Source organism: Flavobacterium sp. GNP011 (genome assembly GCF_056428925.1).
In genome coordinates, this window is sequence record NZ_JBWJVJ010000022.1 from 1 (window position 1) to 52,377 (window position 52,377).

Annotated in this window: 45 protein-coding genes; 17 read left to right on the forward strand and 28 right to left on the reverse strand. The window is 32.7% G+C overall.

The features are described 5' to 3' along the window. The 5 genes from AC061E_RS14890 to AC061E_RS14910 form a co-directional block, all read left to right on the forward strand. On the forward strand, positions 1–678 hold a 678-nt coding region (locus tag AC061E_RS14890), incomplete at its 5' end, for a hypothetical protein (RefSeq protein WP_478286950.1). 15 nt (positions 679–693) lie between these two features. Then, complete coding sequence (locus AC061E_RS14895; protein WP_478286951.1) at positions 694–2,340, forward strand: phospholipase D-like domain-containing protein; 1,647 nt, start codon at positions 694–696, stop codon at positions 2,338–2,340. Between the two features lie 809 nt (positions 2,341–3,149). After that, the gene (locus AC061E_RS14900) at positions 3,150–3,728 is read left to right on the forward strand and encodes a DUF2589 domain-containing protein (protein ID WP_478286952.1); all 579 of its coding nucleotides are present in this window, start codon (positions 3,150–3,152) and stop codon (positions 3,726–3,728) included. A 63-nt stretch (positions 3,729–3,791) separates the two neighbouring features. Then, complete coding sequence (locus AC061E_RS14905; protein ID WP_478286953.1) at positions 3,792–4,496, forward strand: hypothetical protein; 705 nt, start codon at positions 3,792–3,794, stop codon at positions 4,494–4,496. A 2-nt stretch (positions 4,497–4,498) separates the two neighbouring features. After that, complete coding sequence (locus AC061E_RS14910; protein WP_086455086.1) at positions 4,499–5,053, forward strand: hypothetical protein; 555 nt, start codon at positions 4,499–4,501, stop codon at positions 5,051–5,053. Positions 5,054–5,151: 98 nt separating this feature from the next. On the opposite strand, the gene pheT is transcribed toward AC061E_RS14910, so the two are convergent. After that, positions 5,152–7,572, reverse strand: a complete 2,421-nt coding sequence (gene pheT / locus AC061E_RS14915; RefSeq protein WP_478286954.1) for a phenylalanine--tRNA ligase subunit beta — start codon at positions 7,570–7,572, stop codon at positions 5,152–5,154. A gap of 291 nt (positions 7,573–7,863) precedes the next feature. On the opposite strand from pheT, the gene AC061E_RS14920 reads away from it, so the two are divergent. Continuing rightward, positions 7,864–9,369 (forward strand): aldehyde dehydrogenase family protein, encoded by a 1,506-nt coding sequence (locus AC061E_RS14920; protein ID WP_478286955.1) that lies wholly within the window; start codon positions 7,864–7,866, stop codon positions 9,367–9,369. A gap of 82 nt (positions 9,370–9,451) precedes the next feature. After that, a complete protein-coding gene (locus AC061E_RS14925) occupies positions 9,452–9,826 on the forward strand; it encodes a DUF779 domain-containing protein (RefSeq protein WP_478286956.1) in 375 nt (124 codons plus the stop codon). Between the two features lies 1 nt (position 9,827). Here AC061E_RS14925 and AC061E_RS14930 read toward each other — a convergent pair whose 3' ends face one another. The 6 genes from AC061E_RS14930 to recG all read right to left on the reverse strand — a co-directional run bounded on the left by AC061E_RS14930 (position 9,828) and on the right by recG (position 19,837). After that, entirely contained in the window at positions 9,828–10,751 is a 924-nt protein-coding gene (locus AC061E_RS14930; RefSeq protein WP_478286957.1) for an AraC family transcriptional regulator, read from the reverse strand. A gap of 74 nt (positions 10,752–10,825) precedes the next feature. Then, positions 10,826–11,689, reverse strand: a complete 864-nt coding sequence (locus tag AC061E_RS14935) for a bestrophin family protein (RefSeq protein ID WP_478286958.1) — start codon at positions 11,687–11,689, stop codon at positions 10,826–10,828. A 17-nt stretch (positions 11,690–11,706) separates the two neighbouring features. Continuing rightward, positions 11,707–13,020 (reverse strand): TolC family protein, encoded by a 1,314-nt coding sequence (locus AC061E_RS14940; protein ID WP_478286959.1) that lies wholly within the window; start codon positions 13,018–13,020, stop codon positions 11,707–11,709. A 72-nt stretch (positions 13,021–13,092) separates the two neighbouring features. Beyond that, positions 13,093–16,188 (reverse strand): efflux RND transporter permease subunit, encoded by a 3,096-nt coding sequence (locus tag AC061E_RS14945; protein WP_478286960.1) that lies wholly within the window; start codon positions 16,186–16,188, stop codon positions 13,093–13,095. Between the two features lie 62 nt (positions 16,189–16,250). Beyond that, a complete protein-coding gene (locus AC061E_RS14950; protein WP_478286961.1) occupies positions 16,251–17,309 on the reverse strand; it encodes an efflux RND transporter periplasmic adaptor subunit in 1,059 nt (352 codons plus the stop codon). Positions 17,310–17,689: 380 nt separating this feature from the next. After that, the gene (gene recG / locus AC061E_RS14955; protein ID WP_478286962.1) at positions 17,690–19,837 is read right to left on the reverse strand and encodes an ATP-dependent DNA helicase RecG; all 2,148 of its coding nucleotides are present in this window, start codon (positions 19,835–19,837) and stop codon (positions 17,690–17,692) included. 247 nt (positions 19,838–20,084) lie between these two features. Here recG and AC061E_RS14960 point away from each other — a divergent pair, with 247 nt between their 5' ends. The 3 genes from AC061E_RS14960 (at position 20,085) to AC061E_RS14970 (ending at position 22,610) form a co-directional block, all read left to right on the forward strand. Beyond that, positions 20,085–20,648, forward strand: coding sequence for a DUF1697 domain-containing protein (locus AC061E_RS14960; RefSeq protein ID WP_144891028.1), 564 nt, complete (start codon positions 20,085–20,087; stop codon positions 20,646–20,648). Positions 20,649–20,757: 109 nt separating this feature from the next. Continuing rightward, positions 20,758–21,183: a hypothetical protein gene (locus AC061E_RS14965; RefSeq protein ID WP_478286963.1), complete on the forward strand. Its 426-nt coding sequence runs from the start codon at positions 20,758–20,760 to the stop codon at positions 21,181–21,183. Between the two features lie 209 nt (positions 21,184–21,392). Further along, the gene (locus AC061E_RS14970) at positions 21,393–22,610 is read left to right on the forward strand and encodes a sensor histidine kinase (protein WP_478286964.1); all 1,218 of its coding nucleotides are present in this window, start codon (positions 21,393–21,395) and stop codon (positions 22,608–22,610) included. 18 nt (positions 22,611–22,628) lie between these two features. On the opposite strand, the gene AC061E_RS14975 is transcribed toward AC061E_RS14970, so the two are convergent. Next, entirely contained in the window at positions 22,629–23,372 is a 744-nt protein-coding gene (locus AC061E_RS14975) for a Dph6-related ATP pyrophosphatase (RefSeq protein ID WP_478286965.1), read from the reverse strand. Between the two features lie 91 nt (positions 23,373–23,463). Here AC061E_RS14975 and AC061E_RS14980 point away from each other — a divergent pair, with 91 nt between their 5' ends. Beyond that, entirely contained in the window at positions 23,464–25,530 is a 2,067-nt protein-coding gene (locus AC061E_RS14980) for a M1 family metallopeptidase (protein WP_478286966.1), read from the forward strand. A 23-nt stretch (positions 25,531–25,553) separates the two neighbouring features. Here the strand turns inward: AC061E_RS14980 and AC061E_RS14985 are convergent, their stop codons facing one another. Beyond that, on the reverse strand, positions 25,554–26,069 hold the full coding sequence (locus tag AC061E_RS14985) for a DUF7935 family protein (RefSeq protein ID WP_176330691.1): 516 nt from the start codon (positions 26,067–26,069) through the stop codon (positions 25,554–25,556). 130 nt (positions 26,070–26,199) lie between these two features. Between AC061E_RS14985 and AC061E_RS14990 the strand changes: the two genes are divergently transcribed. The 4 genes from AC061E_RS14990 to AC061E_RS15005 all read left to right on the forward strand — a co-directional run bounded on the left by AC061E_RS14990 (position 26,200) and on the right by AC061E_RS15005 (position 31,132). Beyond that, positions 26,200–26,967 carry a sulfite exporter TauE/SafE family protein gene (locus tag AC061E_RS14990; protein ID WP_478286967.1) on the forward strand — a complete coding sequence of 256 codons (768 nt, stop codon included), beginning with the start codon at positions 26,200–26,202 and terminating at the stop codon, positions 26,965–26,967. 116 nt (positions 26,968–27,083) lie between these two features. Beyond that, entirely contained in the window at positions 27,084–29,420 is a 2,337-nt protein-coding gene (locus tag AC061E_RS14995) for an ATP-dependent helicase (RefSeq protein ID WP_478286968.1), read from the forward strand. A 66-nt stretch (positions 29,421–29,486) separates the two neighbouring features. Further along, entirely contained in the window at positions 29,487–30,107 is a 621-nt protein-coding gene (locus AC061E_RS15000) for an L-threonylcarbamoyladenylate synthase (protein ID WP_144891012.1), read from the forward strand. Positions 30,108–30,112: 5 nt separating this feature from the next. Further along, positions 30,113–31,132, forward strand: a complete 1,020-nt coding sequence (locus AC061E_RS15005) for a carboxypeptidase-like regulatory domain-containing protein (RefSeq protein WP_478286969.1) — start codon at positions 30,113–30,115, stop codon at positions 31,130–31,132. Positions 31,133–31,341: 209 nt separating this feature from the next. Here the strand turns inward: AC061E_RS15005 and AC061E_RS15010 are convergent, their stop codons facing one another. From AC061E_RS15010 to AC061E_RS15070, 13 genes are all read right to left on the reverse strand, one after another. Continuing rightward, complete coding sequence (locus AC061E_RS15010; RefSeq protein WP_478286970.1) at positions 31,342–33,840, reverse strand: cation-translocating P-type ATPase; 2,499 nt, start codon at positions 33,838–33,840, stop codon at positions 31,342–31,344. Between the two features lie 44 nt (positions 33,841–33,884). Then, positions 33,885–36,419 carry a heavy metal translocating P-type ATPase gene (locus AC061E_RS15015; RefSeq protein ID WP_478286971.1) on the reverse strand — a complete coding sequence of 845 codons (2,535 nt, stop codon included), beginning with the start codon at positions 36,417–36,419 and terminating at the stop codon, positions 33,885–33,887. Between the two features lie 74 nt (positions 36,420–36,493). Beyond that, positions 36,494–36,784, reverse strand: coding sequence for a heavy metal-binding domain-containing protein (locus tag AC061E_RS15020; protein WP_478286972.1), 291 nt, complete (start codon positions 36,782–36,784; stop codon positions 36,494–36,496). A gap of 277 nt (positions 36,785–37,061) precedes the next feature. Further along, positions 37,062–37,217, reverse strand: coding sequence for a hypothetical protein (locus AC061E_RS15025; protein ID WP_478286973.1), 156 nt, complete (start codon positions 37,215–37,217; stop codon positions 37,062–37,064). A gap of 63 nt (positions 37,218–37,280) precedes the next feature. Further along, a complete protein-coding gene (locus tag AC061E_RS15030; RefSeq protein WP_478286974.1) occupies positions 37,281–37,445 on the reverse strand; it encodes a hypothetical protein in 165 nt (54 codons plus the stop codon). A 145-nt stretch (positions 37,446–37,590) separates the two neighbouring features. Beyond that, positions 37,591–37,893, reverse strand: a complete 303-nt coding sequence (locus AC061E_RS15035) for a phosphoribosylpyrophosphate synthetase (protein ID WP_478286975.1) — start codon at positions 37,891–37,893, stop codon at positions 37,591–37,593. Positions 37,894–37,904: 11 nt separating this feature from the next. Beyond that, entirely contained in the window at positions 37,905–38,378 is a 474-nt protein-coding gene (locus AC061E_RS15040; RefSeq protein ID WP_478286976.1) for a Dps family protein, read from the reverse strand. Positions 38,379–38,405: 27 nt separating this feature from the next. Next, positions 38,406–39,065 carry a BON domain-containing protein gene (locus tag AC061E_RS15045; protein ID WP_478286977.1) on the reverse strand — a complete coding sequence of 220 codons (660 nt, stop codon included), beginning with the start codon at positions 39,063–39,065 and terminating at the stop codon, positions 38,406–38,408. Positions 39,066–39,160: 95 nt separating this feature from the next. After that, a complete protein-coding gene (locus AC061E_RS15050; RefSeq protein ID WP_478286978.1) occupies positions 39,161–40,183 on the reverse strand; it encodes a 2-hydroxyacid dehydrogenase in 1,023 nt (340 codons plus the stop codon). A gap of 57 nt (positions 40,184–40,240) precedes the next feature. After that, the gene (locus tag AC061E_RS15055; protein WP_478286979.1) at positions 40,241–42,607 is read right to left on the reverse strand and encodes a glycosyltransferase; all 2,367 of its coding nucleotides are present in this window, start codon (positions 42,605–42,607) and stop codon (positions 40,241–40,243) included. Beyond that, positions 42,597–43,643, reverse strand: a complete 1,047-nt coding sequence (locus AC061E_RS15060; protein WP_478286980.1) for a glycoside hydrolase family 130 protein — start codon at positions 43,641–43,643, stop codon at positions 42,597–42,599. The genes AC061E_RS15055 and AC061E_RS15060 overlap by 11 nt, the downstream gene beginning before the upstream one ends. A 273-nt stretch (positions 43,644–43,916) precedes the next feature. Next, the gene (locus AC061E_RS15065; RefSeq protein ID WP_478286990.1) at positions 43,917–44,507 is read right to left on the reverse strand and encodes a type 1 glutamine amidotransferase domain-containing protein; all 591 of its coding nucleotides are present in this window, start codon (positions 44,505–44,507) and stop codon (positions 43,917–43,919) included. Between the two features lie 412 nt (positions 44,508–44,919). Continuing rightward, entirely contained in the window at positions 44,920–45,576 is a 657-nt protein-coding gene (locus AC061E_RS15070; protein ID WP_478286981.1) for a BON domain-containing protein, read from the reverse strand. Between the two features lie 233 nt (positions 45,577–45,809). Between AC061E_RS15070 and AC061E_RS15075 the strand changes: the two genes are divergently transcribed. Together AC061E_RS15075 and AC061E_RS15080 are read left to right on the forward strand one after the other, a co-directional pair. Next, positions 45,810–46,997 (forward strand): PAS domain-containing sensor histidine kinase, encoded by a 1,188-nt coding sequence (locus AC061E_RS15075; RefSeq protein ID WP_478286982.1) that lies wholly within the window; start codon positions 45,810–45,812, stop codon positions 46,995–46,997. Beyond that, positions 46,994–48,031 (forward strand): response regulator, encoded by a 1,038-nt coding sequence (locus AC061E_RS15080; RefSeq protein ID WP_478286983.1) that lies wholly within the window; start codon positions 46,994–46,996, stop codon positions 48,029–48,031. The genes AC061E_RS15075 and AC061E_RS15080 overlap by 4 nt, the downstream gene beginning before the upstream one ends. Positions 48,032–48,175: 144 nt before the next feature. Here AC061E_RS15080 and AC061E_RS15085 read toward each other — a convergent pair whose 3' ends face one another. The 6 genes from AC061E_RS15085 to AC061E_RS15110 form a co-directional block, all read right to left on the reverse strand. Further along, a complete protein-coding gene (locus AC061E_RS15085; protein WP_478286984.1) occupies positions 48,176–48,565 on the reverse strand; it encodes a hypothetical protein in 390 nt (129 codons plus the stop codon). Between the two features lie 127 nt (positions 48,566–48,692). After that, positions 48,693–49,247, reverse strand: coding sequence for a YceI family protein (locus tag AC061E_RS15090; protein ID WP_478286985.1), 555 nt, complete (start codon positions 49,245–49,247; stop codon positions 48,693–48,695). A 135-nt stretch (positions 49,248–49,382) separates the two neighbouring features. Next, entirely contained in the window at positions 49,383–49,775 is a 393-nt protein-coding gene (locus tag AC061E_RS15095; protein WP_478286986.1) for a cytochrome c, read from the reverse strand. Between the two features lie 23 nt (positions 49,776–49,798). Further along, positions 49,799–50,641 (reverse strand): DUF5777 family beta-barrel protein, encoded by an 843-nt coding sequence (locus AC061E_RS15100; RefSeq protein WP_478286987.1) that lies wholly within the window; start codon positions 50,639–50,641, stop codon positions 49,799–49,801. Between the two features lie 8 nt (positions 50,642–50,649). Continuing rightward, a complete protein-coding gene (locus AC061E_RS15105; RefSeq protein WP_478286988.1) occupies positions 50,650–51,054 on the reverse strand; it encodes an OB-fold protein in 405 nt (134 codons plus the stop codon). Between the two features lie 130 nt (positions 51,055–51,184). Beyond that, the coding region (locus AC061E_RS15110; RefSeq protein WP_478286989.1) for a TonB-dependent receptor at positions 51,185–52,377 on the reverse strand (1,193 nt) is incomplete at its 5' end.

The window sequence follows — 52,377 nt, forward strand, 5'->3', positions numbered from 1 at the left end:
TCTCCGACTCAGCGAGTCTCTGCCGAGTACCACGGACAAGCACGAATCGATGGTGGAGGTAATGATGTTTTTCCACAACTTGGTACAATATTAAATCCCGGAATTACTAGCTTTAGTACTAATTTTTTTACAGATCAATCTAAACTAAATGATTTGAGAAACACAGCTTCTGGAGATGAATTGTTTAGAAAATGCATTTTATATAAAAGATACTTAAACACTCAGGTGTTTGAAAATGCACTTTTCAATACAGCTAACCTGAACAGAATTTTCAATACAATTGCAACAAATTATTTAGGATTTGGAAGTATTGTTAATTCAAACTCAACGCCAAATACTATATTTTATATGCATACCTATGATTATCCGTTGTATAAGTTAGGCGTAAGACCATCGTTAGTTAATGTAAGTTTGCCACTCGGACCTTGGATAAAACCAGTATTTGATCGTTTACAAATAAACGATGAAATTTTAAAATGCTATATTATAATCAGACTTCTTGATAAATTTCATTATTTATTAAACTGTATAAAAGCAATATTTATTCAAAGAAGATATCAATTTCAAACTCAAATTATCGATTTTAGAGGCTTGCTAAATGGCTCACAATATTGGAGAGACGAAATACATCCCAACTCAGCTGGAGCTTCAAGATTATCAACTAGAGTTAATTTTTAATCTTAAAACACTGTTATGAGATTTAGAAATACACAAAATGACCTAACGGTAACGGCAATATGTGGCACAACTTGCTGTCTATTGTCGTTTGATATGGATGTTAATAAAACAAAAGGATTACTTGGTTTTGCTATCGAAAGAGAAGACAAAACAGAGCATGAAAAATATTTTCTAAAAGGATTTAAGTATTTTGAAGAAACAGGATCTAGAACAGATAACGGTCAATTATTTACCTCATTCGAGCAGCCAATACAATCTTTTTTATGGGAAGATTTTACTGTAAAAGAAAAACATGAATACATCTATACAATTATTCCCGTTTTTGGGAAACCGAAACTTCTTAAATATGGAAAAAGTTGTGCTATTACAGTAAATACGCCAACTAATAAGTTGGCTGAGCACGAAGTCTATTTTAATAGAGGTGTAGCTGGAAGCAATGCGTATGCTAGCAAGTTTAAAAACAAAAAACCAAGTGAAATGAATCCTGACGAACAACAGAAAGCACTTCAATGGTTGTCCAGAGGTCTTTTTGAAGCTTTAATTGAGTTTGTGGAATCTGCAAGAGACAGTAGCTATCAATTGCGTGCAGCACTTTACGAATTTGAATATCTGCCAGTACTTGAAGCTTTCAAAAAAGCATTTGAAGAGAGAAATGTCGATGTTCAAATTGTTTACGATTCTGTAGGGCAGAAAGAAAAAAATGAACACGCTATTTCAACAGCAAATCTTCCAGAATCAATTATAACTCCAAGAATTAAAGTGCCTAATATTTCGCATAATAAATTTATTATTTTGCTTAAAAACAATAAACCTAGTACTGTTTGGACGGGTTCAACTAACATAACTGAGAAAGGGATTTTTGGACAATGTAATACTGGACACATTATAAAAAATGAAGCTATTGCTCAAAAATATTTTGAATACTGGAAATGTCTTCATTCTGATCCTGAACAGGCAATTATTAAAAATAAAACTTCTGAAATTCAAAAAGAATTGAAAGCAGAAGAAATACCAAATGGAACATCCGTTTTTTTTAGCCCTAGAAAAACAAAAGACATTCTTAAAACGTATTCAGATTTTCTAAATAACTCCAATTCATTAATCTGTGGAATGTTTCCTTTTTCTTTTAATAAATTAATAAAAGAAGCAGTTGTAAGACAAACAGATCAATTAAAATATATTTTGATTGACAAACAAGATAAAAACACCACATTTGTAAACAAAGATTTTGATAATGTTATCGTATATGGTGGTTATTTTAAAGAGCCGTTGTTCGATTGGTTAAAAGAGACAAGTGCAGGAAGTTTGTTTAAAAGCGGCACCAATTTTATACACAATAAAATAGTATTGATAGATCCAATGAGTGAAAATCCTATAGTTATTATTGGTTCAGCAAATTTTAGTGACAATAGTATTTCTAATAATGACGAAAACACTTTAATTATAAAAGGAAATAAAGATTTAGCCGATATATATCTGACAGAATTCGTTAGGGTTTTTAACCATTATTATGTACGTCAAATCGCAAAAAAAATGACACAAACAAATAATGGAAATCCATTGCATTTGTTTACAAATTCTAAAGATTGGGTGCCTGCTTTTTATAAAGCAACCACTTTAAAAGGCAAAAGAAAAAAATTGTACGATAATATGGTGGTTTAATTATAATCAAAAAAAACACCTAAATTTTATATTGAGACTTTTCTTCAATTTATAACACTTAATTAATTATTAAGAACAATATCAATAGAAAATTCATTTATTTTAAAAACTACTATATTATCACATATTCCATTTCCATAATTCGAAGGTGCAGTTTTATGTTCTTTAAAAAATGTAATTACACCTTTTTCAAGAATACTAAATAGTGGGTAGCAAGAAAATTTCACAATGATTGTTGTAGTTATTATACTTGTTTTTACCAATACATTTTTGGATATGTAATTGTAAAGCTTCCAATTATGTAATATACACTGTCAAATAATAAGAATTACAATATCCTTTAATAATTTCTGTAACTCTTGTTCATAATCTTGTGATTATTCTTCCATCAAACAAAGTAAACGTTATTTCGATATCATCTTAAGTATTGGATAACTTGGGGAAATGATAGTTGAAGCGTATATGACTCTTGTAAAAGTTTTATTTCCATTAAATTGAATTAAAAAAATCATAAATTGATAATTAATTGTTTTGGTTTTACTTGTTTTTGTTCCATAATGTTTTTTAGTTAAGGTTAATTTTTATAAAAAGGTAACAGGATAAAACTATTTTAATTCGTTGATATCACAAGGGGAAATATCCCCTTTTTTTTTGGGGTAAAGTCAAAACTAAAATAGGGTGTGTTTACTCTTTTGCAAGAGTTTGTATTGACTCAACTTTGTATCAATCCATTTGGTGCACAAAATGGAGAGGTGTAATCTGAAAAACCTTAATAAGAGAGTAAGAAATAAATTTTAATAATAATAAAAATGTCAAATTTAGTCGCAGAATTAAATAGTTTAGATTTTAGTGTTTACATCGGTGGACCTTTGCAAGCAGCTGTTCAAGCTCAAAACGCAGCCTCTATGGCACAAGTTAATTTTATACAATCGGTTGGTTTTGAAGATGGAACTACTTCATCAGCACCAAAGCAGTTGCGTTATGTAGATTTCAACTACAAAAAATCGGTCCCTAATCCTGATTATAATGGTAGTAATGATAAATTTCTTGAAAAAGAAGTCGAAATCAAAGTTCCATTCTTAACCATGTTATCTATTCCAAGTATCAGAATAGAAGAAATGACAATTGATTTCAATGCTAAGCTTACTTCTACTGAAACCAAAAGTGTTTCTAGTGAGTTTAACGTAAGTGCTGAGCTTGGAATTAATTATAAAATTGTCAATTTCAAAGCATCTGCTTCGTACAAGAGATCATCAGCTACGGGTTCAACTGTAGAAAAAACTTATAACCTAGGTGTTCACGTTCGTGCTGTTAATGATGAATTACCAGCTGGATTAGATCGTATATTAACAATGCTAGAAGATAGTATAGCTAGTGTAAACGAGTAATAATATTAAAATAGATTGGCTGTCTTGTTGAGGTAGCCAATCTATTTAAAATAAATGTAAACAATGATAAAATTAAATGATTACCTAGGAAGTATTGTAGCTAGTTTTACCAATGCTAAAATAATGTCTGACCTTCAAACTGTAAAATTGGCCGAAGAATATGCAAAACATGATTATTTGAAACATTTTTCAATTCCAAGAATGCGAATTGACGATGTTGAAATGACAATTCCTATAGCTTTAGATGAAATTGAAAACATCTCAAAACCTCCAGTAATTGGTTTTGATAGTATCAAGATTAACACTTTGGTTTATAGTTTTCTATTAGAAAAATTTGGAGTCTTAAAAATCACAAAAGAGCCTACTAAATTGCTACAAACGGAGACAGCCAGACAAGTAAGTGTTTTGGAAAAACAAATTAAACTAACTAACAGTCATGATTCTATTTCGGGTTTTTCAAAAGAAATAGTAGTGTATTATTTAAAGATAATTGAAAAATATGCTTTGGTAAACAAAGAGGTATTAGCCAAAATGAACATTGATTTGATTATAAAAGATTTAATTACAGTTTTAACGCGAGAAATTACAATTAGTAAAGAGGTGGAGGCTTTAACTAATCTTAATATAGTTGTTGAAGCTAATAAATTAAGAGAACTTAAGTCTGAAAATTTAATCTTCATTAAATTAAAAATTTCTGAAAACGGAATGGAGTGGAGCAGATCTGAAAATGCTAAAGGAGAAATAGAATCAAAATTATTACCTGAATAAAGATGAGAAAATCAACATTGAACCTGGTTAGCGTTTTGAAAAATAACTTGTTAGAATTTCCGAAAATAACGAGAAGTCTTCAAACAAAAGATCCTTTGTTTATCGAAAAATTAACAGCTTGGATTGCTAAAAATGAAGAGATTTTAAGCACATATACTATCAGTGAAGTATCTGAATTGTCTGGTTTACAAAGTAAATTATTGATTCCAAGGTTTTCCGATAATAAAAGTATCTCTTTAAAGAAAGCACAACTAAAAGCTGCCTCGGAGATATTATATGATTTACAAAGCTTGATATTGACAGTTTTGAAACCCTTTGAATTAAAAGTTGAGGAGTGTAGAGAACTGGTAAAGCAAATCTTATTGATCATTAGCCAGGCAAAAGTTGTAAAGTATGATCCTGATTTGCCGTTTGAAAATTTTGTAGATGCTATCTGGAAATTTACGACGTCAAATGAACAATTACAAGCTGGAGCAATCAAATTGAAAACAATGTTGATTATGTCTGATATTCAGATGCTTATTGCCGAAGAAATAAACTTAGAAGATTATTGCTAAAAAGAAAACTGTAAACTATTTTTAGTCTTTCAAAATATTTAAAAAAGCGGTCGACTACAATTTTAAAGCAACCGCTTTTTTAATTTCCACAATATGTATTATCTTAAAACGGCACCAAGTTCTGTTTCAAAGTTCTTTTGCAACTTACTCATAATTTTATCAATTTGAGCATCAGTAAGTGTTTTTGCATTGTCTTGAATGGTAAAACTCAAGGCATATGATTTTTTGCCTTCGGGTAAGTTTTGACCTTCGTAAACATCAAATAGATCAATGTTTTTCAAAAGTCCTTTTTCAGTTTGTCTAGCCAAGTTGTATAAGCTTTCATAACTAACTGTTTGATCTAGCAATAAAGCTAAGTCTCTACGTACCTCAGGATATTTTGGAATCTCTGTATATTTAATTTTAGTACTTATTTTTTTAAGGATTAAATCCCAATTAAAGTCTGCATAAAACACTTCTTGTTTGATTCCAAAATGTTTTAATATTACTTTTTTAACTACTCCTAATGAAACGATTGTGTCATTCCCAACAACAAGTGAAATTCCTTCAGCAAAAACATCAAGTTCAACTGGTTTAGTTTGTAATTTATCAATACCCAATCGAGATAAAATACCCAAAACATATCCTTTAAACAAAAAGAAATCTGAAGTTTTTTGTGTACCAGTCCAGTTTTCTTGGTTTCTATTACCAGTAAGTAATAAACTTAAATGTTTTTTCTCTTCATAACCAGCAAGGTAGTTGTGGTATGTTTTGCCAAATTCAAACAGTTTTAAATCAGCGTTTTTACGATTAATATTGTAAGATACTGCCTCAAGTCCAGAGAATAGTAATGATTGTCTCATGGTTGATAAATCAGCACTCAAAGGATTTAACATGGTTACATTATTCGTAGGATTTAGTTGATCAGAAAGTGTAACGTAGTTTGCCGTTGTCAATGAGTTAGCCATCATTTCATGAAATCCTTGAGAGTTCAATTGAGAGGCAATAACATTTTGAATTTTATAATCTTCGTTTCTTGGAGCGTTGAAAACCGTAGCATTCAATTTATTTGAAAAAGCAATATTGTTATAACCGTAAACTCTTAAAAGTTCTTCAATAACATCAATTTCTCTCTGTACATCTACACGGTACGCAGGAATTGTCAATCCCAGTCCAGCATCCGATACACTATTTACCTTAATGTCTAATGAAACCAGTATTTTTTTAATAGTATCTTTTGGAATTTCCTGTCCAATTATTTTATTAACATTTTTAAAGTTCAGAAAAACATTAAAATCTTCAATTTTCTTTGGATACACATTCACAACATCTGATGTGATTTCGCCACCGGCAACTTCTTGAATTAGTAAAGCAGCGCGCTTTAATGCATATTCAGTGATGCTGGGATCAATTCCTCTTTCAAATCTAAAAGAGGCATCGGTATTAAGTTGATGTCTCTTAGCTGTTTTTCTAATACTTACAGGGTTGAAATAGGCACTTTCCAAGAAAATCGTATTTGTGCTTTCTGAAACTCCAGATTTTTTCCCACCAAAAACACCTGCAATACAAAGTGGCCCTTTTTCATCACAAATCATTAAGTCTTCCTCATGCAATTCTCTTTCAACATCATCAAGAGTTGTAAATTTTGTTCCTGAGGCAAGAGTTTGAACGACTACTTTTCCGTTTATTTTTGCAGCATCAAAAGCATGAAGGGGCTGACCCAATTCGTGTAAAACATAGTTAGTGACATCAACAATGTTATTTTTTGGGTTTAACCCAATAGATTTTAATCTGTTTTGTAACCAAGCAGGAGAAGGTTTTACTTCAATACCTGAGATTGTAACACCACAATATCTAGGTGCTAATTTTGGTTCTTTAACATCAATATCAATCTTTAAAGTTCTTTTATCTACTCTAAAATTACTAACTGAAGGTGTAATAAGCTCTACGCTAACTCCATTTTGTAACAGTCCTGCTCTCAAATCTCTTGCTGTACCTAGGTGACTCATGGCATCAGCACGATTTGGTGTTAATCCTATTTCAAAAACTTCATCATTTTCTATTTTAAACACAGTTGCAGCGGCTGTTCCAGGAACCAATGAATCGTCAAGGATCATGATTCCATCGTGGCTTTCACCAAGACCTAATTCGTCTTCTGCACAAATCATACCGTGGCTTTCTTGACCTCTAATTTTTCCTTTCTTTATCGTAAAAGCATTGCCCTCTTTATCATACAATTCAGTCCCAATAGTAGCAACAGGAACTTTTTGTCCTGCACCTACATTACTAGCACCACAAACTACTTGTATTGGTGTGCCGGTTCCTATATCAACAGTTGTTATTTTCAGTCTGTCAGCATCTGGATGTTGTACACATGTTAATACATGACCTATAACTACTCCTTCTAATCCTCCTTTAATAGATTGGTACTTTTCAACCACTTCTACCTCAAGCCCTAAGTCTGTAAGCAATGCAGCTGTTTCTTCGGATTTCCAGTCTATTTTTATAAATTGTTTTAACCAGTTGTATGATATTTTCATTTGTATTTTTTAATGATATTGCTTTACAAGTCCCGTTTTCAAAGACGCGTGCAAATATAAGGATTGCAGTTTGTAGTAAGAAACTATTTTTTTTGTTTTTTAAGTTATAATTGTATTCATTTTAAATTACTGATTTTTAAAACTTTTGAAAAAAAAATAAAATTATTTAATTCGTATAAAATTATATTTAAAAAAATGTTTTTGAAAATTTTATGCTATAAATTGAATGAATTATGCTATTTAGTTTCTTAAAAGTTAAATATTTTTGGATAAACTAAAAAAAAGTATAAAATGAGTACATTACTTCAAAGACCTGAATTTAAGGCTAAATATGATAATTATATTGGAGGAAAATTTATTGCTCCTGTAAATGGGAACTACTTTGATGTTGTTTCACCTGTAGATGGTAAAGTGTATACACAAGCAGCACACTCCAGTAAAGAAGATTTAGAACTTGCTGTAGATCATGCATATAACGCCTTTCAAACTTGGGGTAAAACATCGGTTACAGAACGAAGTAATTTATTGAATAAAATAGCACAAGTTATTGAAGACAATCTTGAATATCTTGCTATTGTTGAAACTATTGATAACGGAAAAGCCATTCGTGAAACTATGGCAGCAGATTTACCTCTTGCCATAGATCATTTTCGTTATTTTGCAAGTGTAATTAGAGCTGAAGAAAGCACTATTACAGAGCTTGATTCTCAAACGGTTTCTATTGCACTAAGTGAACCTCTTGGAGTTATTGCACAAATTATCCCATGGAATTTCCCTATTCTTATGGCTGTTTGGAAACTCGCTCCTGCACTTGCCGCAGGAAATACTGTAGTTTTGAAACCAGCCGAAAGTACGCCAATTTCAATACTAATCCTTATGGAACTTATTGGTGATTTATTACCCGCTGGAGTTGTAAACATTGTAAACGGATTTGGATCTGAATTGGGTCGTGCCTTGGTAACCAATAAAAAAGTATCAAAAGCAGCATTTACAGGATCAACACCTACGGGAAGATTAGTGATGCAATATGCTACAGAAAATATTATACCGGTAACATTAGAACTAGGAGGGAAGTCCCCTAATATTTTTATGAAGTCTGTAGCTGATGCCGATGATGATTTCTTTGACAAAGCTGTTGAAGGTGCAGTAATGTTTGCATTAAATCAAGGTGAAATATGTACTTGTCCATCCAGATTATTGGTACATGAAGATATTTACGATCAATTTATTGCAAAAGTTATTGAGCGAACCAATGCTATAAAATTAGGCAACCCTCTTGATACAAACACCATGATGGGCGCACAAACTTCATTAGTTCAACAAGAGAAGATTATGGCCTACATTAAACTTGGTATTGAGGAAGGTGCCGTACTATTAGCAGGTGGCGAGGCAAATGAAATGGGTGATGATTTATCTGAAGGATATTATATCAAGCCTACTTTATTTAAAGGACACAATAAAATGCGCATCTTTCAGGAAGAAATTTTTGGACCTGTACTTGCAATTACCACATTCAAGACTACAGAAGAGGCAATTGCCATAGCAAATGATACCATGTATGGACTAGGAGCTGGTTTATGGACTCGCGATGCACATGAAATTTATCAGGTTCCAAGGGCAATTCAAGCAGGTAGAGTTTGGATTAACCAATATCATTCTTATCCAGCTGGTGCGCCTTTTGGAGGCTATAAACAATCTGGAATTGGTAGAGAAAACCACAAAATGATGCTAGGTCACTACCGTCAAACCAAAAATATGCTTATTTCTTATGATAAAAAGAAGTTGGGTTTCTTTTAATAATTTCAATTTTTAATAAACCTCATTTCATTAACAAACCTGGCAGTTCTCTCTGTCGGGTTTTTAAATTAATATAATAAAGATGCAAAAACGAATAGATGCTACAGAAAAAGCAATAGAATTAATTAAAATTTTAAAAGAAAAACACGGTGATTTGATGTTCTATCAAGCAGGAGGATGTTGCGAAGGTACACAGCCACAGTGTTTTGAAAAAGGAGGTTTTTATCAAAGAATGGGGGATGTATGTATTGGTACGATTGAAAAAACAGAATTTTGGGTGGATAAAGATTTATTCGAATATTGGAAACATGCCCACTTTACTTTAGATGTTATTGATGCTTTTGGTGTAGGCGGTTTTTCTTTAGAAACTCCTATGAAAAAAACATTTAAAATTATTTACCGACTCTTTACACCTGAGGAAACTACTTCTTTAGAACCTGTATTTTATATTGAATGAATTAATTTACATACAACAATTGGTATTGTTTTGGGGTAATACCTTCATGTTTTTTAAAAAGTCTTATGAAATAATTACAATCTTCGAAACCGGAGAGATAACATATTTCGTTGATTTGCATACTCGGGTTTTTTAAAAGTTGTTTGGCACATTTTATCTTTTCGTTTATTATAAATTCAACGGGTGTCATGCCTAGTTCTCTTTTGAAAAAACGATAAAAAGACGTTGTACTCATACACGCTTTTTCGCTAAGTAGCTTCATGCTAAATTTCTCCTTTAAATTTTGTCTTATAAATTCAATAACAGGATTCATAGGATTATTAGTCTGTAAAAACGAGCCTTCACTAACTGCTGTTGCTGTTTGGGTTTGAATAATCCTAATTAATAATTCTTGTAATGTTAGGTCGGCAAGTGCATCTTTGGTTATGGAGACACTCATACATTCTTTGATTAGTTTGTTGATTGTTGTGGCTAATTCAATATTGTTGTAAAAAAAATAATTTTGGTAATTCAATTGCCAGAATTGATTATGACCTTCTTTAGGATATCTTTCATTTAAAAAATGCAAAGTGTCTGAGATTTTTTTTGGGTCTATCGCCAAAGCTAAACACTGTGTTGGGTTGTTTTTTGAAGCTTCTGGAAAATCAATTTTCATAGCCACATTTGATGGTATAACAACTGTTTCGCCTGGTAAATATACAAAACCGGGATCATCAAAAAGGTGCATTACTTTTTTACCTCTCAACATACTAGTGACTACAAAATCATTAAATTGTAATGGTACTGAAGTTGATGTTTCGTAGGTTTCAAAAATATTTAGTTCACAGTGATTTAGTGAGTAAACAGTTCTGTTTTCTACTAATGTTTTTAAAGATTTTTCGCTAGTTAATAGTGGTGGTTGTATTAAAGCTCGATTCGTATCCATATCCTTAAATTTGTTAAAAAACAGAATCTAAATTTACAAAATTAAATAGCTAGTAATTGAAACTTTAACACAATTTAAATAAGTTCCTCTATATGCTTCTTGATATTGGCAGCAATTTTTGGAGTAGGTAAATCATTTTCATCTGTACCAAAAGGATCTTCTATTTCCTCTGCTATTAATTCAAGACTAGCTAGTACATAAAAGATAAAAATTACAACTGGTACCACATAATAACCTAAACTAAAAGAGTACCCAAAAGGTAAAGTCATTACATAAAAGAATATGAATTTTTTCAAGAAAGCGCTGTAGGAATAAGGAATAGGCGTGTTTTTAATTCTCTCACAAGCGCCACATATTTCTGTAAATGATTTTACTTCTTCGTTTAATACGATCAATTGATCTCCAGAAATTACATTTGTTTTATAGAGCTCATTTATTTTTTGAAATAATAATTTAGCAACCTGATTCGGTTTGTGTTTTTCATGGTCTATTTCAAATATTGCATCATCAAACAATTCTTTACTAGTTTCTATATCCTTTAGATGCTCATCAAGAACAGTTGCGTACATGGGAATCCATTTTTTAAAGTATTCTAGATCCTCTTTATCATTAAGCATTACCGAAAGTTTAATGGCAAAATTTCGGCTATTATTCACGAGTGAGCCCCATAATTTTCTTCCTTCCCACCATCTATCATAAGCTGTATTAGTTCTAAAAACAAGTAAAAGTGAAATTACAAAACCAAGCATACCGTGCATAATGGTGATGTTCTTTACATAACTGTTGTCACTAAGTTTAAAATATTCAACTTCTAGATATCCAATAATACCAGAATAGATACCAATAGCAATCATTACCGGAAACAAGGTTCTAAACGTATCTGCTTTGTGAAATCTAAAAATAAATGTAAACCAATCTTTGGTATTGTATGAAATCATAATGCTACTTAAATTTTTTAGAACACTAAATTCCCCGCCAATTCTCTAAGTGCTATTTCTGAGAGTTTTCCTTGAAATTGAGCATTGTTGTAACGCACTTTTGCATTCACATAATTGAGCTGTGCGGTCCTAAACTCCAGAGTTGTTATTGTTCCTATTCTAAATTTGTCAAGGGTAATATTTAAATTTTGCTTGGCTATAGCCTCATTGTTCTCTTCCAGTATAATCAACTCCAAATTTGTTAAATAGGTTTGGTAAGTAGTCGCTAGTTGTGAGTTGAGAACCAGATTTTGTTGATCAATATTTAATTTGGCATTTTCAACAAGTAATGAAGCCACTTTTTCATTTCTTCTTTGATTGAATCCATCAAAAATATTTACTGATGCTGTAAAACCATAATTAAAACCTCTAGACTGCGCCTGAGCCACAAATCCTAAACTTGATTGACTTTCAGAAAAATTATAGGCACTATTCACACGTATGGTAGGGTATCGTCCTGCTTTTACTTGTTTTAGTTCCAGTTCAGCCACTCTTTTATTGATTATTTGAGCTTCTAATTGCGGGTTTTGCTTTTCTGCCAGTGCCTTTAGTTCAGCTAGTTGTAACAATTTATCTACATCTAATTTATCAATAACTGTAAAGTTTGTTGTAACATCTCTTGCTAAAAGTTGGTTCAAAGCAATTTTACCATTGGCATACAATTCTTTCTGACGCAACAAAGCTACTTGATCCGTGTTTAAATCTACTTGGGCATTCAAAACCTCAAGCTTTGATGCTTTTCCAATTGTGAATCTGTTTTGAGCGAGTTGCAATCGTTGGTTTGAGATAACAATCGTAGTGTCTAATGCAGCAAGTTGCTTTTGTTGTTGTACCAAATCATAGTAAGCCGCATTTACATCGCTAATTCTAGTAATGATGGCAAGTTTAAGTTGCGCTTCTCCCAGTTTTTGTAACTCTTTTAACTGATCTCTTCTCGCAAACATGCGCATTCCGTCAAAAATGGTCCAATCTAATCCTACGCCGTAGGTAAAACTGTTGTTTTTCGCATTATCAAGTTCGTTTTTGGTTCCGTCCTGTCTTGTCTGAGAACTGTTTTGTATGCTATTATTATCAACAACATTTGCAGTAAGAGTTGGTAGCATGCCAGCATTTCCTATACTTACATTAGTTTTTTGAATTAAGGAATTATTGGATGCAATTTTAATTTCATAATTGTTTTCTAATGCAATTTTTAATGCATTTTCAAGTGTGAGAACTTCTTGAGCCTCAACTTTTGGTATAAAAAATAACAGTAAAATAAAACTGTACAACAGTATTTTAGTATGTTTCATAGGTTTCTTATTTTGTTTAGATTTTTATTGTAAAATCCTTTATAATAATCTAAACAGCAATATTTTAAAATTTTAATTAAAATTTTTCTCATACTCCTCAATATGATCAAATTCTGGATAATGTTTACGGGCTTTAGACCACATTAAGTAAAGTGCTGGAATTACAAATAGTGTCAGTACTAATGAAAAAATAGTTCCTCCTACAATAACTACTCCCATTCCTATTCTACTTGTAGATGCCGCTCCTAGAGATAATGCAATAGGTAAAGCACCTAGAGAAATGGCTAAACTAGTCATTAATATCGGTCGCAATCTCGCTTCTGATGCTTCAAGAATCGCCTCTAATTTTGGTTTTCCTTGTTCTCGTAACTGATTGGCAAATTCGACAATAAGGATTCCATTTTTGGTTACCAAACCAATAAGCATTACGGTTCCAATTTGACTAAAAATATTCCAAGTTTGATCAAATAACCACAATGAAAATAAAGCTCCGGCAACAGCCATTGGAACAGTCAAAATAATAATGAATGGATCAATAAAACTTTCAAATTGCGCTGCTAATATCAAGAATATTAATAATAATGCAAGCCCAAAAGCAAATGCAGTATTTGAACTACTTTCAACAAAATCCCGAGATTCTCCACCCAAGTCAGTTGTAAAAGTATCGTCAAGCACTTTTGCTTTTATTTCGTTCATGGCATCAATACCGTCGCTAATACTTTTGCCCGGAGCAAGACCTGCAGAAACTGTTGCAGCCATATAACGGTTGTTGTGGTATAATTGCGGCGGATTGCTTTTTTCCTCAATGGTCACAACATTATCCATTTGGATTAATTGTCCCATATTATTTTTTACAAACATTGAGGTTAAGTCTAAAGGTTTTGATCTGTCTTCTTGATCAAATTGTCCAATTACTTGATACTGTTTTCCATTCCTCATAAAATAGCCAAAACGTTGTCCGCTTAAAGAAAGTTGCAGCGTTTGTGCAATATCAATTACAGATATTCCCAAGCTTTCTGCTTTTTCTCTATCTATGGTAACATTAACTTCGGGTTTATTGAATTTTAAGTTTACATCACTTACAGCAAACGTTGGATTCTTAGCTACTTCATCCATAAAAAGTGGAATTTTCTCTTCAAGTTTGTTAAAGTTAGGTGCTTGAATAATATACTGAATTGGTAACCCACCACGTCTATTTACGGCAATGGTCGGCTGTTCTATCACAGATGTTTTTGCATCTGGATATTGTTTGGTCCATTTGGTAAGTTTTTCAGCTATTTCTTTTTGAGAATTTTTTCTTTCATTGGGTTGAACCAATGATACTCTAACAAACCCACTGTTTACAGATGAAGACCCAAAACCAGGAGAAGTGATCACTAAAGCCACTTTTTTGGCAGGAATAGAATCGTCTACTAATTTAGAAATTTCTTGCATGAATCGGTCCGTGTATTCATATGAGGAACCTTCGGGAGTAGACATACGCAATACAAAACCAGAACGGTCGTCATAAGGTGCGGTTTCTTTTTGCAAAAGTGAAAAGAACATGTATATCAATCCGAAACAAGCAATCAAGATTGGGAAACTCAACCATTTTTTCTTCATGAAACTGGATAACGCACTTGCATAACCATTGTTAAGTCTTTCAAAATACGGTTCTGTACGAATGTAGAATTTTGATTTTTTTTGTTCGCCACCTTTCATTAAATACGCATTCAACATTGGCGTAAGCGTTAAGGATACAAAAGCAGATATCAATACGGCAGCTCCTATGACTACACCAAATTCCCGAAAGAGTCGGCCAACAAATCCTTCTAAAAAGATTACAGGAAGAAAAACCGCGGCTAATGTGATTGAAATTGAAATTACGGCAAAGAATATCTCATTCGATCCTTTAATAGCAGCTTCAATAGGTGTCATTCCTTCTTCTACTTTCTTGAAGATATTTTCGGTCACCACAATTCCATCATCAACTACAAGACCTGTAGCAAGAACGATGGCTAATAAAGTCAATACATTTATGGAGAAACCAAAAAGCCACATAATAAAGAACGTAGCAATCAAGGAAACTGGAATGTCAATTAAAGGTCTAAAAGCAATGGCCCAATCTCTAAAGAATAAATAGATGATTAAAATTACCAATATAATTGAGATTCCTAATGTTTCAGCAACTTCAATAACTGATTTTTTTACAAATATGGTATTGTCTATGGCAATATTAAGCTTGATGTCTTTTGGTAAATCTTTTTTTAATTTTTCGAATTCTTTATAAAATGCGGCCGAAATATCTAAATAATTAGCACCAGGGAGCGGTACAATAGCAATTCCTACAAGAGGAGTACCTGATTGAGTCATTTTGGTTTCGGTGTTTTCAGGACCTATACTTGCGGTACCTACATCACTAAAACGCACTACTTTTTCACCCTCTGAACGAATAATTATATTGTTAAACTCCTCTGCAGTAGAAAGATTACCAACCGTTTTTACAGTAAGTTCTGTATTGTTTCCGGTTAATTTTCCCGATGGTAATTCAACATTTTGTTTGTTCAATGCATCTCTTACTTCGGCAACTGTACATCCGTATGCGGCCAGTTTTACGGGATCAATCCACAGGCGCATGGCGTAACGTTTTTGACCCCAAATTTGAACACCACTTACACCAGGAATGGTTTCAAGTCGTTGTGAGATAACATTTTCAGCATAATCACTTAATTCTAAAGCATTACGAGTATCGCTTTGTACCGTCATCGAAATAATAGCATCTCCGTTGGCATCTGCTTTTGAAACTACTGGAGGTGAATCAATATCTTGTGGCAAGTTACGCACGGCTTGTGATACTTTATCACGTACATCATTAGCCGCATCTTCAAGATTTTTATCTAAATTAAATTCTATGGTGATGTTGCTGCTTCCTTGTGCGCTAGATGAAGTTACGTTTCTAATACCATCTATTGAATTTATCGCCTTTTCTAGTGGTTCAGTGATTTGTGATTCAATAATATCAGCATTGGCACCAGCATAACGGGTACTGATGGATACTTGTGCTGGATCTATAGAGGGAAATTCTCGTACTCCAAGAAAGGTATAACCAATCAACCCAAACAAAACAATGGCTACATTGATTACGATGGTAAATACAGGTCTTCTAATACTAGTGGTTGATAAACTCATTTAAGGATTGTAATTAAAGTTGCTAATTTAGATTTTGGTTTGCAAGATTCTAAAAGCTTTGTTTATTTGATTTTTACTTTTACGGGTGTTTCATCTTTTAAGGACATCACTCCACTTGTAATAACAGTATCTCCTGGTTTTAATCCAGATAAAACAAGTAATGAAGAAGCAGTTCTAGTAGCAGTTTCAATCATAACTTCTTTGGCTTGACCGTTACTTGTAATAAATACTTTCTTTCCTTTTTGTACTGGGATTACTGCTTCGGTAGGTACTACAATAGCATCTTTTATAATATCTAGCGGCAATTCTACATCAGCAAAAGTACCTGGCAATAAAATTCCGTTTTTATTATCAGCAATAGCACGAACTTGAAGTGTGCGTGTAGCTACTTCAACCTCTGGTTCTATGGCGTATACTTTAGCACTAAATATTTCAGTAGATCCTGCAACCTTGAAGCTCAGCGAAGTGTTGTTTTTAACTTGAGTAGCATATTTTTCAGGAATAGAAAAAGTAATTTTTAATTTACCTGTATTAACCAGTTTTGCAACAAGAATAGCAGGAGTAATGTAGGTTCCTGGTGATATAGATCGTAATCCTATTCTACCAGAGAAAGGTGCTCTTACTGCTGTTTTTGCTATTTGAGCTCTAATCAATTGACTTTGTGCTTGCGCTGATTTTAAATCGGCTCGAGCCAAATCATATTCTTCTTGACTGATGGCTTCTTTTTGCAATAATAATTTTGCTCTACGCTCATTTTCTGATGCTAAACCTTCGCGAGTAGTAGTTTGTCTTAGTTGTGCACGCAGTTCAATATCATTTACCTTGAATAAGATTTGACCTTTACTAACATTGCTTCCTTCTTGAAAATAAATTCCTTCTACAATACCAGAAACTTCGCTTCTTATTTCAACTTGCTCGTTGGCTTCTATGGATCCAGATAAAGATAAATTATTATCAAATGTTTCTGGAGTGGCAACAATTCCAGTTACATTCATGGTTTTGCCTTTTCCTTTTGGGTCTTTTGAGTCGCCGCCTTCGCTTTTGTTTTCGCTAATACGGTATCCTATAAAACCAATAAATCCGATGAGTAACAAGGCGTAAACGAGGTATTTTATTTTCATAATTTGAGTTATAAAGTAAGATTTAGTTGCAATAAAATAAGTTAAATTCAAAATTAGCCTTTATGATTGAATTTTGACTTCATGTTAATTATTATTTAACGTTTGTACCTACAAGTATTAACAATAAAAACAAAAATGCCACTTCACAATAAAAATGCTAAAAAAACTTTGACATTAGAAAAGCCTAAAGGTTTAATCTCTGTTTGTAAAAAAATATTATTTTTTGATAAATTATAATAAAGGGTTTAGAAAATGACGATTATTCTTAAAAAAAATCTTTAAAAGAAGATTGTAATTATGCATTGTGTAAAATAGATCAAAAAGGGAATAGTTCATTTTAGACTATTTCGAAACATACGTGTATTAAAACCGAGTATAATTTAACTGATATAGTTCCAGATGTTTTTCTTTTTTGTCATTTCTATAAAAACGGCTCGTAGCGCTGCGTGTTCTGGTTTTTCCATTGGCGCATCGTCTTTTAATAGTTTTACGGCATAGCTTCGGGCAAGTGCAAGTGTATCTCTGTCTCGAACTAAATCAGCTATTTGTAGATTTAAAACTCCACTTTGTTGCGTTCCCATGATGTCACCAGGTCCGCGAAGTTTAAGGTCTACTTCGGCAATTTCAAAACCATCGTTAGTTTGTACCATAGTTTCCATTCTGGTTTTACTATCGTTACTCAATTTATGGCTTGTCATTAAAATACAGTAACTTTGTTCAGCTCCTCGACCAACACGTCCGCGTAATTGGTGTAGCTGTGATAGCCCAAATCGCTCAGCACTTTCAATAATCATGACACTCGCATTGGGTACATTTACTCCAACTTCAATTACCGTAGTTGCAACCATAATATTGGTTTTACCCTCGGCAAAACGTTTCATTTCGGCATCTTTATCTGCGTGTTTCATTTTTCCGTGAAGAATAGAAATGGTATATTGCGGTAAAGGAAAATCTCTCGAAATACTCTCGTAACCGTCCATTAAATCTTTAAAATCCATTTTTTCCGATTCTTGAATTAATGGGTACACAATATAAATTTGGCGGCCCAAAGCAATTTCATCCCGAATAAACTTCCATACTTTCAATCGGTTACTATCATATCTATGAACCGTTTGTATGGGTTTACGCCCCGGGGGAAGTTCATCAATAACCGAAATATCAAGATCGCCATAAAGACTCATGGCTAGTGTTCTAGGTATGGGAGTTGCAGTCATTACTAGAACGTGTGGAGGAACAATTTCGCCACCTTTTATAGGATCAGGATTTGATTTTTTCCACAATTTAGAGCGTTGTTCTACACCGAAACGGTGTTGCTCATCAATAACTGCAAGACCAAGATTTTTAAATTTTACTTTATCCTCTAGTAAGGCATGTGTGCCAATAAGTAGGTGTAAAGTTCCATTTTCTAGTTCTTCATGAATAATGCGGCGTTGAGCAATTTTTGTAGATCCTGTTAGTAATTTTATATTGATGTTTAATGATTGCGCTAGTTCTGATAAGCCTATAAAATGTTGATTGGCTAGAATTTCGGTAGGGGCCATCAAGCAAGCCTGGTAACAATTATCAAGTGCCAAAAGCATGCTCATAAAGGCTACAATGGTTTTCCCAGAGCCTACATCACCTTGTAACAAGCGATTCATTTGAGCTTGGCTACCCATATCCGATCGGATTTCTTTGACTACCCTTTTTTGAGCATTGGTCAATTGAAAAGGCAAATGATTTTGGTAGAAATCATTAAAATACTGACCAACAGTAGTAAAAGGATGGCCTTTTATTTTGTGCTTTCGAACTAAGTTTTTAGTTATCAATTGCAACTGAATGAAAAATAACTCTTCAAAAATAAGCCTGAATTTGGCTTTAGCCAATACCTCCGTATTTTTTGGGAAGTGAATATTGAATAAAGCAGCATTTTTTGGAATTAATTTTAATTCATCAATGATTTTTGCGGGCAAAGTTTCAGTAAACAAAGTGTGCGTTTCATGAAACAATTGCTGCATGAGTTTGTTAATCACTCTGTTTGTAATACCTCTGTTTGTCAAGGTTTCAGTTGATGGATATACGGGTTGCATGGCCGATCGTAAGCTTTTTTCATGCTCGCTCAACAATTCAATTTCTGGATGCGCCATATTGAAGTTACTACCAAAAGCAGTACATTTTCCAAAAATAACACACATTTCATTAATCTTTAGGCTTTCCCTAATCCACTTGTGACCCTGAAACCACACAAGTTCCATTTGGCCTGTATCATCAACAAAAGTAGCTACTAATCTTTTTTGATTCTTGCCAAATTCAACCGTTTTAATGTTTACAATTTTACCAATAATTTGAATTTCAGCAACTGAACCAGCACTTCTAGAATGTAGTTCATTAATTTTATAATACCGTGTCCGGTCAATATATCGGTTTGGAAAGAAATTGATTAAATCCTGATACTTATAGATTCCTAATTCTTTTCTAAGTAGTTCAGCCCTGTTGGGACCAACGCCTTTCAAAAATTCAATAGAGGTAAGTAAGAGGTTGTTTGACATTGAAAATTAATTAATTGTGGATCTTTTAGTGCATTTAATAACACTGAGCTTAAAGCGTAATTCTGTTTTGATAATTTGTAAAATGCGAAGATAGTTTATTGATTGGAAATTTGGAAATGAGTTCTTTTGGAAATGGAGTAGCAATCATATATATTTGGTACTAAAATTAAGGAGTTGTTTTTTTAATGATCTTCTAAAAGTTCATAATCTAATAAAACTACTCAAAACTCTTGAAAAAAATTAAAAAATGACAACTCATCTCGCATTGCTCCGTGGCATCAACGTATCTGGTCATAGTATGATTAAAATGGAAGCGCTAAAATCAGCTTTAGAAGCCATAGGTTTCCATAATGTACAAACATACATTCAATCTGGAAATGTTTTTGTGGATACGGATGAGCAAAGTGGCGCCGCCGTAGGATTCAAAATAAAACAAGAAATTTTTAAAGTTTTTGGGCATGAAGTTCCTGTTGTAGTTGTTACACAAGGAGATTTAGAAAGATGTTTTCAGGAAAATCCCTATTTAAAAGAGAAAGAAATTGATAATAAAAAGTTATACGTTGCATTTTTGTCCACAACTTTGCAGGGAAATAGTATGAATGATCTTAAAATTAGTCAGTTTAAGCCAGATGAAGCCAGTATTGATGGCAATAAAATATTTATAAAATATGCTGTTGGAGCTGGTAAAACGAGGTTAGATCAAAAATATATTGAAAAAAAATTAAATGTTATTGCAACAATTCGAAATTGGAACACCGTTACTAATTTGCTGCAAATTTATAAGGAGCGCATGGGAAATGACTTGCTATAAGTTAAAAATTATCATTTTGTAGTTCATCAAATTCTATTTTTTAAGTACCTAAAAAAGAAGCAATCTAATTGCGAATTTTGTATCTTTAAACAACTTTAAATTGAAATTCATGAAAAAATTAATAGCATTAGTAATTCTCAGTATTTCATTTCACTCTTGTATTAAAGAGCAAGAAGGCAATGGTTCTAAAAAAGATATTTATGGGAAATGGAACTTGGTTTCCATGTCTGGATCAAGACCGAATTCTGTTACAACTGGTGAAGCAATGTCTTGGCAAGAATCGTATACGTTTGACAAGGACAGTACTTTTACTAAAACTCGGGTTGAAAACGCAAAAAGCACAACAGTATCAGGTACATTTTCTTTTAAAAAAGAAACTGATGGCGAATACTTAATTCTTACTCATACAAAGAAAACGGAACTCATAGGCAGTTGCATGGGAAATTTGCAAGAGATTTTCTATTTTTCAGATGAAAATACCCTTTCAAGTACTTGGAAAAACTGTGATGGACCTGGTTTAGAATACAAGAAGTAATTTTACTAAATGTTATTTTTTGTGTTTTAAGTGTTCAATGGAGTTTCTAAACTACTAAATTTTTTATAATTTTTTTCCATTGTAAATCCTTTAAAAATGGAATAGTTTACCTTTGAAGTATGCTAAAACAGGTAAATATTCTTTGAAATAATTTACTTACTATTTACTTAGAATACTTAAATGTTTTGGTTTAACCTCAAAAACGAACCATGATAAAGACAGATGCATACAAACATGAATACGAGCGTTTACAAGCACTTGAATCGTATTCGATTTTAGATACTTTGCAGGAAGAGGAATATGATAATTTAACGTTTTTGGCTTCGCAAATTTGTGGTACACCTGTAGCTTTACTTGGTTTTGTTGATGAAACAAGACATTGGTTCAAATCAGCTGTAGGAATTAATAATCTAACTCAAAATCCTAGAGAATATTCTTTTTGCACGCATGCAATTCAAGAGCCTAATACTGTTTTCATTATTCCAGATGCACGCCAAGACAGCCGATTTGTTGATAATCCCTTGGTTACAGGGGATATGAATGTTGTTTTTTATGCTGGCGTTTCTTTGGTAAATGATGCCGGCTATCCATTAGGAACCATTTGTGTTATTGATCATAAACCGAATTCGTTATCAGCTGCACAAATTAAATCATTAGAAGCTTTGTCGCAACAAACCATGAAATTACTTGAATTAAGAGTTAATAAAGTTGAATTAGAACGTGCTTTTCATTCATTAGAGAGTAAAAATAAAGAGTTAGAACAGTTTGCATATATAGCCGCACATGATTTAAAATCACCATTAACTAATATATCTGGTCTTACTGATTTTTTAATTGAAAATTACAATGATACTATGGATGATGAGGCTACTGAAATCATCCAATTGATTAAAAGTTCCTCTTTGAAATTAAGGGAGATGATTGAGGGTTTATTAGTGTTTAGTAAATCAAACAAGTTGTCTCAAGAAAACTTTACCAAAGTTTCTATTGCTAAGCTTGATCAGGAACTTTTGGATCTTTTTTCTTTTAATAAAAATTGTAGCCTTGTCTTACAGTCTGAATTGCAATTTATTGAAACCAATAAAACTGCCCTTGAACAGATTTTAATCAACTTGATTTCTAATGCTATAAAATATAGTGACAAAGAAAAAACTAATATAGCAATAATTATTTCTGAAGGGGTGGATTATTATAAAATTTCAGTATCAGATAATGGCGCTGGTATTGAAAAGGAACATCAAGAAGTAATTTTTGAAATTTTTGAAGTTGCCAGTGATACCGATCGTTTTGGAGAAAAAGGTCACGGAATAGGGCTAGCCACGGTTAAAAAAAGTATTCATGATATGGGAGGAAACATTACAGTCAATTCACAAATGGGACTTGGTTCTACCTTTGATTTTACTTTGGCGAAAGCCAAAAAAAAGTAATATTCAATGGTTACAGTTTTAAAGGCTAACCGGAATTAAATCACAATACCAAAACCCAAAGTCATATACACTCTCATCACTAGTATCACAAGCTGTATTAGACGATTCATTTTTTGCTGGTTTTTCATATTTTCTATAGACAATTTCCCCTTTTTCGAATAGTATAGGTGTAGAGAATATTGGTCCATCATAGGTAAAAGTATGAAACTCTCCATTTTCTCCGCATACATCTACATCGTTAGGCAAATCATTCAAAAAATCTTGATCTATAGTTCTACCTACAAAACTTTTGTCTAAAAACCGTTCGTTTACACAAACAACAATGGTTTTAAAACCTAGTGCAAGAAATTCTTGAATTAAGTCATGAGTTGGTATTTTCCAGAGCGGGAAAACGCCTTTTAATTCCATTTCAGCTAGTTTGTCTACACGATATTTTCGTAAATCTTCTAGAAAAATATCGCCAAAAATAGAATGAGTGATGCCTTGTTCTATGCACTTTTGTAAGGTAATTTTCATAGCTTCTTCATACGCTTCCATAGTGGGCATTTCAGGAATTTGCATGATTTCAAGAGGCAATCCTATGCTTTTTGCCTGTTGTTCAAGCAGTGTCACACGTATACCGTGCATAGATACACGCTGGTATTGCTGGTTTACGCTCGTGAGCAAGGTTGTGATTTCAAGAGTAGGATTTTGAAGTGATTTGTATAAGGCTAGTGCGGAGTCTTTACCACTGCTCCAGTTAAAAAGGGCTTTGTTTTTCATATGATTTAGTTATACAAAAGTTTTGACGAAATATAAACGATTTTCATACAGAAAACCTTTGTAACTTTGGATTTTAAAGGATTATTAAGCAATGAAAAAAGTTCTATTTTTATTATTTTCAACAGTTGCCATGGCACAACAATCAAATCACGTTGATTTTATAACTGCTTCTGGCAAAGTTACAATAAATGATACTTCAAAAATTGTAAATGGTACAGTAGAATTTGAATTTAAGGTGTTAAATTCAATTGATACTATAAAAATCGATGCTCAAAATATGGAGTTTTCTAATGTGAAATTAAATGACGTACCCGTTCCATTTATAAATTCTCGTAAAGAAATTCAAATTGTTTTTCCATTTGTTAAAGGAAATAACAACTTGACTTTTGATTATCAGGCAAAACCCAAACAAGCCATGTATTTCCTGGGTTCAAAAGCTACAGATGATTTACAGATATGGACTCAAGGGCAAGGAAAGTATACTAGTAATTGGTTTCCAAGTTTTGATGATGTAAATGAAAAAGTAGTGTTTAATTTGGATATTATTTTTGATAATAGATATGAAGTTTTGTCGAATGGGGTATTAAAAAAACAATCCAATCAAGGCGAAACCAAAAAATGGGAATATCGGATGGAAAAACCCATGAGTTCCTATTTGTTGATGTTAGCCATTGGTAAGTTTAAGAAACAAGTGCTTCACTCAAAATCGGGTGTGCCAATAGAATTATATCTAGATGAAAAAGACAGCCACTTAAATGAAACAACCTACAAGCATACCCAGAAAACATTTGATTTTTTAGAAAAAGAAATTGGTTTTCCTTATCCTTGGCTTGTGTACAGGCAAGCGCCAGTTAAAGATTTTCTTTATGCGGGTATGGAGAATACAAGTGCAACTCTTTTTAATACACGTTATGTTGTGGATGCTATAGGGTTTAAAGACCGCAGTTACCTAAATGTAAATGCACATGAGTTAGCACATCAATGGTTTGGAAACTTGATTACAGCAGAAACGGATACACATCACTGGTTGCAAGAGGGATTTGCAACCTATTTCGCATTGCTAGCGGAACGTAATATTTATGGAGATGATTATTTTTATCATGCCTTGTATGAAACAGCCCAGCAATTAAAATTTACATCCAGAACTGATACTATTCCGGTTTTAAATCCAAAGGCAAGTTCGCTCACTTTTTATCAAAAAGGAGCTTGGGCGCTTTTTGTAGTGCATGAAACTTTAGGAGATAAAGATTTCAAAAAAGTGATTAAAAGCTATCTCACAAAGAACGCATTTCAAAACGTGAATACACAAGATTTTTTTGATGAGATTACAAAGGTTTCAAAATTTGATACTAAAAATTTTAGTAAAGTATGGCTAGAAACCACAGCATTTAATACATTAGAGGCGAACGAATTGTTGCTAAAAAATAAATCAATTCAAGAGCTTTTTGAAGTGAACAAACTAAAGAATACACCATTTCAAGAAAAGAGACAGTACTTAGAAAAAGTAATGCAATCAGATGTTTATTTTAAAGTCAAAGAAGCAGTTTTAAGTCAAATTCAAAATGAAAGCTGGAGCGATAAAATTAAACTCTATGAAATGGCTTTAAGGTCTAATAATACATCTGTACGTCAATTGCTGGCCGCCATAGTCTCTACAATTCCAGAAAATTTTAGATTGCAGTATGAAACCTTGCTTTTAGATGCATCTTATGAAACGCAAGAAATTGCATTGACCACTTTATGGAATAATTTCCCAAATCATCGAACACGCTATTTGGATGTATCCAAAAACTGGATTGGTTTTAAAGATTTAAACTTAAGGATTGTTTGGCTTTCACTGGCGCTGGCAACACCAAACTATGTTTCGGATCAAGATATTTTGCAAAAGGAATTGATATCCTACACATCTCCAATTTACGAAGCAAGCGTGAGGCAGAATGCATTAGAACAGCTTTTACTCAATCAAATTTTGAGTGATGAAGTTTTACGGAGTCTAGTAAATGCAACCACACATCATGCTTGGCAGTTTTCTAAATTTGGTCGAGATACAATCCGAAAATTGATAAAAAATTCAGAAATAAGAATTGTTTTTCAAACCTTGCAACCTACGCTGCTGGAACAAGAAAGGTTACAATTGCAACGGTTATTAAATGAATAGTTTATGAAGTTAAAATTAGTTGGTTACCACAACTCACTTACTTCGTTTTTTAGGTAAGCCAGCGCAGCATTACTTGGAGATTGTTTGTCTAGTAAATCATTTAAGATTTTTTCTCGCATGGCGTCAGCATTTACAATATCTTCGGTTCTACTGACTTTGCGAATCATTTGAATCGTACTGTTCTTTGCAGTCAAAATAATAGTCCAAGAAGCATCTGATAAATACAACTGTTGTGTTAAATTATGTTCAAATTCTTGTTCAATTTGCGATATAATCAAGTTTTCATAATCACTTTTTTCTTGAGAAATAGGAGCAACTCTCAACAACATTTTAGTGGGATTGATTCGCTCCAAGAATAGCACCATACGCTCGTATGCTTGAATTCTTTGCGGAAAAGCTAGTTTTTGATTTTCTTTTTGAATCAACCATCTTCGGGTATTTTGTTGATCTTTGAAGTAAGATATAAAAATAGAATAAGCAACACCTCCAGTAATCAATGAGGGTAAAGTATAAGCCAGTATTTCAAGAATTTTTGTCATGTTTCTATTTTCTAATTTTTTGCAACAAAAATATACTTTTTTAATCATAAATCAACTCCTGTTTAAACGAATAACTGCAAATGGAATCTTATTTTTGCAATCAATTTTTTAGAAAATAATAAACCACTCAATGGATTCATATGTTTTACCATTATTATGTTTAGCAGCATTTGCGGCCGGTTTTATTGACGCAGTAGTAGGAGGAGGTGGCCTTATCCAAACTCCTATGGGTCTTATTTTATTGCCAAGTTTACCCGTTTCAACGGTTATTGGTACCTTAAAGGTTCCAGCTTTTAGCGGAACATCTTTTGCGGCCTATCAATATTTAAAAAAAGTAACTTTAAACTGGAAGTTACTGGCGATAATGATGCTTTTAGCATTTCCCTCGGCTTTTTTAGGGTCTACCTTGCTGACGTATGTAAGCAATGATTTTATGAAACCAGTGCTTTTAGTTGTTTTGTCACTGTTAGTGGTGTATACTTTTGCAAAAAAGAACTTTGGGCAACACATAGAAAAAAATCAATCTACTAAAACCCAAATAGCGAATGCAGTGGGAATAAGTTTTGTGATAGGGATGTATGATGGTTTTATAGGGCCTGGAACGGGAAGTTTTTTGGTTGTAGCCTTTATTGTTATCATGGGTTTTGATTTTTTGCATGCTTCCGCAAATGCTAAAATGGTCAATTTAGCAACAAACTTTGGATCTATATGTTTGTTTATTTATAAAGGAAAAATTATTTGGGCTATAGCTTTGCCCATGGCTGCATGCAATGCTTTAGGAGGCTGGCTTGGTGCAAAAGTTGCTATAAACAAGGGGAATTCCTTTATTAGAATTTTCTTTTTGATTGTCGTAATGGGTACATTGATCCGTTTTGCTTACGATGTTTTTTGGAAATAAAAAGAAAGTAATTCAAAGCATTTAGATCCAAATATACAAATGTAAAAGTTGTCTTATTTACGTCTAAAACTTCGTCCAAATTCGTTATTTTTGCTTTATAAAATATACAACTATCCATGCATAAATATATAGATCAACTTAATGAAGCCCAACGCGAACCTGTTTTACAAAAAGATGGGCCAATGATCATTATTGCTGGTGCAGGCTCAGGAAAAACTAGGGTGTTGACCATAAGAATTGCTTACCTCATGCATCAAGGGGTTGATGCATTTAGCATACTTTCACTTACGTTTACCAATAAAGCGGCTCGTGAGATGAAAAAAAGAATCTCAGACATAGTAGGAGCTGGCGAGGCCAAAAACTTATGGATGGGTACTTTTCACTCGGTTTTTGCCCGTATTTTAAGATCAGAAGCGGAACATTTAGGATATCCATCTAACTTTACCATTTACGATTCGCAGGATTCACTTCGAGCTATTTCGGGAATTATTAAAGAAATGCAACTGGATAGGGATGTGTACAAACCCAAACAAGTTTTAGGGCGTATTTCTAATTTCAAGAATAGTTTGATAACCGTAAAAGCCTACTTTAACAATCCTGAATTACAAGAAGCCGATGCTATGTCTAAAAAACCTAGAATGGGCGAAATTTATCAAAATTATGTAGACCGCTGCTTTAAAGCAGGTGCTATGGATTTTGATGATTTGTTATTAAAAACGAACGAGTTGCTTACACGTTTCCCAGAAATTTTAGCCAAGTACCAAAACCGTTTTAGATACATTCTCGTTGATGAGTACCAAGATACCAATCACTCTCAATATTTAATTGTAAGAGCTTTATCTGATAAATTTCAAAATATTTGTGTAGTAGGTGATGATGCTCAAAGTATTTATGCTTTTCGAGGTGCAAACATCAATAACATTCTTAATTTCCAGAAGGATTACGAAGGTGTAAAAACCTTTAGATTAGAGCAAAATTACCGTTCCACAAAAAATATTGTTGAAGCTGCGAATACCATAATAGATAAAAATAAGGTTAAGCTAGATAAGATTGTTTGGACCGCAAATGATTTTGGACCCAAAATAAAAGTTCACAGAAGCTTAACAGATAATGAAGAAGGGCGCTTTGTGGCCAGTACTATTTGGGAACAAAAAATGCAGCAACAACTTTCAAATGGGGCATTTGCTATTTTATACCGAACCAATGCTCAATCCCGTGCTATGGAAGATGCTTTGAGAAAAAGAGACATTCCTTATCGTATTTATGGAGGTTTATCTTTTTACCAAAGGAAAGAGGTAAAAGATGTTTTGTGCTACCTTAGACTAGTTATTAATCCTAAGGACGAAGAAGCCTTGATGCGTGTGATTAATTACCCAGCAAGAGGAATAGGAAATACAACTATTGAAAAGCTAACCATTGCTGCAAATCATTACAAGCGTTCTATTTTTGAGGTGATGCAAAATATTGAACGAATTGATTTAAAATTAAACACGGGAACCAAACAGAAACTATTAGATTTTGTAACCATGGTTCAGAGTTTTCAGGCCATTAATGAAAATCAGGATGCCTTTTATCTTGCCGAACATGTGGCTAAAAAAACAGGATTAATTCAAGAACTAAAGAAAGATGCTACTCCTGAGGGAATGGCTAAGATTCAAAATATTGAAGAATTGTTAAACGGTATCAAGGACTTTACCGAAGGCCAAGTTGAGGTTGATGGCGCCAGAGGTTCTCTAGCTGAGTTTATGGAAGATGTAGCTTTAGCAACAGATTTAGATAAAGATACTAGTGACGAAGACCGTGTCGCGCTTATGACGATTCACTTGGCAAAAGGATTAGAATTCCCTCATGTTTTTGTAGTGGGAATGGAAGAAGATTTGTTTCCAAGTGCCATGAGTATGAGTACCCGAAGCGAACTTGAAGAAGAGCGACGCTTGTTTTATGTGGCACTTACTAGGGCTGAGCATCAAGCGTATTTAACCTACTCTCAATCTAGATACCGCTGGGGTAAATTAACAGATAGTGAACCGTCTCGATTTATTGAAGAAATTGACAGTCAATATTTGGAATACATGACACCTCCAGAAAATAATTATAGGTACAAACCAATGATTGATAGTGATATCTTTGGGGATATTGATAAATCTAAATTACGTCTTGCAAAACCCTCAAATGGAATTCCACCCGTTAAAAATTATAGTGAACCAGAACGTAATCAGGAGATTACAATTCGAAAATTAAAACCTTTAAGTAGTAATGCGCCCTCAACTAATACAGGAATGCTTGATTCTGGTCTAATGGCTGGTAAAATAGTGATTCACGAACGTTTTGGTAAAGGAGAAGTTTTAAATTTAGAAGGAGTAGGAGCTGATAAGAAAGCTGAAATTAAATTTGAAGTTGGAGGTATAAAAAAATTACTATTACGCTTTGCCAAACTTAATATCATCGAATAAGATTTAAAATTAATCCTTCAACGGATATTGAAAAGTCTAAATTAAAGCAACTTATACATATATAAAATGGCTCAATTTATTAAAATATACGAAAATAATCCAAACGAAGCCGCAATAGCAAAAGTGGTAAAAACACTTCGTGATGGAGGGCTAGTTATTTATCCTACAGATACAGTGTATGGTTTGGGTTGCGATATTACTAACACCAAGGCTCTTGAACGAATTGCAAAAATCAAAGGTATTAAGCTTGACAAAGCAAACTTCTCTTTTATTTGTCATGATTTAAGTAACCTATCAGATTATGTAAAGCAGATAGATACACCCACATTCAAGATTTTAAAAAGAGCACTTCCTGGACCGTATACTTTCATTTTGCCTGGTAATAACAATTTACCAAAAGAGTTTAAAAAGAAAACTACAGTAGGGATCAGGGTTCCAAACAACAGTATAGTTCTTGAAATAGTAAAACAGCTAGGGAATCCCATAGTTTCTACCTCAATAAGAGATGAAGATGATGTAATTGAATATACAACTGATCCTGAATTAATATTTGAGAAATGGCAAAACCTTGTAGATCTTGTCATTGATGGTGGTTATGGTGACAATATAGGATCCAGTATTATAGATTTATCTGGAGATGAACCTATTGTGATTAGAGAAGGAAAAGGAGATTTGAGTATCATATAATTTTTATGAAAAATTTTATTTTCATTTTTTACTTCCTTTTTTTGACACAAAGCTTTTTTGGGCAATCCATTACGGGTAAAGTTGTAGATGAACAATCAAGACCTATTGCGGCTGTAAATGTCTATTTTGATGGAACAACATTAGGAACTCTAACAGATAAAAACGGATTTTTTACACTAAATTTTGGTGCTAAATTAAATAGCATTTTAGTTATAAGCTGTTTAGGATATAATCCAGAGTATATCACTAATTTTAAACCAAATGAGTTCTTAAACATAAAACTTAATATGTCTGTTAATGTACTCCGTGAAGTGGTAGTACAGCGTGATGGTTTTCCAAGAGCACAAAAGATGGAGGTTTTTAAAAAGCAATTTTTAGGAACCACAAAACATGGAAAAAGTACAGTAATTGAAAACGAAGAAGATATTTATTTTACGTATGATGCCAACACAAAAGTTCTAGAAGCTTTTGCCGATAATCCTTTGAGGATTCTTAATAATTCCCTTGGATACAAAATCAATTACCAGCTTGTAAAATTTGAATGTAATTTATACCCTTGGAAATCTAAACCCAATGGCATTAGAAGTTGTTATTATGCAGGTTTAACTCGTTTTGAAAGCATTTCAATCCTTGATAAAATTAAGAAAAAAAGAGATGCTGTTTACGATGGTTCTCGTTTGCATTTTTTTAGAAGCGTAGCAGCTAATAATTGGAAAAATGATGATTTTAGATTGTTTAGAAAGAGTTGGGAAGTAAATCCCACAGCTTTTTTTGCGGTTAAAGATACTCTTGATTTTAAGAAGATTACGGTTACTACTAATAAAAACCAACTTGCTATAATGAAAATTTTAGCAGAATTTGATTTATTACGTAAAGGGGATCAATCTAAAATCATTTTTGAAACTTCAACTTTTTATGTTGACAAATTTGGAAATAATTCTCACTCAGACAAAATTTATTTTTCAGGTTCAATGAGTGAGCAAAAAGTAGGGGACATGCTTCCATTGGATTATGGAATCAATTGATTACAATCTAAATAAAACAGATAGTTAATCAAAAGGGAATTGCGAGAATCTGTTTTTAGAGCCTTTTTTAGAAAAAAAAGAAATATCAGTATTCTACTTTTTGATATACCTTGAATAGATTAGCATAAATCGTAATAGTTTAGATCTAAAACAAGAGTGAAAAATTGTTTCCTTTTTTCTAATTAGATTAGTTCAGCTTATTATTGAATCTATTTAGTATTACGCTTCCACACTTTAACCAACTCATACCATAATACTGAAACTGCACCAATTCCAGTGGATATAAATAATTGATTCACAGTAAGATGTTCAAATTTAAAAAAATTGGTAAGTGGTTTGATATACAGCAACAATCCTGTAATAGCTATTGTAATTCCTGTAATTATGAAAACCAAATTATTTTTATATCTTAAAGTAGTCAAAATAGAATAATAAAAAGAACGGTTTATTAGAGTTAAAAATACATTTGAAGTTACTAAAACCAAGAAAACCATTGTTCGTGTGATGTTTTCATTAAACCCATTGAATACCGAAAATTGATAAACGGATAAAGTCCCTACAGTAATAATCAGACCCTGAAGTATACTTGTAGAAAGTTCTTTCCAGCTAAAAAAAGTAGTGGTAAATGGTCTTGGTTTTTGTGTCATTGTATTCTTTTCCATAGGCTCATTTTCATATACTATGGAGCAAGTTGGTCCCATAACTAATTCTAAAAATATAATGTGAATGGGTGAAAAAATATTGGGATAAATCCATCCTAATGCCAAAGGGATAAATACGGTAAGTATAATAGGAATATGTATGGATATGATAAATTGTATTGCTTTTTTTAAATTTGAAAAGATTTTTCTACCCATTGCAATAGCATCTACCATTTTTGATAAATCATCATTGATTAAAATAAGGGAAGCGGCTTGTTTAGCAATTTCGGTGCCTTTTTTTCCCATTGCAATGCCTATATGAGCAGCTTTTAGTGCAGGACCATCGTTGACACCATCTCCAGTCATGGCCACAATTTCTGAATTCGATTTTAGTGCATTTATGATTTTTAGTTTTGCCTCCGGAAACATTCTGGTAAATAAATTGATTTCTGAAACTTGTTTTTTGAATTCTTTATCTGATAATTGCATTAATTCGTCACCAGAAATACTTTTCTCATAGCCTATAAATCCTATTTGTTTGGCTATTGATGAAGTGGTTTCGGCATTGTCTCCAGTTATGATTTTTACTTTAATTCCTGCTTTATAAAAATGTTGCAACACTAGCTTAATGTTCTTCTTTGGCGGATCATAAAAAGCTACAAGTCCATAGAATTCAAATTGAAATTCTTGTTGGGTTTTGGGATAATTTTTACCTTCAAAAATAGCTTTTCCAACGCCTAAAATTCGATACCCTTCAGCTGATAATTCCTTTATTGCACCTAAGATTGCGGCTTTTTCTTCATTCGAAAGTTTTGAAATGGCCATTATAGCTTCTGAAGCACCTTTGGCAGCAATAATCATTTCTCCGGCTTTGTTTTCAAAAATATGGGTCATCATAGGAGGTTTTCCAGATAATGGATATTCATGAACCATTTTAAAAACTGGCCTTTGATCCTTTTCAATAACTTTAGAATAGATTTCGTGCAATGCTACTTCCATGGGATCAAAAGGAACGGGTTCACTTGCCCACATGGAGGTGGTAATTAATTCTTTTTCTTCATTGGATAATTCATTTTCTATAGCTGTGATTTTTTGAGATTTGAGTGTAAATATTTTAGCGAGACTCATTTTATTTTCGGTAATCGTTCCTGTTTTGTCAATACAAATTACAGTAGCGCTTCCTAAAGTTTCTACAGTCTTCATTTGTTTAACTATAATTCCATTTTCCATCATTCGCCAAGCACCAAGAGCCATAAAAGTGGTAAATGCAATAGGAATTTCTTCGGGTAAAACACTCATAGCAAGTGTTAATGCTTTGAGCAAGCTGTCTAATATATTATGAGAATTTAAAAAATTTATTATCCAAACAATCACAAAAATTACGGCTCCTGCAATAGCCATTTTTTTTACAAAATTGCCAATTTGAACTTCTAAGGGCGTTTTCTCTTCTTGAATTTCTTCTAGGCTTTTACCTATTTTACCTAATTTAGTTTCGCCGCCAATAGCAGTAATGTTAGCAATTGCTAGTCCGCTTGCTACGGTTGTCCCTTGATAAATAGTGTTATCTTTTATAGATTTGTCTTTGGTAACCGACATAGATTCTCCTGTGAGGATAGATTCATTTACAGAAAAATCATTAGAAGATTCAATAATTCCATCAGCTGTAATTGCATTTCCTTCTTCAATTAATAAACTGTCACCTATTACTAATTCTTCGGTTTTTATTTCGATTACTTCACTATTTCTAATGACTTTGCATTTGGGTTTTGTAAAATCTTTTAATTTTTCTAAAGCATTGTGACTTCTTGCTTTTTGATAAGATGAAATTGTAGCTATCAAAATAATTGCTGAAGCTAAAAAAATACCATCCGAAGTTTTTCCGTTAATGAAATAAATAGTTGATGCTACCAACAATAAAATTGTCATAGGATCTTTAACAATCTGAATTAAGCCATTTAAAAACATATTGGTTTTTTTATAGACCGTTTTATTCTGACCGTATTTTTCTCTTGCTTCAATTACTTGCGCATCTGATAAGCCATTAATATTAAAGGTATTAGAATTCATAGAAATGTTTGTTAATATCGAGGTCATTGCTTCAATATCTAGGTTTAAAGTTTCAAATTTCGCAATCGTAGCGCATTTCCTATTACTGAAACTGAGCTAAAGCTCATTGCTAGCGCAGCTATCATTGGCGAAAGCAAAATTCCAAAAAATGGATATAAAACCCCAGCTGCGATTGGCACACCTAGCACGTTATAGAAAAAGGCGAAAAATAGGTTTTGCTTACTATTTCTCATAACGGCATGGCTTAAATTTTTGGCTTTTACGATGCCTTGTAAATCGCCTTTTACTAAAGTTATCTTAGCACTTTCTATGGCTACATCGGTTCCTGTCCCCATTGCGATTCCAATGTCAGCTTGCGCCAATGCAGGTGCATCATTGATACCATCTCCTGCCATAGCTACAATTTTGCCTTCTGCTTGCAATCGTTTTATTTCTTTGAGTTTATCTTCGGGTAAGCAACCTGCTTTGTAAGAAGTTAAATTCATTTCATCCGCAACCGCTTTGGCAGTATTCACATTGTCGCCAGTAAGCATTATTACTTCTATACCTTGACGCATTAATTCTTTTATGGCTGCTGCGCTAGATGTTTTTATAGCATCGGTAATGGATACAAAACCAACAGCAACGCTATCTACAGCAATATAAGAAACTGTTTTTCCAAGTTTTTGTTCGGCAATAATTTTGTTTTCTAAATCATCTGAAACTTTAGCTTTTACTTGTTCCATTAGTTTTTTATTTCCTAGTGCAACTTTTTTATTGGTTACTGTTCCTATAACTCCTTTTCCTGCAATGGCTTCAAAATCTTTAACTTCTATTAAAGAAATGGATTTTGTTTTAGCATAATTTACAACGGCTTGCGCCAAAGGGTGTTCACTGTATTGGTTCAACGAAGCGATGTTTTGTAAAAGATCATTATCGTCATTATTTGACGAATAAACCTTTTCTACCGATGGTTTTCCTTCCGTTATTGTTCCAGTTTTATCGGTTATTAGCACATTAACCTTATTCATATTCTCTAAGGCCTCAGCATTCTTTATTAAAACTCCTGATTGTGCCCCTTTCCCCACGCCAACCATAATTGACATGGGTGTTGCCAAGCCTAAAGCGCAAGGACAGGCGATAATTAATACCGCTATGGCATTTATAAATCCATAAACTAATGATGGTTCAGGACCAAATTTTGCCCAAATGAAAAAGGTTATAGCAGAAATAATAACTACGGTAGGTACAAAATATTTAGCAATCTTATCGGCTAATTTTTGAATAGGCGCTCTTGATCGAGAAGCATCATTTACCATTTGAACAATTTGAGAAAGCAAGGTTTCTGAACCTACTTTTTCAGCCATCATGACAAATGATTTGTTGCCGTTTATTGTTCCTGCAATTACATTATCGTCTTTCTTTTTGTCAACAGGAATTGGCTCGCCCGTAATCATGGCTTCATTAATATTGCTTTCGCCATCAGTGATTTTTCCATCTACAGGAATTTTTTCTCCAGGTTTTACCCGCAATAAATCGCCTTTTTTGATATCATGGATTGAAATTACTTTATCGTTTCCATCGATGACCAAAGTAGCTTCGGTTGGCGAGAGTTTTAATAACTCTTTGATGGCTCCGCTTGTTTGACTGTGCGCTCTGGCTTCGAGTAATTGCCCTAATAAAACCAACGTTAATATGACCGTTGTTGCTTCAAAATAAAGTGAAACAGATCCGTTGTGTGTTTTAAATTCAGCTGGAAAAATATTTGGAAAAAACAACCCAACCAAACTAAACAGAAAAGCAACACCAGACCCAATTCCGACTAAGGTAAACATATTCAAGTTCCAAGTAATTATCGATTTCCAGGCACGCTCAAAAAACATCCAACAGGCGTAAAAAACAACAGGAAGAGACAAAAGTAGTTGTACCCAATTCCATTTTGAGGCCTCCATTAATTCTAATAATGGATTGTTACGAACCATTTCTAACATTGAAATCACGAAAATAGGAACAGTAAATACAACCGCTATTTTCATTTTCTTAACCAAATCTTTATAGGTCTTTTGGTCTTCGGTATCAGTTGGATTCATTGGTACTAAATCCATTCCGCAAATAGGGCATGCGCCTGGCATTTCACTAATTACTTCGGGATGCATTGGACAAGTATATGAGGCTTTACTAATAGTCAAGTCTGGTACTTTGACTAAATCCATTCCACATACAGGACAATCGCCTGCTTTATCATATACTTTTTCGCCCTCACAATGCATCGGACAATAATATTTACCAATAGCGTTATTTGGTGTATTTAATTCTTTTTTGTGACTATGTGAAGGTGAAGCACAACATGGTTTATTTGTAATATCATTTGTTGCTTGAAGCGGTATTTTGCTAGTAGACATTTCTATATTATATTTTCCAACAGCAGCTAAAGCTTCTTGAAACTGTGTTGTAGGAATGTGCTTTACCATAGTAATAGTAGCTATTGGTGGATGTAATGAAACTTTTGCTTCAACGCCATCCATAGCATTCAATGTTTTTTCGACTTTGGTGCGACAACCATCACAAGTCATTCCGGAAATGTTGTAAGTGTGTATCATTTTTTATTTCAATAAATACGATAAACTAACCTTGTAATAACTTACTAAGTTTAATTCAGTTTTGTAATGTTGAATTATTTACTTTCCTCTTTTTTTTCAGGAACAGGCTCTGTTAATTTCATACCACATTTTGAGCATTTGTCATTCATTTTTCCTTGTACTTCGGGATGCATTGAGCAAGCATACCTATTTTCTTGATTCCCCATCATTTTAGTTTTATCGTTCATTCTTGTGCTGTCATTGTCCATCATGGTACTATCATTGTTCATCATGAGGGAATGATCTGTTGTAGTTTCAGTATTTTTTTTATTACAAGATACTAATACGGTTGTCATTACTATGGCTGAAAAGATTATTTTTTTCATTGTTTTAATTTTTAATGTATAAATTGTGATTATTTTAAAACCTACATAAAAACCTATAACCTATTTATTTAAAATTTACTAGAAGCTGTACGTAATTTGTTCTATTTTAAAGTAATAAATTCATACTACTAAGTTACTGCTTTTATAATCTAAAAACTTGTATTTGTAATTTGGTTATATTTCCCATCGTAAAATTGACTAGAAAGTAATATTTTGAATTGCGCTTTTCAGAACCATGTCACCAAAATCTCAATTAGATTTTAATTTTGAAGGTGCTCTAAATAGATCTTTCTCTAATGTTTTTATTGTTGATGGTTAGGGTATGACTTTGAGTTTTATAGACTTTGTTTAAGAGGAATTGTAATCCTGCATTGAGATCTTGTCCTCTGTATTTTATTTCTCGACTTCTTCCTCTTTCAATATGATCATACATTGATTCAAAAAAATTCGAAAAATTTTCCGAAAAATTCGAGGGCTGCTGTCGCATTCCTGAATTTTACTTCTTTTTGGGAATATAACCTGTTTTTTCAAATTCATCAGCGTGTTTCCAGTCGATACGATTCTTGTTGTATTTTTTGCAATTTTCCACTTTGCTTAAAACTACAATTGCTTCATTAGTTTCTTTACATTTATTTTCGGCATTTTTGTCATTTGCGCTCAAGTCTAGTGGTGTTTTCTAGCGAGTTTTATATATGCTTTTCAATTTTCGGCTACGGTGGCTGTTTTAGGAAGCTCGAGAATTTTATAATAATCTATAAATTTCATTTCAGTCTTTTTGAGTTATTATGTTTTTGAAATAGTATCTTTTATTCTTGATTTTTAACATTAAGCATAAAGTTAGTAGTATCTGAAGTTGTTCCGTACCCATCAACCAAAGTTCCTTTTTCACCAGTATTGCATTCAATGATATAGATGATGGAACTGTATTCAGGATTTGATGCACCTTCAAAACGGTAGAAATGTACTATTCTAACTTCATTACTTCGGAATTGATTTTCGGTTTTCAATGAAACCATTTTTTTTCCGTTGACTTCAAATTGGGAATGAAATCCGAGTTTTTCAACAGCAGATATTACCATAACCAAACTATCTCTTTTTACTTTTTTCATGATTTTATTACTTACTTTAAATGTGAACGTAAAAACCAAGCCATTTTTTCGTGCCTTTCCATTAGTCCCGTAATGAAATTACTTGTAACTAAGTCTTGATATTCATTCGCAAAAACATGAATATTCCCCTTCAAAGACATTATCAAACTTTCATGGTCAACCAGTAATTCCTTTATGTAACCTTCACCATTAATTTCAGATCGTTTTTGTTCCGTAAATTGGGTAACCCCAAGGAATGCATTCAACATAGCATCAACATAATGACCTAAACTCCGAATGCGTTCTGCTATACTGTTAATCATTATTTCAAGTTCACAGAACTGTGCCTCAAAGAATTTATGCTTATTATAAAAGTCGTGTCCTTCTTTATTCCAATGTGCTTTTTTAGTTTTGGTATATAAGACGTACTCATCAGACAAGATTTTTGACAATTTATTTGCTTTTCCTTCTCGGTTTGCTTCATTAATTCCAGTAGTAGTTTGCATTTTTTGAGTCTTTTTAAAACGTAATTATTAATCATCAGATTCCACATATAAATCATTTTGTACTTGTGTGACACCTGGTGCGTTCCACGCTATTCTGCTGCCTTCATTTTTTTGATACCAAGAATCTACACTCCCTATTAAAGTAACCACATTATCAACTACATAAACGCGGATGTCTTTATTTTTGATGGCGCCGTTGCGTTCAATGGCAATTTCAATATCTTTTTTTTTGATGGTGTCTTTGGATGTTGAAATTATCTTAATGTTATTTGTAATTCCTGTAATTCCTATGAGGTTGTTAAGTGCATTTTTAGTTGCTTCTTTTTGATAGTTCCATTCGAGTTCGCCACTTAAAAATACCCAACCATTTTCAACAATGACTGAAATTTTTTCGGTTGGGATGTCCCAATGCCACATAAAAATATTTTCAATAACATCTTTAATTTTAGTATCAGGTCTACTTTCATCAGTACCGCAAATTACCTTTATATCCTCAAGAACGGTTCTGACTCCAGCTACATTTTTAGCGGCTTGTTCGGCTTCGTTTTTTTTGGCATAGGTGTTTACTGAGCCAGTAAGTGTAACCACTCCTTTACTAGTCATAACTCCAATTTCGGCGGCTTGCAAAAGGGGTTCCCAATTGATGGCATCTACAACATTTTTTTGTAATTCTTCGTTGCTTTTCATTTTGAAATTATTTAGTTTTTAATGTATGTAAAGCTGTTGTTTTCTTATAGATCTTAAAATGACCTAGAACATCAAAAAAAATGATATTTGTTACTTTAATTGGAGTTGGACTGTAGATTTGTAATTGCGAATACTACTTCATTTTCTGTCTTAACCTTATCTTCAAATGAATTAAAATTACTGATTGTTATCCTAGCAATTTCATCTAAAGCCTCCTTGGTAAAGAAAGCTTGGTGTGGTGTAATCAAAACATTATTGAAAGACATCAATCTTTCTATTTGGTCGTCTTTTATGATTTTATCTGATAAGTCTTTAAAAAATAGGTTTTCTTCGCCTTCATAAACATCGATTCCCAAATATCCAATTTGAGCATTTTTTAGCGCTTTGATTGCATCCTTGGTGTTGATAATGGCTCCTCGACTTGTATTAATAATCATAGTTCCTTTTTTTATTTTTGAAAAAGCCTCACTATCAAATAGATGTCTTGTTTCTGGATTTAATGGACAATGAATTGAGATTATATCAGATTGCGCCAATAGTTTTTCAAAAGGAACATATTTTACTCCTTTTTCTATCAGTGATTTAGAAGCTAAAATATCATTTGCGACAACTTTACAGCCAAATCCAAGCATTATTTGACAAAAAGCAGTTCCAATTTGTCCAGTTCCAAGAACACCAATCGTTTTTCCAAATAAATTAAAACCCATCAAATTTTGAAGCGAAAAATTATTTTCCCGAACCCTATTGTAGGCTTTATGCGTTTTTCTGTCTAGCGTTAAGATTAATGCGGTTGCATGTTCAGCAATGGCTTGTGGCGAATAAGCGGGTACACGCATCACTTTTATGTTATGCTTTGCAGCAGCCTCTAAATCAACATTATCATATCCTGCACTGCGCAAGTCGATCAGTTTTATGTCTGCTTTTGCAAGTTGTTCAATTACCATAGCATCTAGTTTATCCGTTAATTGAATACATACAGCATTAAAATCTTTTACAACTGAAACTGTTTCGGCATTTAGCGGCGTTTCAAAATAGGTGAATTGGTGTTTACCATCAACATTATATTTATCAAGATATTCACGTTCGTAATATTTAGTGCTGAAGATAGCTATTTTCATTTTTCGAGGTCTATTTGTATATTTATTTAATTGATTATTAGTTTTTTAAGTATAAGTTTAATTTACAAGCTGTAAATTTCTATTGTCAGCAAAAACTGTTTTAGTCTTATTGTATTCTATTTCCTCTCTGCATTTTTGTATTGTCAATCTTGCCATAAGAAAACTCACAGTAGATTCTGCACCTTGATTGAGATTGATGTAATCTTCCTCTAAACCGTCATAACAACCGCCAGTGCAAGGATTGTAAATGATTTTTTGGAGGTGATTGTTTCCAAGAAACCAACTAAAAGCTGTTTCCATTTTATGAAGATAGTCAGTGATTTTAAAAGTATTATAAAATTTGGCTAAAGCCAAGATGGTATAGGCAACATCAATGGGTTGTTCACCACCAATAACCTCTTTTGCAACAGTTTTGTTATAATGTAACCAACCTTTGTTAGAGATTACTTTAATACTATTTTCCGTTATTGTTTTTGATAATAAAAAATCAAAAGAAGTCTTAGCAATTTCTTTATAAATCATTTCGCCTGTAGCTAGATAAGCACAAAGTATGGCTTCGGGAAGAATGCTGTTGCCATAGGTCATATAGCTCTCAAACCAATGCCAATTAGTTTTAGATTCGTGTCTGTACATCTGAACTAATCGGTTCGCCAATAGTTTTATGAGTGCCTTATTTTCAAAATTCATTTCTTTTTTATTACTGTAATAAATCCCTTTTATAGTAAAAGCCATCGCCCTTGTTGAATGCATGCTTGTAGCGGAAGACATGGCAGCTTGCATTGTTTTTTTTGCTTGGGTGATTAATGATTCTGGTAATAAATCATGCATAGAAACTAGAAATCCTAGCGCCCAAATTGCTCTTCCGTTAGAATCTTCTAGATTTTCACTATTCTGATCTGTAAACTTTTTATTTTCGTTTACATAATTCAAAAAGGAGCCGTCTTTTTGTTGACAAAACTGGACAAACTGGTAATATTGATTGATATAGGCTAAATCTTTCTCATCATTTGTCAATTCAAAATGCTGACAAATAGCTACTAATGCTCTTGCATTATCATCCAGAGTGTAGCCGCTATTTAAATCAGGCTTATTGATAATGGAGAATTGTATCATTGCAAAAGGTGTAGTCAAACTTTTAAAGTGTTCTAAATTGATTGCTGGGGTTTTGTACTTTAATTTAGATTTTCGATCCATTACACTATTTAACAACAATGCATGAGAAATTGCAGCGTTTTCCCAAGCTGTTGGTGCCATTTTATGAATACCTTTATTGGAGATTTCCTTACATAACTGTGGATTGTTTAATAAATTTAAAACTTGTTTTTGCAATTGCTCTGAATTTTCGAAGTCAATGATAATTCCGCCTCCATTTTTTAATAATTCAGAAGCGTGAGGAATAGGAGTAGATATTACGGGACAACCACAACTAATAGCATAAGAAAATGTACCGCTCACCGCTTGATTTGGATCTTTGGAGGTAAAAAGATAAATATCCGTAAGTTGCAAATAATCCAGTAATTGCTCAAGTGGTAAATAAGCATTGATAAATTTTACATGCTCTTTTAGCCCTAATATTTCGATTTTTTGCTCTAAACTATCGCGGTATATTTCACCTTCTTCCTTAACAACTGATGGATGCGTTTTCCCAATTATAAGAAAAAGAATATCTGGATTTTCAACAACAATTAAGGGCATGGCATCTAATGTAGTTTCTATTGATTTTCCAGAACTCAATAAACCAAAAGTTGAAATCACTCTTCTTTTTGATAGGTTGTATTTTTCTTTTAAAGCTTCCTTATCCGTATGTTTTACTAAATGAGTTCCGTGTGGAATAACGGTAATTTTATTTTTTAAAATACCGTAATCGTTTTCTAACAATTTTGCCGAAGCATTTGTCATTACTATAAATGAATCTACAAGCGCATTCATTTCGGCTATGTTTTCTTTTAGTTTTGCACTTGGATTGGGTAGTACGGTATGAAAAACAATAATTATGGGTTTATTTATCGCTTTTAAGCAAAGGATAAAATCAGCTTCATTCGTTTTGAATAAACCAAACTCATGTTGGATTAATGCAAGAGCTATATCCTTATTACTATTGATATTTTGTGCAAGAGCATCATAAGAATATGTATTGTCCGTTTCTAAAACATAAGTTACCTCATCATCATAAGCATACTTATTATTTTGTAATTCCAAGGCTGCAATTTTAATATTGAAGGTATTTTGGAATTTGTTGTTTAATGCTAAAATTAAATCCTGCGAATACGTAGCTATACCACATTCACGGGGTGGATAAGTAGTAATGAATAAAATTTCGGGCAGGCTTTCTTTTTCTTGAATTTGAGTTTTATTCAAACTATATGATCTACTATTTTGAGCTGGATACGTATTGTTGCGATTTAATCTTAATTTATTTATCATCTTGTTTGTTATAAAGTAATAATTCTTTGATCAATCCTGATAGCGAAACAGAAGCAGTGGCAATTCTCTCGTCTGCAGCTCCATAATAAATGTATAAAGTGTCTTCAAATACTACTGCTCCTGATGGGAAACACACATTATTTACTTCGCCCTTTAATTCCCAATCTAATTCGGGTTTGAATAGGGGATACGGTAAGCGAGCAATTTCTTCTTTTGGATTTTCTAAATCCAGCAAAGCAGCGCAAGCCGAATAAACATATCCATTGAGTCCATCTTTAACGCCATGGTATATTAAGAGCCAACCTTGATCTGTTTCTATAGGAGGACAGCCTCCACCTACATAACTAATTTCATGGTCATATTTTGAGGTAAGCACTACATAATCATTAAAATGGCTGAAATAATCCTGATAGAATGCTTCGGTTAAATTTTTCAAATCTTCAACACCTACAACTATTTGAATGTCAGGTTTTATGCGGTGCATGAAATAGAATTTTCCGTTTATTTTTCTCGGAAAAAAAATAACATTCTTGTCCCAAACAAGTGATTTTTCCTTGTCAGATTCTAAAGCACTGATGTGTTCGTTGTAACGAAAATATTTTTGATTAATAGGACTACTTTGCTCTGCCAGTTGATCAAATGCAGCGTAACTAATTTGTGGCACTATAATTCCTTTTTTTTCAAAATGGATTAAATCTTTTGAAATAGCAAGACATCCTAACGCGTTTATACCATCATAGGCAGTATAAGTTAAGTAGTATGTGTCTTCTATTTTTACAATTCTGGGATCCTCCATGCCTTGACATTCGTAGTCAAATTCAGGTGCTAGCAATGATTTCTTATGTCTATCAACTACTGATAATTGCCCTTCAAGTTTACAATACCCAATGCTAGAATGATTGCCTTGGCTTACTGCACGATAAAAGAGATGTACAAAATTGCCTTCTCTTATGGCTGCGGGATTGAGAACTCCTTCATCTTCAAATGAAAATAACGTTTTGGTTAACAGTACCCCTTCTTTTTTGACTTGTATCATTATATTTATATCATTTTTTGTGAGTTCATCCAGTATTGATTCGGAGGTAACTTTTTTAGGGCTATTTTCTTAATTAAAATTTTACTTCCTAAATAAGTATTACGCTACGTATCTTGTTTTTAAAACATTACTTTTTAAAATTCCAGTATTTTATGTGTATCCATTTTCTAATTGGATAATTAGAAATTAATAGTACTAGTTTTGAGGTTGTTGGGAATTACATAGATTCATTTGAGTTAAATTCCCCTCATATTCATTTATAGTAGTAACTTTCTAATTTTCTAATAGTATAGCTTCAAGAAGTAATTTAGCCACCGCTACCGATGAGGCTGCATTTTGTCCTGTAATCATTAAGCCATCTTGCTTTACATAGGATTCAGAATCTTTTCCCTTACTATAAAATGCACCTATTTTAGTAAGCTCATCTTCCAGTAAAAATGGAACTATTTTGTTTAGCTTCACTGCTTCTTCTTCAGTATTAGAAAAGCCTGTTAATTGTTTTCCCTTAACTAAATAATCACCATTTTGGTTTTTTACGTGTACTAAAGCAGCTGGTGCATGGCATACAAAGGCAATTGGTTTTTTGTTATTGTAAAAGGCTTCAATGAGTTTAATAGAATCGGTATCGTTTGCCAAATCCCATAATGGCCCGTGACCACCAGGATAAAATACAGCATCATAATCAGCGGGATCTATTTCGCTTAATTTTATCGAATGCGCTACTAGGTCAATAGCAGTATTGTCTTTGTAAAATCTTTGAGTATTTGTAGTTTGCGCTTCTTCGTCCTCACTTTTGGGGTCAACAGGAGGCTGTCCTCCTTTTGGGGAAGCAATTGTTAATTCTGCTCCTGCATCTACAAAAATAAAATAAGGTGATGCGAATTACTCTATCCAAAACCCCGTTTTTAAGCCACTATTTCCTAAAGTTTCATGTGATGTAAGTACAATAAGTATTTTCATGTTGCTATTATTTGTTTAAAACATTATTCTTTTTCTAATCTTCTTGTGGTTATGTATTTACAGTATATTGCTCGTATTATATTGCTAGAAACTTTTAAATTAATTATAAGTTCAAAATTGAGTCTATTTGGTTGAAGTAGAAATGACCATACGCACTCCTAAAAGTGATACCAAACACTTTTAAACTTTAGTTTTGAAAAAAAAACAGGATTTTTTTTAAGTTTTGTCATTTGTTTTTAAAATATTCTGTACCAATTAAAATCGGTGATGACTAGTCTTTATTAGTTTGTATTAGTTATATTTTTTATGATTTAATCTAATCTTCTTCAATCAGTAATTCATTTTCAACACTTATAACACCTTTAGTTTTCCAAGCAATATGTCCTGCAATTTCTTTTTGACTCCCTGATTCTACAGTACCTTTTAAAGTTATTTTTGACTCTGAAATTTCTATTTCAATATCATTTGAGTCTAAAGCAATGTGGTTTTGTAATGCAAGCCTAAGGGATGCTGCATCTATTTTAATATCATCTTTTGATTTTATCCTAATTTCATTGCTAACTCCCTTAACACCTATTAGACTAATAATTGCTTCTTTTGCTGCTTCTTTCTGATAATTCCATTCTAATTCACCTGAAAGAGTCACCCATCCATTTATTGCTTTAACTGTAATGGTATCGTTAAGTGTATTCCAGTTCCACCTGAAAGTATTAAGAATTTCGGTTGTGATATCAATATCTTTTTTTTCTTCCCAACTATTAATGATTACATCGATTTCATTGATAACTGATTTTACTCCGGTCATTTTACTTGATAATCTTTCGGCTTGTGTTTTCTTTTTATAGGTATCTACATGACCTTTCAGTGTGATTATTCTATTATTTGAAATGACTATTATATTGCAATCAATACTAAAAAGTTCCTGTTTTAATACCTGAATTACATGTTGCCGTAAAATATCATCTGTTATCATTTTTCGTTTTTTATATCAATTTCAAAGTGTTTTAAAGTACTTTACAAAGTTGGTTTATATAGTATTATATTAAAATGAGCATAGTCTGAGTTATAAGTGATTTACAACACTTAATATTCTACTAAGATTAAAAAAGAGTAAATTTCAAAAGATATAGATATAATAGTATAAGGCGATAACTACTCAGGTAGACTTATCTTTACATAAGTCAATACACTTTGACAAAATAAGTTATGGAAAAATCTGCTTTACTGGACGCCCTAGTACATAACGCTATTGACGGAATCATAACTATTGATGAATTAGGCACCGTAGAAAGTATAAATCCATCTGCTTGTAAATTATTTGCTTATTCTGAACAAGAGATTTTAGGGAAAAATATATCAATACTTATGCCTTTTGGCAATAATGAAGCTCACGATTCCTATTTAAAAGATTATAAAAGGTCTGGACAATCCCATGTAATTGGAATAGGAAGAGAATTAATAGGTAAAACTAAAAAGGGGTATCAATTCCCATTTAAAATTGGTGTAAGCGAGGTGAATTATGCAGGAAGAAAAATTTATGCGGGATTTATTCATGATCTTACCCAGCAAAAAAAGGATGAAGAAAGGCTTAAAAATTATGCTTCCCATCTAGAAGAACTTGTAGAAGAGCGAACAAAAACCTTAAACGATACGATTAAAGCACTTGAAAAAGCAAAAGCAAAAGTAAGTGCTACTTTAGAAAAGGAAAAGATTATTAGTAAATTAAAAAACCGTTTTTTATCAATGGCTTCGCATGAGTTTCGTACTCCCTTAAGCACAGCACATTTATCAGCTTCTCTTATCGAAAAATATGCCGAAACATTAGAAAATCCTAATATCATCAAACATGCTGGTAAAATAATTAATGCTGTAACAAATTTGACCACTATACTAAATGACTTTCTATACATAGAACAATTAGAAGTTGGTAAAGTAAATGCAAAACCCATATGTTTTGATCTAGTGCAATTAGCCGAAGAGATTACTGAGGAAATGCAATTACTAGCAAAAGACAATCAGCAAATACAACATACTCATTATGGATTTCAGAAAGCTATAAACTTAGATCAAAATCTAATTAAAAATAGTATTATCAATCTAATTACAAATGCTATAAAATATTCAGACGATGGTTGCAGTATAAAATTTACCACAGAAATAAATGATACACATTGTATCATTTGCGTAAAAGATGAAGGAATAGGAATTCCTAAAGAAGATCAATTGCATTTATTTGAACCTTTTTTCAGAGCACATAATACGGGTAATATTCCAGGTACTGGACTTGGTTTAAATATCGTGGCACGTTATATTGCCTTAATGAAGGGTACTGTTTCGTGTGTAAGTACAATACACGAAGGGACTTTATTTACACTAACATTTTCAACAATATGAGCAAGGTATTAGTAATTGAAGACAATAATGAAATAAGGGAAAATATAGTTGAAATCCTAGAATTGGCAGACTATGAAGTCATTGTTGCTAAAAATGGAAAGGAAGGGGTTGATATGGCTACAATGTATTTACCAAACGTCATTCTGTGCGATATCATGATGCCTGAACTGGACGGTTATGGAGTACTGTATCTCCTTAATAAAAATACCGAAACTACTACGATTCCCTTTATTTTTATTACTTCAAAATCAGAACGACTTGATTTGCGTAAGGGAATGGAAATGGGAGCCGATGATTATCTTACAAAGCCATTTGGTAGATTAGAACTTCTCAATGCTATTGAAAGTAGATTAAAGAAAAAAGAATGTCAGCATCATTTTTACAGTAAATCTCTAGAGAGTTTGGATAATATTGTTTCAAAAAATAATGGATTAAACGAGCTAAAAAAAATCATAGCCGAACGAAAAACTAGATTATTCAAAAAGAATCAAGTTATACATTATGAGGGTGACAATGCTTCTGGTATTTACCTTGTAGTTTCAGGTAAAATTAAGACCATTAAAATGACCGAAGATGGTCATGAACTGATGACAGGAATATACCAAAAAGAAGATTTTTTAGGAATTAACATTATTCTTTCCAGCAAACCCTACGATGACACAGCAACTGCCATGGAAGATAGTTATTTATGCTTTTTTCCTAAAATTCAATTTGATCAAATGTTACTGCAATACCCTGATATGGCAGGAAAATTTCTTGAAATCCTTTCCAGTGAAATTCGAAACAAAGACGCATACTTGTTGCAACTTGCCTATCAATCAGTTAGAAAACGAATTGCTGAGGCAATTTTGAGATTGTTTAAAAACGAAACTAGTATTAGAATTAGTAGGGATGAACTTGCCGCCCTTACAGGAACCGCCTCAGAAACCGTAAGCCGGACATTGACAGAATTCAAAAATGAAGGTCTGATTGAAAAAAAAGGAAGTATATTAACAATCCTTAATTTTGATAAAATTAGTAAGATGAGGAATTAGTTTCTTATTAAAAGATGTAGCTTTTACTTATTAAATTGAAATTTACATTTGTTTATTTTCAAGATTCTAAAGAGGAGGTTTGAAGTCCATTGAAAGAAATAGGTTAGGGGTAACATGATTTCTGCAAGAACTGTTGTACTTCTCTTAAACTAGATTATTGTGAAAATAATTTTTAGGGGTTGGAATAACTTTTTTGCGAGCATAATCAAACCATTCTACTTCTTTAGTAACTTCTGCGCAGCATTCGTTTTTTGAGTTAAAAAAACAGCTTTTAATTTTGATTTTATCACCTATACAGTAATTTTCTATTTTGATAAAAAAAGGCTCAGTAAACATCAAATTTTTATAACAAATTAATTCATGATTCTCAATTTGTAGGCCTAGATGCCTTGCGTTGAGCTTCTCTTTTGAAAATCCATTATCAAACAAAAAACGATACAATAAACGTAGCGTGTATGAAATGTATGCGGTGCTTTCCATTTCCATATCATCATTTACATCCTGTCCAGTAACAACGTAATTTATACAAATCATTTAAATTCAGTTAGGGATTATTTAAAAGGAGGTCAGTCTAATTGTAAACTGACCTCCTGGTGGAATACTAATTTAAAAACAACTAAACATTTGTTTAGCTACTTATATCATTTGAATGTAAAAAAGATTATTTGACTAATGTAAAGTTGTAAGTTATTTTTACTTTGTCAGCAATTTTTTTACTCACCATACTAGGAATATCAATATTAAAATCTTCTGGTTTCACTTCAAATGAGCCAGTAGCATTAACACCGTTTGCAACTTTTACAACTTTTATGATCACTGATACTGGTTTAGTTTTACCGTGAATGGTTAAATCTCCTTTTAAAGTAAAATTTTTTGTGGTATTTGTTATTTTTGAAAAATCAAAATCTTCAATTTTTCCCTTTAAAGTTGATTTCGAAAACTTTTCAGATTCCATGTAATTTTCATTGAAATGTTCTTCCATTAAAGCCACTTTAAAACGAAAGCCTTTTATGAGAACTAAAGCTGCAAAATCACCCGTTGATTGCTCTAAAACTGCAGATACACTTTTATTCTCAGCCGCAACTTCTTCATAGGAAGGCATAGAAGCCTGAAATTTTATATTTCCTGTTTTTGTTATCAGTTTTTGAGCAAATCCATTGGTATTTGCAAGAATAATCAATAATAGTAAAAAGGAATTGATAAAGGATTTTTTCATGTGTTAGCTGTATTGGTTTTATTTATTATATGCAATCTGCTTAGTTTTGTAAGTGTTTGGTTCATCGTTTTTCATTTTATCTTGGTTTTGATGATTTCCAACTCTAATTAATTCACGGTTACGTTTATTTCATCATTAATTCTCTCTAAGCCCATCTGTATTCCACTTAAGAATTATGTCAATATTCGCTTGAGACATTCTTCCTGCTTGTGGCATAATTCCAGACTGTCCGTTTTGTAATTGTATGCGGCCTAATAAATTTGCGTTTTCAACAGCTGCTTTTACTTGTGCAAATGTTGTTAAAGGTCTAAATGAAGCAGAACCTCCACTTGAATGGCAGCGTACACAATTGTTGTCTACAATAGTCTTTGCATTGCCATTATAGGTAAATGTTGATGCTGTTGGAGGTGCAGGATTTGGCGTAGGATTTGGTGCAGGATTAGCTATTGGTTCAATAGTGTCGGTAGTGTCAGAACTACAGCTCCATAATCCAGCCAGTAAAATTGTAAGTGCAATTGTTTTTTTCATAGAATTTATTGTTTTATGGTTAATTAGAATACTCTGTATAAGTTAAATCCGAAAAAGAAATTTCCTTTACCCCATTCGCCAGATGCATTGGTAAGATACCCGCTTTCGCTCATGGCTTGTGAATTGGTAAATAGGAGTTGAAAAACATGCCCACCAGTTTCTATATCAAGTCCTACTGATAATGGGTTTGTATAAAATTTAGGCTTATCAAAATTGTGCATGTATTCTAGATTGACTGATAATCTTTTGGTGATTTTATAGCGTCCACCTCCTCCAAAAGAAAACTGATTGTCTCTTTCTATGTCGGGATTGTAAAGATTTTTGTGTACAAATGAAGGAATCAATTCTAATGATAGTTTTTCATTCACCTTTCTTGATATCAATAGCTGTTGAACATAAGCTATACGGTGCTTAAATTCTAAGCCAGGAAATTGTTTTTTTTCTAGAAACGTATTAATATCTGCCACGGAATACCCCACAATGTCTAAAGGAAAACTATCGCCTTGTCTTGCCATTCGGTACTTTATTCCCGTTTCATACATTTTGTTTAAAGTATGTCGAGAAAGATTAACGGATAACCATTCTGTAATTCCATAAATACCACCAAGTTTTGTTGTGGCATTATCAAGTCCAAAAAAACTATCCAATCCATCTTCAACAGAGCCAAAACGATGTGACACCACAAAATAAAACTCTTTTTTGGCAGGCATTTTTGTAGTTTGTAATGTTACCAGTTGCAGTGCTTTAAAAGTAGCGGTACTGTAGTTCTCAGCAGTTTGAATCGTATCGAGACTGTTAAGTAAATCATCCTGCGAATAGGCTAGAGTAGTCAAAAAAAGACAGGTGGAGATTAAAAAATTCTTCATAAAATGGATTAGTTGCTTTGTTTATTAATGATACATTGGTCGAGTTTAACTTCTTGAAATAGCTCGTCATAACCAATGCATTTGCCTTTAACGGTTACTTGACTATACAAAAGTTTATTTTTTTTCTTTTGAATGAAGAGGCAAAAAACGGCGTTGTCAATAACCACTACCGAATCTGTTTCTTTGGTGACTTTTCCTGTTACTTCAATAGTTTTATTTAGATACAGTGCATCTGATTTTTCTTGATTTGAATTATAATCATTTATCAAATTTGTTGCTGAGGTTCTTAAAGTCGGTAATTCAGAAGCTATATTACGTGCTTCTTTAAATAGAAAACCGTAATAAAAATAGATACCTGCCGATGCTAGCACGAGTAGCGTTACAATTATAGTTGCTGTTTTTTTTCTTTTCATATTTTTAATTGGATATGATTCAATATTAAAACAGCTAGGGTCCAGATTACCCTACCTAAATAATTGCTATTTTTAGAAAAAAAATAAAAAGAAGGACAAGGTTATTTGTAAAAACCTTGTAGAGAGTGCTTTATAATGAAATTCTAAAGCTTATGTTTGGCGTTCTTCGAAGTGAAAAAGTTTCCACATCCTCTATAGCATTTGTTAAAGAGCTTATTCTGTAATATTCGTTAATCTCATTTTTTCTGTTCAATATGTTTAAGATAGATATTCCTAATTTATATCGAACTCCATGTACCGTTTCCCACTTGTAAGTAGAAGAAAGATTAACTTGTGAAAAAATGTTGATATTGGTATTATTGGGGTTGTTATAGATAATCACAGGGTTAAAAGGATCGATTTGAGTACTGGCTGGAGAGGTTTTAGGTCTGCCAGAAGTCCATTTTGTACCGAGTGCTATTTTGAAATTGTTTTTCTCATATATTCCTGCCCACGAAAAAGTATGCATCAACTCAAAGTTGTTAGGAAAAATAGGGTGTTCGTAATTAGAAAAATCATAGTTATTGTCATTGTACGTATAACTTAACCAGGTCAGAAAATGATTCATCTTTTTTTGAATCAGAATTTCTGTACCCAAAATTTCATAGTTCCCATTAGTTTGAATAAACTCTAGTTGATTCTGAAAACCTTGACTGGACGTCGTAATTCCAGTGACTTTTTTATAAAAATTTTCTATATCCAAGATCCAATCTCCCTTTTTATAAAATAAATTAAACGATACTTGTTTGCTTCTTTGAATAGGAATTGTAGTGTTGTCTGATAAAACCCAACGTCTTTTTTCGATTCCAAAATAATCTTTTTGCAGATAAATAACCTGTTGCGAATTCTGACTTTTGAGCTCACCTAATAGTTCTATATTCAAACTTTTGCTAATGCCGTAATTCAACTGCAATCGAGGTTCTACGATATATTTCTTAAATTTTTCGATATAACTAATTCGTGCTCCAGCCTTACCATATATTTTGGAAATGGTGTCATTGTATTTTCCTTCTAAAATTAAAGTATGAGATCTCAATACTTCTTTCGTTTTACGATAAAAATCTGGATTAGTTACCTGTTCCAAATTCGTAACTCCTATTTCGTTAAACTGATAGCCATTATTAAAACTAAATTTAGTGTTAATGGTATGGTTATTTTCTAAATTTATTCCATTGTTTTCCACAGTATTTTCTTGAATAACGATTTGGTTTCCAAATGTAGATTTTTGGTTGGCCAAAAGTTCATAGGAAGAGTTGTAAATATTAATTTTAGTGGTATTCAAAC

Coding starts and splice junctions, on each gene's coding strand:
- AC061E_RS14895 (WP_478286951.1), top strand. CDS start 694: ATGAGATTTAGAAATACACAAAATGACCTAACGGTAACGGCAATATGT.
- AC061E_RS14900 (WP_478286952.1), top strand. CDS start 3,150: ATGTCAAATTTAGTCGCAGAATTAAATAGTTTAGATTTTAGTGTTTAC.
- AC061E_RS14905 (WP_478286953.1), top strand. CDS start 3,792: ATGATAAAATTAAATGATTACCTAGGAAGTATTGTAGCTAGTTTTACC.
- AC061E_RS14910 (WP_086455086.1), top strand. CDS start 4,499: ATGAGAAAATCAACATTGAACCTGGTTAGCGTTTTGAAAAATAACTTG.
- pheT (WP_478286954.1), bottom strand. CDS start 7,572: ATGAAAATATCATACAACTGGTTAAAACAATTTATAAAAATAGACTGG.
- AC061E_RS14920 (WP_478286955.1), top strand. CDS start 7,864: ATGAGTACATTACTTCAAAGACCTGAATTTAAGGCTAAATATGATAAT.
- AC061E_RS14925 (WP_478286956.1), top strand. CDS start 9,452: ATGCAAAAACGAATAGATGCTACAGAAAAAGCAATAGAATTAATTAAA.
- AC061E_RS14930 (WP_478286957.1), bottom strand. CDS start 10,751: ATGGATACGAATCGAGCTTTAATACAACCACCACTATTAACTAGCGAA.
- AC061E_RS14935 (WP_478286958.1), bottom strand. CDS start 11,689: ATGATTTCATACAATACCAAAGATTGGTTTACATTTATTTTTAGATTT.
- AC061E_RS14940 (WP_478286959.1), bottom strand. CDS start 13,020: ATGAAACATACTAAAATACTGTTGTACAGTTTTATTTTACTGTTATTT.
- AC061E_RS14945 (WP_478286960.1), bottom strand. CDS start 16,188: ATGAGTTTATCAACCACTAGTATTAGAAGACCTGTATTTACCATCGTA.
- AC061E_RS14950 (WP_478286961.1), bottom strand. CDS start 17,309: ATGAAAATAAAATACCTCGTTTACGCCTTGTTACTCATCGGATTTATT.
- recG (WP_478286962.1), bottom strand. CDS start 19,837: ATGTCAAACAACCTCTTACTTACCTCTATTGAATTTTTGAAAGGCGTT.
- AC061E_RS14960 (WP_144891028.1), top strand. CDS start 20,085: ATGACAACTCATCTCGCATTGCTCCGTGGCATCAACGTATCTGGTCAT.
- AC061E_RS14965 (WP_478286963.1), top strand. CDS start 20,758: ATGAAAAAATTAATAGCATTAGTAATTCTCAGTATTTCATTTCACTCT.
- AC061E_RS14970 (WP_478286964.1), top strand. CDS start 21,393: ATGATAAAGACAGATGCATACAAACATGAATACGAGCGTTTACAAGCA.
- AC061E_RS14975 (WP_478286965.1), bottom strand. CDS start 23,372: ATGAAAAACAAAGCCCTTTTTAACTGGAGCAGTGGTAAAGACTCCGCA.
- AC061E_RS14980 (WP_478286966.1), top strand. CDS start 23,464: ATGAAAAAAGTTCTATTTTTATTATTTTCAACAGTTGCCATGGCACAA.
- AC061E_RS14985 (WP_176330691.1), bottom strand. CDS start 26,069: ATGACAAAAATTCTTGAAATACTGGCTTATACTTTACCCTCATTGATT.
- AC061E_RS14990 (WP_478286967.1), top strand. CDS start 26,200: ATGGATTCATATGTTTTACCATTATTATGTTTAGCAGCATTTGCGGCC.
- AC061E_RS14995 (WP_478286968.1), top strand. CDS start 27,084: ATGCATAAATATATAGATCAACTTAATGAAGCCCAACGCGAACCTGTT.
- AC061E_RS15000 (WP_144891012.1), top strand. CDS start 29,487: ATGGCTCAATTTATTAAAATATACGAAAATAATCCAAACGAAGCCGCA.
- AC061E_RS15005 (WP_478286969.1), top strand. CDS start 30,113: ATGAAAAATTTTATTTTCATTTTTTACTTCCTTTTTTTGACACAAAGC.
- AC061E_RS15010 (WP_478286970.1), bottom strand. CDS start 33,840: ATGAATTCTAATACCTTTAATATTAATGGCTTATCAGATGCGCAAGTA.
- AC061E_RS15015 (WP_478286971.1), bottom strand. CDS start 36,419: ATGATACACACTTACAACATTTCCGGAATGACTTGTGATGGTTGTCGC.
- AC061E_RS15020 (WP_478286972.1), bottom strand. CDS start 36,784: ATGAAAAAAATAATCTTTTCAGCCATAGTAATGACAACCGTATTAGTA.
- AC061E_RS15025 (WP_478286973.1), bottom strand. CDS start 37,217: ATGTATGATCATATTGAAAGAGGAAGAAGTCGAGAAATAAAATACAGA.
- AC061E_RS15035 (WP_478286975.1), bottom strand. CDS start 37,893: ATGAAAAAAGTAAAAAGAGATAGTTTGGTTATGGTAATATCTGCTGTT.
- AC061E_RS15040 (WP_478286976.1), bottom strand. CDS start 38,378: ATGCAAACTACTACTGGAATTAATGAAGCAAACCGAGAAGGAAAAGCA.
- AC061E_RS15045 (WP_478286977.1), bottom strand. CDS start 39,065: ATGAAAAGCAACGAAGAATTACAAAAAAATGTTGTAGATGCCATCAAT.
- AC061E_RS15050 (WP_478286978.1), bottom strand. CDS start 40,183: ATGAAAATAGCTATCTTCAGCACTAAATATTACGAACGTGAATATCTT.
- AC061E_RS15055 (WP_478286979.1), bottom strand. CDS start 42,607: ATGATAAATAAATTAAGATTAAATCGCAACAATACGTATCCAGCTCAA.
- AC061E_RS15060 (WP_478286980.1), bottom strand. CDS start 43,643: ATGATACAAGTCAAAAAAGAAGGGGTACTGTTAACCAAAACGTTATTT.
- AC061E_RS15070 (WP_478286981.1), bottom strand. CDS start 45,576: ATGATAACAGATGATATTTTACGGCAACATGTAATTCAGGTATTAAAA.
- AC061E_RS15075 (WP_478286982.1), top strand. CDS start 45,810: ATGGAAAAATCTGCTTTACTGGACGCCCTAGTACATAACGCTATTGAC.
- AC061E_RS15080 (WP_478286983.1), top strand. CDS start 46,994: ATGAGCAAGGTATTAGTAATTGAAGACAATAATGAAATAAGGGAAAAT.
- AC061E_RS15085 (WP_478286984.1), bottom strand. CDS start 48,565: ATGATTTGTATAAATTACGTTGTTACTGGACAGGATGTAAATGATGAT.
- AC061E_RS15090 (WP_478286985.1), bottom strand. CDS start 49,247: ATGAAAAAATCCTTTATCAATTCCTTTTTACTATTATTGATTATTCTT.
- AC061E_RS15095 (WP_478286986.1), bottom strand. CDS start 49,775: ATGAAAAAAACAATTGCACTTACAATTTTACTGGCTGGATTATGGAGC.
- AC061E_RS15100 (WP_478286987.1), bottom strand. CDS start 50,641: ATGAAGAATTTTTTAATCTCCACCTGTCTTTTTTTGACTACTCTAGCC.
- AC061E_RS15105 (WP_478286988.1), bottom strand. CDS start 51,054: ATGAAAAGAAAAAAAACAGCAACTATAATTGTAACGCTACTCGTGCTA.